The 56,734-nt window shown below is 64.5% G+C and carries 56 protein-coding genes and 1 pseudogene (1 of these 57 cut by a window edge); 41 read left to right on the top strand and 16 right to left on the bottom strand.

All coding sequences use genetic code 11. The features are described 5' to 3' along the window. The 4 genes from AADX97_RS18395 to ftsY all read right to left on the bottom strand — a co-directional run. Positions 1–16, bottom strand: the 5' portion of a protein-coding gene (locus tag AADX97_RS18395) for a DASS family sodium-coupled anion symporter (protein ID WP_374235078.1). Its footprint begins 1,397 nt before the window's first position; only the first 16 of its 1,413 coding nucleotides appear in the window; it begins with the start codon at positions 14–16; its stop codon lies off the left edge, out of view. 425 nt (positions 17–441) lie between these two features. After that, the gene (gene ftsX, locus AADX97_RS18390) at positions 442–1,422 is read right to left on the bottom strand and encodes a permease-like cell division protein FtsX (protein WP_374235079.1); all 981 of its coding nucleotides are present in this window, start codon (positions 1,420–1,422) and stop codon (positions 442–444) included. Positions 1,423–1,424: 2 nt separating this feature from the next. Beyond that, the gene (gene ftsE, locus AADX97_RS18385; protein ID WP_374235080.1) at positions 1,425–2,093 is read right to left on the bottom strand and encodes a cell division ATP-binding protein FtsE; all 669 of its coding nucleotides are present in this window, start codon (positions 2,091–2,093) and stop codon (positions 1,425–1,427) included. Between the two features lie 12 nt (positions 2,094–2,105). Continuing rightward, positions 2,106–3,407, bottom strand: coding sequence for a signal recognition particle-docking protein FtsY (ftsY, locus tag AADX97_RS18380; protein ID WP_374235153.1), 1,302 nt, complete (start codon positions 3,405–3,407; stop codon positions 2,106–2,108). 280 nt (positions 3,408–3,687) lie between these two features. On the opposite strand from ftsY, the gene AADX97_RS18375 reads away from it, so the two are divergent. The 7 genes from AADX97_RS18375 to AADX97_RS18345 all read left to right on the top strand — a co-directional run bounded on the left by AADX97_RS18375 (position 3,688) and on the right by AADX97_RS18345 (position 10,788). Continuing rightward, entirely contained in the window at positions 3,688–5,064 is a 1,377-nt protein-coding gene (locus AADX97_RS18375; RefSeq protein WP_374235081.1) for a M16 family metallopeptidase, read from the top strand. Then, positions 5,054–6,400 (top strand): M16 family metallopeptidase, encoded by a 1,347-nt coding sequence (locus tag AADX97_RS18370; protein ID WP_374235082.1) that lies wholly within the window; start codon positions 5,054–5,056, stop codon positions 6,398–6,400. The genes AADX97_RS18375 and AADX97_RS18370 overlap by 11 nt, the downstream gene beginning before the upstream one ends. Beyond that, positions 6,381–6,986, top strand: coding sequence for a 16S rRNA (guanine(966)-N(2))-methyltransferase RsmD (gene rsmD / locus AADX97_RS18365; RefSeq protein WP_374235084.1), 606 nt, complete (start codon positions 6,381–6,383; stop codon positions 6,984–6,986). Before AADX97_RS18370 ends, rsmD begins: the two co-directional genes overlap by 20 nt. Positions 6,987–7,233: 247 nt before the next feature. Continuing rightward, positions 7,234–7,710, top strand: a complete 477-nt coding sequence (gene coaD / locus AADX97_RS18360; protein WP_374235086.1) for a pantetheine-phosphate adenylyltransferase — start codon at positions 7,234–7,236, stop codon at positions 7,708–7,710. Between the two features lie 68 nt (positions 7,711–7,778). Continuing rightward, positions 7,779–8,030: a YfhL family 4Fe-4S dicluster ferredoxin gene (locus AADX97_RS18355; protein WP_374235087.1), complete on the top strand. Its 252-nt coding sequence runs from the start codon at positions 7,779–7,781 to the stop codon at positions 8,028–8,030. Continuing rightward, on the top strand, positions 8,005–9,747 hold the full coding sequence (ggt, locus tag AADX97_RS18350; RefSeq protein WP_374235088.1) for a gamma-glutamyltransferase: 1,743 nt from the start codon (positions 8,005–8,007) through the stop codon (positions 9,745–9,747). Before AADX97_RS18355 ends, ggt begins: the two co-directional genes overlap by 26 nt. A gap of 129 nt (positions 9,748–9,876) precedes the next feature. Then, a complete protein-coding gene (locus AADX97_RS18345; protein WP_374235089.1) occupies positions 9,877–10,788 on the top strand; it encodes a Tim44 domain-containing protein in 912 nt (303 codons plus the stop codon). 54 nt (positions 10,789–10,842) lie between these two features. Here the strand turns inward: AADX97_RS18345 and AADX97_RS18340 are convergent, their stop codons facing one another. Further along, entirely contained in the window at positions 10,843–11,223 is a 381-nt protein-coding gene (locus AADX97_RS18340) for a hypothetical protein (protein WP_374235090.1), read from the bottom strand. A gap of 357 nt (positions 11,224–11,580) precedes the next feature. On the opposite strand from AADX97_RS18340, the gene AADX97_RS18335 reads away from it, so the two are divergent. The 5 genes from AADX97_RS18335 to AADX97_RS18315 all read left to right on the top strand — a co-directional run bounded on the left by AADX97_RS18335 (position 11,581) and on the right by AADX97_RS18315 (position 18,383). Further along, positions 11,581–13,032, top strand: a complete 1,452-nt coding sequence (locus AADX97_RS18335) for a glycosyltransferase family 2 protein (RefSeq protein ID WP_374235092.1) — start codon at positions 11,581–11,583, stop codon at positions 13,030–13,032. Positions 13,033–13,281: 249 nt separating this feature from the next. Further along, positions 13,282–14,625, top strand: coding sequence for a hemolysin family protein (locus AADX97_RS18330; RefSeq protein ID WP_374235093.1), 1,344 nt, complete (start codon positions 13,282–13,284; stop codon positions 14,623–14,625). Then, positions 14,618–15,970, top strand: a complete 1,353-nt coding sequence (locus AADX97_RS18325; protein ID WP_374235094.1) for a hemolysin family protein — start codon at positions 14,618–14,620, stop codon at positions 15,968–15,970. The genes AADX97_RS18330 and AADX97_RS18325 overlap by 8 nt, the downstream gene beginning before the upstream one ends. A gap of 22 nt (positions 15,971–15,992) precedes the next feature. Then, the gene (locus AADX97_RS18320) at positions 15,993–17,357 is read left to right on the top strand and encodes a hemolysin family protein (protein ID WP_374235095.1); all 1,365 of its coding nucleotides are present in this window, start codon (positions 15,993–15,995) and stop codon (positions 17,355–17,357) included. A gap of 48 nt (positions 17,358–17,405) precedes the next feature. Next, on the top strand, positions 17,406–18,383 hold the full coding sequence (locus AADX97_RS18315; protein WP_374235097.1) for a universal stress protein: 978 nt from the start codon (positions 17,406–17,408) through the stop codon (positions 18,381–18,383). 143 nt (positions 18,384–18,526) lie between these two features. Here AADX97_RS18315 and AADX97_RS18310 read toward each other — a convergent pair whose 3' ends face one another. The 3 genes and pseudogenes from AADX97_RS18310 to mgtE all read right to left on the bottom strand — a co-directional run bounded on the left by AADX97_RS18310 (position 18,527) and on the right by mgtE (position 21,023). Then, entirely contained in the window at positions 18,527–18,847 is a 321-nt protein-coding gene (locus tag AADX97_RS18310) for a hypothetical protein (protein WP_374235098.1), read from the bottom strand. 101 nt (positions 18,848–18,948) lie between these two features. Then, positions 18,949–19,479: pseudogene (locus tag AADX97_RS18305) on the bottom strand (alkaline phosphatase); the annotation flags it as partial. 131 nt (positions 19,480–19,610) lie between these two features. Next, the gene (mgtE, locus tag AADX97_RS18300) at positions 19,611–21,023 is read right to left on the bottom strand and encodes a magnesium transporter (protein ID WP_374235100.1); all 1,413 of its coding nucleotides are present in this window, start codon (positions 21,021–21,023) and stop codon (positions 19,611–19,613) included. Positions 21,024–21,199: 176 nt separating this feature from the next. Here mgtE and AADX97_RS18295 point away from each other — a divergent pair, with 176 nt between their 5' ends. The 4 genes from AADX97_RS18295 to ureG all read left to right on the top strand — a co-directional run bounded on the left by AADX97_RS18295 (position 21,200) and on the right by ureG (position 24,276). Further along, a complete protein-coding gene (locus AADX97_RS18295; RefSeq protein WP_374235101.1) occupies positions 21,200–22,417 on the top strand; it encodes a phosphatase PAP2 family protein in 1,218 nt (405 codons plus the stop codon). 90 nt (positions 22,418–22,507) lie between these two features. Then, positions 22,508–22,966, top strand: coding sequence for an urease accessory protein UreE (gene ureE / locus AADX97_RS18290; RefSeq protein WP_374235154.1), 459 nt, complete (start codon positions 22,508–22,510; stop codon positions 22,964–22,966). Further along, positions 22,950–23,636, top strand: a complete 687-nt coding sequence (locus AADX97_RS18285) for an urease accessory protein UreF (RefSeq protein ID WP_374235103.1) — start codon at positions 22,950–22,952, stop codon at positions 23,634–23,636. Before ureE ends, AADX97_RS18285 begins: the two co-directional genes overlap by 17 nt. Positions 23,637–23,646: 10 nt before the next feature. Further along, positions 23,647–24,276 carry an urease accessory protein UreG gene (gene ureG, locus AADX97_RS18280; RefSeq protein WP_374235105.1) on the top strand — a complete coding sequence of 210 codons (630 nt, stop codon included), beginning with the start codon at positions 23,647–23,649 and terminating at the stop codon, positions 24,274–24,276. A 119-nt stretch (positions 24,277–24,395) separates the two neighbouring features. Here ureG and moaE read toward each other — a convergent pair whose 3' ends face one another. Beyond that, positions 24,396–24,866: a molybdopterin synthase catalytic subunit MoaE gene (moaE, locus tag AADX97_RS18275; RefSeq protein ID WP_374235107.1), complete on the bottom strand. Its 471-nt coding sequence runs from the start codon at positions 24,864–24,866 to the stop codon at positions 24,396–24,398. Positions 24,867–25,106: 240 nt separating this feature from the next. Here moaE and AADX97_RS18270 point away from each other — a divergent pair, with 240 nt between their 5' ends. Beyond that, on the top strand, positions 25,107–25,532 hold the full coding sequence (locus tag AADX97_RS18270; RefSeq protein WP_374235108.1) for a hypothetical protein: 426 nt from the start codon (positions 25,107–25,109) through the stop codon (positions 25,530–25,532). A 50-nt stretch (positions 25,533–25,582) separates the two neighbouring features. Continuing rightward, entirely contained in the window at positions 25,583–25,837 is a 255-nt protein-coding gene (locus AADX97_RS18265; RefSeq protein ID WP_374235109.1) for a hypothetical protein, read from the top strand. 417 nt (positions 25,838–26,254) lie between these two features. Here the strand turns inward: AADX97_RS18265 and AADX97_RS18260 are convergent, their stop codons facing one another. The 3 genes from AADX97_RS18260 to glgB all read right to left on the bottom strand — a co-directional run bounded on the left by AADX97_RS18260 (position 26,255) and on the right by glgB (position 29,688). Continuing rightward, positions 26,255–26,827 (bottom strand): NnrU family protein, encoded by a 573-nt coding sequence (locus AADX97_RS18260; RefSeq protein WP_374235110.1) that lies wholly within the window; start codon positions 26,825–26,827, stop codon positions 26,255–26,257. A gap of 97 nt (positions 26,828–26,924) precedes the next feature. Then, entirely contained in the window at positions 26,925–27,392 is a 468-nt protein-coding gene (locus tag AADX97_RS18255; protein ID WP_374235111.1) for a YaiI/YqxD family protein, read from the bottom strand. A 13-nt stretch (positions 27,393–27,405) separates the two neighbouring features. Continuing rightward, entirely contained in the window at positions 27,406–29,688 is a 2,283-nt protein-coding gene (gene glgB / locus AADX97_RS18250; protein WP_374235112.1) for a 1,4-alpha-glucan branching protein GlgB, read from the bottom strand. Between the two features lie 271 nt (positions 29,689–29,959). On the opposite strand from glgB, the gene glgC reads away from it, so the two are divergent. From glgC to AADX97_RS18205, 9 genes are all read left to right on the top strand, one after another. Next, positions 29,960–31,231 carry a glucose-1-phosphate adenylyltransferase gene (gene glgC / locus AADX97_RS18245; protein ID WP_374235113.1) on the top strand — a complete coding sequence of 424 codons (1,272 nt, stop codon included), beginning with the start codon at positions 29,960–29,962 and terminating at the stop codon, positions 31,229–31,231. Positions 31,232–31,244: 13 nt separating this feature from the next. Continuing rightward, on the top strand, positions 31,245–31,445 hold the full coding sequence (gene thiS / locus AADX97_RS18240; RefSeq protein ID WP_374235114.1) for a sulfur carrier protein ThiS: 201 nt from the start codon (positions 31,245–31,247) through the stop codon (positions 31,443–31,445). Positions 31,446–31,520: 75 nt separating this feature from the next. Then, a complete protein-coding gene (locus AADX97_RS18235; protein WP_374235115.1) occupies positions 31,521–32,324 on the top strand; it encodes a thiazole synthase in 804 nt (267 codons plus the stop codon). A gap of 261 nt (positions 32,325–32,585) precedes the next feature. Next, positions 32,586–33,287 (top strand): tRNA (guanosine(46)-N7)-methyltransferase TrmB, encoded by a 702-nt coding sequence (trmB, locus tag AADX97_RS18230; protein ID WP_374235116.1) that lies wholly within the window; start codon positions 32,586–32,588, stop codon positions 33,285–33,287. 13 nt (positions 33,288–33,300) lie between these two features. Next, positions 33,301–34,020 (top strand): ATP-binding cassette domain-containing protein, encoded by a 720-nt coding sequence (locus tag AADX97_RS18225; RefSeq protein WP_374235117.1) that lies wholly within the window; start codon positions 33,301–33,303, stop codon positions 34,018–34,020. Further along, positions 34,017–34,826: an ABC transporter permease gene (gene fetB / locus AADX97_RS18220; RefSeq protein WP_374235118.1), complete on the top strand. Its 810-nt coding sequence runs from the start codon at positions 34,017–34,019 to the stop codon at positions 34,824–34,826. Before AADX97_RS18225 ends, fetB begins: the two co-directional genes overlap by 4 nt. Before the next feature lie 220 nt (positions 34,827–35,046). After that, positions 35,047–35,661, top strand: a complete 615-nt coding sequence (locus AADX97_RS18215; RefSeq protein WP_374235119.1) for a fasciclin domain-containing protein — start codon at positions 35,047–35,049, stop codon at positions 35,659–35,661. A 558-nt stretch (positions 35,662–36,219) separates the two neighbouring features. After that, positions 36,220–36,360, top strand: coding sequence for a hypothetical protein (locus AADX97_RS18210; protein WP_374235121.1), 141 nt, complete (start codon positions 36,220–36,222; stop codon positions 36,358–36,360). Between the two features lie 81 nt (positions 36,361–36,441). After that, entirely contained in the window at positions 36,442–37,089 is a 648-nt protein-coding gene (locus tag AADX97_RS18205; RefSeq protein WP_374235122.1) for an EF-hand domain-containing protein, read from the top strand. 498 nt (positions 37,090–37,587) lie between these two features. Here AADX97_RS18205 and AADX97_RS18200 read toward each other — a convergent pair whose 3' ends face one another. Then, entirely contained in the window at positions 37,588–38,643 is a 1,056-nt protein-coding gene (locus tag AADX97_RS18200) for an esterase/lipase family protein (RefSeq protein ID WP_374235123.1), read from the bottom strand. A 45-nt stretch (positions 38,644–38,688) separates the two neighbouring features. On the opposite strand from AADX97_RS18200, the gene speA reads away from it, so the two are divergent. The 8 genes from speA to AADX97_RS18160 all read left to right on the top strand — a co-directional run bounded on the left by speA (position 38,689) and on the right by AADX97_RS18160 (position 47,508). Continuing rightward, a complete protein-coding gene (speA, locus tag AADX97_RS18195) occupies positions 38,689–40,569 on the top strand; it encodes a biosynthetic arginine decarboxylase (RefSeq protein WP_374235125.1) in 1,881 nt (626 codons plus the stop codon). Positions 40,570–40,572: 3 nt separating this feature from the next. After that, positions 40,573–40,923 carry a hydrogenase maturation nickel metallochaperone HypA gene (locus AADX97_RS18190; protein ID WP_374235127.1) on the top strand — a complete coding sequence of 117 codons (351 nt, stop codon included), beginning with the start codon at positions 40,573–40,575 and terminating at the stop codon, positions 40,921–40,923. Positions 40,924–41,256: 333 nt separating this feature from the next. Continuing rightward, positions 41,257–42,180: a hydrogenase nickel incorporation protein HypB gene (gene hypB, locus AADX97_RS18185; RefSeq protein WP_374235156.1), complete on the top strand. Its 924-nt coding sequence runs from the start codon at positions 41,257–41,259 to the stop codon at positions 42,178–42,180. Positions 42,181–42,337: 157 nt separating this feature from the next. Beyond that, positions 42,338–42,811, top strand: a complete 474-nt coding sequence (locus AADX97_RS18180) for a hypothetical protein (RefSeq protein ID WP_374235128.1) — start codon at positions 42,338–42,340, stop codon at positions 42,809–42,811. Between the two features lie 129 nt (positions 42,812–42,940). Then, entirely contained in the window at positions 42,941–43,414 is a 474-nt protein-coding gene (locus AADX97_RS18175) for a DUF302 domain-containing protein (RefSeq protein ID WP_374235130.1), read from the top strand. A gap of 10 nt (positions 43,415–43,424) precedes the next feature. Next, the gene (locus AADX97_RS18170) at positions 43,425–45,542 is read left to right on the top strand and encodes a glycosyltransferase (protein ID WP_374235131.1); all 2,118 of its coding nucleotides are present in this window, start codon (positions 43,425–43,427) and stop codon (positions 45,540–45,542) included. Then, positions 45,539–46,456 (top strand): glycosyltransferase family 2 protein, encoded by a 918-nt coding sequence (locus AADX97_RS18165; protein ID WP_374235133.1) that lies wholly within the window; start codon positions 45,539–45,541, stop codon positions 46,454–46,456. Before AADX97_RS18170 ends, AADX97_RS18165 begins: the two co-directional genes overlap by 4 nt. Positions 46,457–46,458: 2 nt before the next feature. Further along, a complete protein-coding gene (locus AADX97_RS18160) occupies positions 46,459–47,508 on the top strand; it encodes an NAD-dependent epimerase/dehydratase family protein (protein ID WP_374235134.1) in 1,050 nt (349 codons plus the stop codon). Positions 47,509–47,664: 156 nt separating this feature from the next. On the opposite strand, the gene AADX97_RS18155 is transcribed toward AADX97_RS18160, so the two are convergent. Both AADX97_RS18155 and AADX97_RS18150 read right to left on the bottom strand, forming a co-directional pair. After that, the gene (locus AADX97_RS18155; RefSeq protein ID WP_374235135.1) at positions 47,665–50,046 is read right to left on the bottom strand and encodes a DUF1631 domain-containing protein; all 2,382 of its coding nucleotides are present in this window, start codon (positions 50,044–50,046) and stop codon (positions 47,665–47,667) included. 347 nt (positions 50,047–50,393) lie between these two features. Continuing rightward, positions 50,394–51,065: a hypothetical protein gene (locus AADX97_RS18150; RefSeq protein ID WP_374235137.1), complete on the bottom strand. Its 672-nt coding sequence runs from the start codon at positions 51,063–51,065 to the stop codon at positions 50,394–50,396. Between the two features lie 146 nt (positions 51,066–51,211). Between AADX97_RS18150 and AADX97_RS18145 the strand changes: the two genes are divergently transcribed. The 4 genes from AADX97_RS18145 to AADX97_RS18130 are packed head-to-tail and all read left to right on the top strand — an operon-like array spanning position 51,212 to position 52,893. Beyond that, entirely contained in the window at positions 51,212–51,658 is a 447-nt protein-coding gene (locus AADX97_RS18145) for a DNA methyltransferase (protein ID WP_374238930.1), read from the top strand. Beyond that, positions 51,556–52,251, top strand: a complete 696-nt coding sequence (locus tag AADX97_RS18140) for a hypothetical protein (RefSeq protein WP_374235139.1) — start codon at positions 51,556–51,558, stop codon at positions 52,249–52,251. Before AADX97_RS18145 ends, AADX97_RS18140 begins: the two co-directional genes overlap by 103 nt. Then, the gene (locus AADX97_RS18135; protein ID WP_374239311.1) at positions 52,244–52,438 is read left to right on the top strand and encodes a hypothetical protein; all 195 of its coding nucleotides are present in this window, start codon (positions 52,244–52,246) and stop codon (positions 52,436–52,438) included. The genes AADX97_RS18140 and AADX97_RS18135 overlap by 8 nt, the downstream gene beginning before the upstream one ends. A gap of 23 nt (positions 52,439–52,461) precedes the next feature. Continuing rightward, complete coding sequence (locus AADX97_RS18130; RefSeq protein WP_374235143.1) at positions 52,462–52,893, top strand: hypothetical protein; 432 nt, start codon at positions 52,462–52,464, stop codon at positions 52,891–52,893. Positions 52,894–52,914: 21 nt separating this feature from the next. On the opposite strand, the gene AADX97_RS18125 is transcribed toward AADX97_RS18130, so the two are convergent. Beyond that, positions 52,915–54,618 (bottom strand): FAD-dependent oxidoreductase, encoded by a 1,704-nt coding sequence (locus AADX97_RS18125; protein ID WP_374235145.1) that lies wholly within the window; start codon positions 54,616–54,618, stop codon positions 52,915–52,917. A gap of 764 nt (positions 54,619–55,382) precedes the next feature. Between AADX97_RS18125 and AADX97_RS18120 the strand changes: the two genes are divergently transcribed. Together AADX97_RS18120 and AADX97_RS18115 are read left to right on the top strand one after the other, a co-directional pair. Next, the gene (locus tag AADX97_RS18120) at positions 55,383–55,514 is read left to right on the top strand and encodes a hypothetical protein (RefSeq protein WP_374235158.1); all 132 of its coding nucleotides are present in this window, start codon (positions 55,383–55,385) and stop codon (positions 55,512–55,514) included. 197 nt (positions 55,515–55,711) lie between these two features. Further along, on the top strand, positions 55,712–56,545 hold the full coding sequence (locus AADX97_RS18115; RefSeq protein ID WP_374235146.1) for an alpha/beta fold hydrolase: 834 nt from the start codon (positions 55,712–55,714) through the stop codon (positions 56,543–56,545). Positions 56,546–56,734: the final 189 nt, after the last annotated feature.

Below are 56,734 nucleotides of genomic sequence, written 5' to 3'. Positions count from 1 at the left end.
CGGTGGCGTTTGACATCGGTGAAAAAGTCCTGATTGGATTCGGGGTTTGAGGCGGATCTAAACCGCGCCCAGCGCGGTATGCGATGTTTTTGGATGGGATCGGCCCCGGCAGACTTGACGACCGTTGGCGCCGTCGCGGTTCAGAACATTAAGAAAAAAACATTCTAAACCCAGCCAGGTGCGGTATGCGTAGTTTGCAGGAGTGGATTGGCCGCGCCAGCTCCGACGACTGGAGTCGGAGCTGGCGCGGCTTAAGATATTAAAAGATAATAAATTTTGAACCGCGCATCACCGAGATCGAGGACATCTCTAAAGCCAAATGCGAAACGAAAATGACGCATGTCGCTCCGGACGCGGTTTAATCCGAGTCAGCTCCGACACGGATGGTTCCGGCCGTAGCCGATTCAACCCAACATCTGCGCATGCCGCTCCAGACGCGGTTCAGCCCGGCTCCGCGCCGCGCAAATGACGGTTCACGGCGATCCAGCTACCGATCAGGCTGAAGAGCACGCTCCCGGAGAGGATCACCAGCATCGCCAAGGGGCCGAGACCGGTGAGCGGAAATTCGCTTCGATACAGGGTCGCTAAACGTGAGACCGGCTGCTGCAGCAGCACGACGGCGATGGTCACCAGAAACCAGGCGGTCAGACCCCCGAGCAGCCCGTACCAGGCCCCTGCATAGAGAAAGGGCCGGCGGATGAATGCGCCCGTCGCGCCGACCAGCTCCATGATCTCGATCTCGATACGCCGGTTCAGGATCTCGAGCCGGATGGTGTTGCCGACGATCAGCAGCACACCGACACCGAGCAGCCCGCCGAGCAGGAGAACCACCCGCTGGGCCAGGTCGAGGATCGCCTGGAAGCGTTGCAGCCAGAGCGTATCCATCCGGGCGAAGTCCGCTTCGGGGAGTGTCAGCAACTCGTCGTGCAGCGCCTGCAGCCGCTCGGGCGCCGAGGCGGCCGCCTGCGGGTAAAGCGCCAGGACCGCCGGCAAGGGATTGCTTTTGAGCTGCGACAAGGCATCCTCGAATCCGCCAAGCGCCCGAAACTCGTTGAGTGCCTGCTCGCGACTGATCAGATGGACCTGGGCCAGCTCGGGGCGGGCGCGCAACTGCTCCGCGAGCCGCGTCGCTGCGGCGTCGTCGACATCCTGTTTCAGAAACAGGGAGATGGCCGCCGCTTGGTCCCAACCGCCGGCCATGGTGCGCAGATTCTCGGTCACGACGAAGAGAGCGGCCGGCAAGGCCAGCGAGATCCCGATCACCGCGACCGTCATCCCGGTCGGAAGCGGCGTGCGCATCAGCCGGCCCAGGGTCGCAACCGCGCTCTGCAGATGCCTGTTGGCCCACAAGCCGGGCATGTCCAGCAGACGGGGACCGCTGCGGCGATGCGGCGTGCGTTTGGACGTCCTGGGCTTGGCCATGGTCACCAGGTCCTCGAGTCATTGGCCAGTCGCCCGTCGGCGAGGGTGATGGTTCGATAGGGCATGGACATGACGAGACCCAGATCGTGGGTGGCGATCAAGAGGGTCACGCCGACCTGATGAAAACGTTCGAAGAGTCCGAAGATCTCGCGCGAGAGGTCCGGGTCGAGGTTTCCGGTCGGCTCGTCCGCGAGCACCAGCGGCGGGCGCCCGACGACGGCGCGGGCGATGCCGACGCGCTGTTGCTCGCCGCCGGAGAGGGCGACGGGGGTGGCCCGCTCGCGCGAAAGCAAGCCGACCTGATCGAGCGCGGCACGAACGCGTCGACCGACCTCCTTGTGCCCGAGACCGGCGACCACGAGGGGCAAGGCGACATTGTCGAAGACGCTGCGATCCGGCAGGAGACGATGATCCTGGAAGATCATCCCCACCTCGCGACGGTGATGGGGAATCTTGCGTCTCGGCAAGGCAGCGAGATTGCGCCCGTTGACGATCACCTGGCCGCGCGTCGGACGCTCGAGCAAGCCGATCAGACGCAGCAGGGTGCTCTTGCCGGCGCCCGAGTGCCCGGTGAGGAAGGCCATCTCGCCGGCATCCATCTCGAAGCTCAGGTCGCTCAGGGCCTCGCCGCGCTCCGGATAGCGTTTGAAGACATGTTCGAAGGAGATCACGGCCCTGCCCCCTCAGCTCAGCAAGGCATCTAGGAATTCGTCGGCATCGAAGGGGCGCAAATCGTCGATGGTCTCGCCGACGCCGATGAAACGAATGGGCACCTTCAGACGGTCCGCGATCGCGAAAAGGATCCCGCCCTTTGCCGTGCCGTCGAGCTTGGTTAGCGTGATCCCGGTCAGACCGACTGCCTGATGGAAATTCAGTGCCTGATTGAGCGCGTTCTGGCCGGTCGTCGCATCCACGACCAGCATCACTTCGTGAGGCGCATCGGGGTCGATCTTCTTCATGACCCGAGCGATCTTGGACAGCTCCTCCATCAGGTTGGCCTTAGTGTGCAGCCGCCCGGCCGTATCGGCGATCAGCACGTCGGCCCCGCGCGCCGTGGCCGCCTGCAGTGCATCGAAGATCACGGATGCCGAGTCCGCCCCGGTTTGCTGCGCCACCACGCTCACGCGGTTGCGCTCGCCCCAAGTCTGGAGCTGCTCGACCGCCGCCGCGCGAAAGGTGTCACCCGCGGCGAGGATGACGCTGTTGCCCTCCTCTTGGAGCCGCTTGGCGAGCTTGCCGATCGTGGTGGTCTTGCCCGCACCGTTGACGCCGACCATGAGGATGACCTGGGGTCGGCCGGGTGCCGGCTGACGGACCGGGGCATCGGCCGCCTGCAGGACGGCGCGCAGCTCGACCTTGAGCGCGCGCAGCAGTGCTTGGGGGTCGGCGAGTGATTTGCGCTTCACGCGGCTCGCCAGATCCTCCATGATGCGGGCGGTCGTAGGGACACCGACATCCGCAGTGAGCAGCAGGGTTTCCAGCTCCTCCATGAGATCGTCGTCGATACGCTTGCGACCGATGAAGAGCGTCCCGAGACCGTCGCCGAGCGTCTCGCGGGTCCGCGCTAAGCGCTCCCGCAGTCGCGAGAAGACGCCGGACTTCTTTTCCGTGGGTTCCTCTTGAACGTAAGGCGGCGCGGAATACCGCGAGGAATCAACGACATTCTCGGATGCGCGCATCTCGACTGCGGGCGGCGCGGCCGCATCGACCGCGCGACTCTTGGATCGAAACCACCCGCCCCGCTTCGGGCGCGGCTCCGGTTCGACCGACTCGGATTGGGCCGGCTTCGCCGTCGGCACGGACTGCGAAGCGCCGATCGCCTCGGGCCCTACCCGATTCGAGACGCCCCGGGTATCCGCCGACGAATTCTCGGCCGCCGAGTCCGACGCGCCGAGCTCTCCGGGGCCGATCGACGGCTCGGCCGCGACCGACTGATCCGACTCGGACGACGCGGTCTTCCTGTGCTTTTTTCCGAAACCGAACATAACGACATGCCTGAAGGGGGAGAAAAACAGCGAGGGGCAGGCGAGCGATCCGTCGAGCACTCAAGGGTTACTGCGATACGACCGCAGAAGAGGCCGCTCCGCCCGTGTGGACGCAATGCTATCAGATCGCCGCGATCAGATCGCCCGAGGCTCGCCCGGAACCGCGCAGACCCGGCCTTAACAAACCGTCATCTCCGGGAACTACCAAGACCCGGCCCTGCCCCAACATCACTCAACGCGAGGCTTTTCCGCCTTCCGATTGCATCCGACCGGAGTCTCCATGCACCGAATCCTTCTCAGCTTGTTCCTGTGTCTGCCGGCCCTTGCCCTGTCGGCGACCCAAACCGTCTACGAACGCACACTCGACAACGGCCTCAAGGTCCTGGTCAAGCCGGACCGACGTGCGCCGATCCTCATCTCGCAGGTCTGGTACAAGGTGGGATCGAGCTACGAGTACGGCGGGATCACCGGCGTTTCTCACCTGCTCGAGCACATGATGTTCAAGGGGACCGAGCGGCTCGCCCCAGGTGAGTTCTCACGCATCATCGCGGAGAACGGCGGGGAGGAGAACGCCTTCACCGGACGCGACTACACCGCCTATTTTCAGTCGCTCGCGAATGACCGCCTGGAGATCGCCTTCGAGCTTGAGGCCGAGCGCATGCGCAATCTCGCCTTGGATACGGAGGAGTTTGCTAAGGAGCTCGAGGTCGTTAAGGAAGAGCGCCGCACGCGTACGGACGACAATCCCCAGTCCCTAACCTTCGAGCGCTTCAACGCCGTCGCCTACGTCGCCTCGCCCTACCGAATCCCGGTGATCGGCTGGGCCGGGGATCTGGATCAGGCGAGCGTCGAAGACCTGCGCGACTGGTACCGACTCTGGTATGCCCCGAACAACGCGACCCTGGTCGTTGCGGGCGATGTCGATCCCGAGGAGGTCTTCCGATTGGCCGAGAAGCACTTCGGCCCGCTCGAGCCCGAGCCGATCCGGCCGCCGAAGATGCAACCCGAGCCCGAGCAGCTCGGGGCCAAGCGGATCGTCGTGAAGGCGCCCGCGCAGGAACCCTACCTTCTGATGGGCTATAAGGCACCGGCCCTGATCGATGCCGAAGAGGCGTGGGAGCCCTATGCCTTCGAGGTCTTGACCTCGGTCCTCGGCGGCGGGAGCAGCACCCGCCTGGAGCGTGAGCTGGTGCGCGGCAGCCAGGTCGCGTCCTCGGCGAGCGCGAGCTACAGCGCCTTCGGCCGCCTGCCTGGCATGTTCATGCTGAGCGGCGTGCCGGCCAAGGGACAGACGATCGAGCAGGTCGAAGCGGCGCTGCTCGCACAGATCGAGCGCGTCCGAACCGATCTCGTCGACGAGGGCGAGATGGAGCGTGTTCGTAATCAGCTGATCGCCGATAAGGTCTACGAGCTCGACTCGCTCTTCTATCAGGCCATGGTCCTCGGCCAGCTGGAGACGGTGGGCTTGGGCTGGGAGCTCGCCGATACCTACGTCGATCAACTTGCGGCGATCACCCCGGAGCAGGTCCGCGCCGTTGCGCAGAAGTACCTGGTCCCCGAGAAGCTCACCGTCGGTGTCCTGGATCCACAACCGATGGACGACAATCAAACCGCGCGCGCACCGGTCGCGTTGGAGATGCAGACCAATGTGCACTGATCCCCGCCGGTTCTCCGTCTGGTCGAGCGCTCTTCTGCTGTGCGCCGCCGGGACCCTTCAGGCCGCACCGCAGATCGAGACCTGGCAGGCCGCGAGTGGCGCCCGCGTGCTCTTCGTCGCCTCGCCCGAGCTGCCGATGGTCGACGTGAATCTGGTCTTCGATGCCGGCAGCGCCCGCGACGGCGTGCGCTCGGGCCTGGCCTCCATGACGGCCGGCATGCTGACGCAGGGCGCAGGTGCCTGGGACGCCGACGCCATCGCGGCACGGCTCGAGGACGTCGGCGCCAAGCTCGGCGCCAGCGCGGATCGAGACAAGACAACTGTGTCGTTGCGCACCCTGACCCGACAGCCTGCGATGGAAACGGCGGTGGAGACGCTCGCGACCCTGGTGAGCACCCCGACCTTTGCTGAAGCGGATCTGGAGCGGGAGCGTCGCAATCAGCTCATTGCCCTGCGTCAGGCCGAGGAGTCGCCGCGCACCGTTGGGCAGAAGGCGCTCTATCGCAAGATCTTCGGCGCTCATCCCTACGCGGCGGACCCGTCCGGCACGGCCGAGACGGTGACGGCGATCACGCGCGAGGATCTGGTCGACTTCCATCGGCGCCACTACATCGGGTCCAACGCGGTGCTGGCGATCGTCGGCGCGCTCGACCGCCCGCAAGCCGAGGCGCTCGCGAACCGGATCACCGCCGGCCTTCCAAAGGGCGAGCGGCCGGCGCCCCTGCCGGGAGTGGCGGATCTGGATTCCGCGGTGACCGAGCGGATCGCCTTCCCGTCCAGCCAGACCACCGTGGTAGCCGGCCAACTCGGCATGCGTCGCGGCGACCCGGACTACTTCACCCTCTACGTCGGCAACCACATCCTCGGGGGCAGCGGCTTGGTCTCACTGCTGATGGAGGAGATCCGCGAGAAACGCGGGCTCTCCTACAGCACCTACAGCTATTTCCTGCCCTTGGCGCAGCCCGGCCCCTTCCTGATGGGTTTGCAAACCAAGAACGATCAGGCCGACCAGGCCCGAGAGGTGATGCTCGACACCCTGCGCCGCTTCATCAATGCGGGGCCAAGCGAGGCGGAGCTGACCGCGGCGAAGAAGAACATCACCGGCGGCTTCCCGCTGCGGATCGCAAGCAACTCGGACATCGTCGGATATCTCGCCGTCATCGGCTTCTACGACCTGCCGCTGGATTATCTCGACCGCTTCACGGACCGCATCGAGTCGGTGACGGCCGAGCAGATCAAAGACGCCTTTTCGCGTCGGCTCCATCCGGATCGGCTGGCCATCGTGGTGGTCGGGGGCAGCAGCGAGCAAACCGCAGATGTCGGTGGCGAAGGCTAGAGGCGAGCTGCGCATCATCGGCGGCCGCTACCGCGGCCGCCGCCTGCCGATCCCGAGCGCGACCGGGCTGCGGCCGACATCCGATCGCGTGCGCGAGACCCTGTTCAACTGGCTGGCACCTGTCATCCCTGGCGCACGCTGTCTCGATACCTTTGCCGGTAGCGGTGCGCTCGGATTCGAGGCCGTCTCCCGTGGGGCCGGCGAGGTCGTCTTGATCGAACACTCCGGGGCGGTCGCGCGCCAGCTCGAAGCGAACGCCCGTCGACTGGGCGCCGAAGAGACGTGGGTCGTGCACGGTAACGCGATCCGCTGGCTCGAAGGCTCGGGGCCGCCGTTCGATATCGTCTTCCTCGACCCGCCCTTCGATGAGGCGCTTTGGGCACCCGCGATCGAGCGTTTGGCCGGCCAAGGCTGGCTCAAGCCGGGCGGGCGCGTCTATATGGAGGCCCCGGTGCGGATCGGGTTTCCGGATCTGCCGGCGGACTGGGACCTCGTTCGGGACAAGACGGCCGGGCAGGTGCGCTACGGGCTCGTGATCGTAGGCCCGGGGTCGTGCTCGGTCGCTGGCGAGGCGGCACCGTCGTAACCTTCGCACCGATCAGTCTCAATTTAACTCACGGAGACACAAAGCGTATGCAGGAAGGATCTCGGATTCTCCGTGCGCTCCGCGTCTCCGTGAGAGGCATTTCGAGCCGTAACCCAGGTGCCGGCGTTCACTGAGAAGCGGCAATCGTCGCAATCGCCTCACTCCTAACCGAGCCTCCGCTGTGGTATCGTGCGGGCCGCCGACGGCCCTGGGGTCTCGGGGCGTTCATCCGAGCGAGGAAACGGTTTTGCGACGCGTGGTCTATCCGGGATCATTCGATCCCGTCACCAATGGTCATACCGATCTGATCCTGCGTGCCGCGCGTCTGTTCGATCGCGTGATCGTGGCCGTCGCGGTCGATACCGGCAAGACGCCGCTGTTCTCGATCGACGAGCGGGTGGCCTTGGTTCGAGATGCGCTCGGGCCACGCGAGAACGTCGAGGTGGTTCCCTTTCAGGGGCTCCTCGTGGAATTCACCCGACAACTCGGTGTCAGCGTGATCATGCGCGGCCTACGCGCCGTCTCCGACTTCGAGTACGAGTTCCAGCTGGCCGGCATGAACCGGCGCATGGCCCCGGACATCGAAACCCTGTTTCTCACGCCGGCCGAGACCTATTCCTACATCTCCTCCTCGCTGGTGCGCGAGATTGCACGGCTCGGCGGGGATGTCTCGTCCTTCGTCGCGCCTGCGGTGCAAGCTGCACTGAGCGAACGGTTTGGATAAGATCCGCGCAGCCCCATACAGCCCTTTGGGTCCAGCTACCCTACAACCCCTCGACCAGGAGTAATTTCATGGCCCTGATTATTACCGACGAGTGCATCAACTGCGACGTGTGCGAGCCAGAGTGCCCGAACGGCGCCATCTCGCAAGGCGACGAGATCTACGTGATCGAACCCTCCCTTTGCACCGAGTGTGTCGGCCACTACGAGACATCCCAGTGTGTCGAGGTCTGCCCGGTCGACTGCATCATCAAGGATCCTGATCACGAAGAGACCGAGGAGGAGCTTCGGGCCAAGTATGAGCACATCACCGGCGAGGGCTGACATCGGCCGGGGTGCCGCGCGCCGCAGTGTGACCCTGTGGTCCGGCGCGGCTTGGATCGGCGCGCTCCTGCTCGTCTCCACGAGTGTCGGAGCTGCCTGCGACGGGCCGGCGATCCATCCTGCTCAGGCCGCGATTGCCTCCGCGCACCCGTTGGCGACCGAGGCCGGTCTTAGGATCCTCGACGCCGGAGGCAACGCCTTCGATGCCGCTGTTGCGGTTACCGCCGCCTTGGCTGTGGTCGAGCCCTACGGATCCGGAATCGGCGGCGGCGGGTTCTGGCTGCTTCACCGCGCACAAGACTGTCACGAGACCATGCTCGACGGACGCGAGCGCGCGCCGTTGGCGGCGCATCGCGATCTCTTTCTCGACAACGCCGGGCAATTCGTCCCCGAGTCGGCCCTTGTCGGGCCGCTCTCGGCGGGTATCCCCGGCACACCGGCCGCGCTCGCGCAACTCGCCGAGGGCTACGGACGCCTGCCTTTGGCGCAGACCCTCGCTCCGGCGATCGGTCTCGCACGCGACGGTTTCGAGATCGGCGACGGGTATCGACGGGTCGCTGCATCGCGACTCTCCGCACTGCGTGCCTCGCCGGCCGCCGCGGCGCAGTTTCTGCTCGACGCCGAGGTTCCGCCGCGCGGACACCGTCTGCGACAGCCGGATCTCGCCGGTACCCTGGAACGCCTCGCAAGCGACGGGCGTGCAGGTTTCTATGCCGGCGAGACCGCGGAGCGCTTAGTCGCCGGCGTGCGCGCAGCCGGGGGAATCTGGACGCTCGAGGACCTTGCCGAATACCGTGCCCTGGAGCGCGAGCCGATCGTCGCGAGCTTCCGCGGCTGGCGTCTCGTCGGTGCCGCGCCACCCTCCTCCGGGGGCGTGCTGCTGGTCCAGATCCTCAACATGTTCTCAGCGATCGAGCCGCAGCCGGAGTCCGGAACCGCGCGGACCCATGCGCTCGTCGAGTCGATGCGTCGAGCCTATCGCGACCGGGCCCTCTATCTCGGCGATCCCGATCACGTGGAGATGCCGATCGAGCGTCTGACGCATCCGCACTATGCGGCCGGCCTGATTCGTGATTTCGATCCGAACCGTGCCACCCCGAGCACAACCGCCGAGACCGATGCGCCCGCATCCGAGGGCCGCGATACCACGCATTTCTCGATCCTCGATGGCGAGGGCAACCGGGTTGCGGCGACGCTCAGCATCAACTATCCCTTCGGCTCCGGATTCGTCCCGCCGGGGACGGGTGTCTTGCTGAACGACGAGATGGACGATTTTTCCGCGCAGCCCGGCGTCGCGAACGCCTACGGCTTGGTCGGCGGGGAGGCCAACGCCATCGCCCCCGGCAAACGCATGCTCTCGAGCATGTCGCCGACCTTCCTGGACTCGCCCGAGACGGTCGTCATCCTCGGCACGCCCGGCGGCAGCCGCATCATCACCATGGTGCTGCAGGGCATCTTGGGGGCCGTCGACGGGATCCCGCTTGAGGATTGGATCGCGCAACCCCGCATCCATCATCAGTACCTCCCGGATCGCCTCGAATTCGAGTCCGGAGCACTGAGCACGACGGAACAACGCGATCTGGCCGCGATGGGGCATCGACTCGAGCTTCTGAGTGCCCCCATCGGCGACATGCAGGCAATCCTTTGGGATCGTGCGAAGGGGCAGGTGAAGGCCGCGAGCGACCCGCGCGGTGCCGGGCACGCCGAGATTCGGTGAATCCCGCGGTTAGGGTGGCGAGTCTCGAATTGTTTTTTGCACCACAGACCGGATGCTAAAGGGTCATCGTCGCGTTCCGAACATTTCCATTCATCACGTCAACTCACCGATCGAGGAGTCCCGACTCGCATGAGATTCAAAACACTCATGACCGCGGCCGTCGCCATCATTGCGGTCACCGTCCTTTCCGTTCCCGCCGATGTCGAGGCCAAGCGCATGGGCGGCGGTATGAACCTCGGCAAGCAGTCCAGCGGGATGCAACGCCAGGCCCAACCCGCCGCGACGGCGCAACGTCCGGCCCAGCCCAATGCGGCACAAGCCGCTGCCGGCCAACGCCCGGCGAGCGGTGCGAGCCGTTGGCTTGGGCCTTTGGCCGGTCTTGCGGCCGGCGGTCTCTTGGCCTCGATGTTCTTCGGCGACGGCTTCGAGGGGTTCCAGATCATGGACTTCCTCCTGATCGTCCTGCTTGCGGTCGGGGGCTTCATGCTGTTTCGCATGTGGAAGCGCAATCAAGCCAAGCCGGCGATGGCCGCGGCCGGCGTCGGCGGCGGATTCCACCACGCCGGATCCGCTCCGGCCTACGAGCGTCGCGGACAGACGGACAGCGGCATCCTCCACCCCGGCATGGGCGCTCAGGGCGGCCCGGTTGCCGGCGTCAACCAGTCACCGAGCTGGTTCAACGGCGCCGGCTTCCTGGAAGGTGCGAAGTCGCACTTCATCAATCTTCAGGCGTCTTGGGACCAAGCCGACTTCGACGGCATCCGCGAATACATGACGCCCGAGCTGTTCGTGGATCTGCAGCGCGAGCGCCTCAAGACCGAAGGGAGCCAATCCACCGAGGTCGTGCGTCTGAATGCCGAGCTGATCGGTGTCCGTCGCGAGGGTGACCTGGTGGTGGCGAGCGTGCTCTTCTCCGGCCTGATCCGCGAGGACGAGAAGGGCGCCGCCGATGCCTTCAGCGAGATCTGGCACGTTCAGCATCGTTGGGACGGCGCCGAGGGCGACTGGCATATCGCAGGGATCCAGCAGGTCCAAGAATGATCTTAGGATGATCGATCCGGCCTGTGCCGCCCGTGGCGCAGGCCGGCATCCTTACTAGCCTTGTCCGATCGGCGCCCTGTCGTTCAACCACTCGCGCGTGATGGAAAAACTCACATCCACGGCGACCAAACTAAGGATCAAGAAGCCCATGGCAAGGAGCCAGTAGAGCCGTCGCAACACCCACCGCAGCCATCGGCGCCAGCCCCCGCCCGCCTCGGGAGCCCTCGGGATGCGGGCAAACAGATCGATGAAGACCACCCCCAGCACGGCCCACAACAGAACAACCAGCGCGGGAAACAGAACCAGATCCCCCTTCGCCGCCTCGAACGCGACGAGCGAGATCCCCGCGGCCAAGGCTCCGACCAGGGCAAGGCCCATCAAGACGGCGCGGGCCGGTGCGCAACGCAAGGCGATGTGCTGCATAAGATCGAGCATGTCCGGTGCCTGGTCGGTTAAAGGTAGTATGTCGGCTTGATTTTGGAAGTTAGGATAGCGGCCTGATTTTACGAGCCGCAAGGCGCTTGCACGCCGCCTTTCGTCGCCCGGCGGCCTTTCACGCCTCAATCGAGACATGCTTCGCGATGCGGCTCTTGCCGTTGTGATGCGGCTCGCTCTATTCTGTCGCGCGTACGGCCCGAGCCGCCGATCGGTCGGATGGTCGGTAAAGGATTCGACCTCCCGGACCCGAATAGAAACCTTCTTGGTGGGGATACTAGACATCCGCTCGCCCCGTCATCCTCGCGGCCGGCCCACCTCATCTTTAACCGTTCCAGATCCTACGGATATATCCTCATGCTCGCAGCGGAACCGATTGTCGAGCTGCTCCTGACACTTGGCTTGATCTTTTTGGCGCTGTCGTCGCTCAACCTGCTCGGCTTGATGCTCGCGCGTCTGGTCACGCCGGCCCGACGTCTGGTCGGGACACCGCACGCGCCCGCACGGCTGCCGAGCGTGCTGGTTCAGCTTCCGCTCTTCAACGAGGGCGAGCTGATCGACCGCGTCCTCGAGGCCGTGATCGCCCTGGATTGGCCGCGAGACCGCTTGCAGATCCAGGTGCTCGACGACAGCACCGACGCCTTTTCGCTGTCGCTCAGCCAGCGGGCCGTCGCCAAGCTGCGGCGCGAAGGCGTCCAGATCGAGCTCCTGCATCGGATCAAGCGCACCGCCTTCAAGGCCGGCGCGCTGGCGGCCGGCCTCGAGCGTTCGGATGCAGAGCTCGTGGCCATCTTCGACGCCGATTTTATTCCGCCGCCGGATTTCCTGCGCAAGATCATCGACCCCTTGCTTGCGCAGCCTGATCTCGCTTATGTCCAGGCCCGCTGGACCCACATCAACCGGGACGACAGCCTGCTCACCCGCACGCAGGCGCGCCTGCTCGATGCGCACTTCCAGGTCGAGCAGGAGGCGCGTTGGCGCCTGGGTCTGCCCGTCCCCTTCAACGGGACCTGCGGTGTCTGGCGTCGCCGCGCCATCGATGACGCCGGCGGCTGGCAAGGCGACACGCTCACGGAGGATCTGGACCTGAGTCTGCGGGCCCGTCTACGCGGGTGGCGCTCCGGGTTCATGAAGGACCTCCCGGTCCCCGGCGTGCTGCCCGTCTCGGTGCGTGCCTGGCGGACCCAGCAATTCCGCTGGACCAAGGGCTTCGCCCAGTGTTTCGTCAAGCTGCTGCCGATAATCTGGGCCAGCCCGGCGCTGCCGCGTTGGCAGAAGGTCATGATCAGCTTCCAGCTCGGCCAACCGCTGGCGTTTCTGATCGGTGCTGCCTGCGTGGTCTTGGGGCTGCCCTTCATCGCCGGCGCGGCGGTCCCCGGCGAGGTACTGAGCCGAGTCGCGATCGTCGCCTCGATGCTCGGCTTCGCCGCACCCATCGGTTTTCTGACAGTCTCGGGCATCCGCTCCGGAGCCAGGGCAACGGCAACCGAGGTCCTCGGTGCGCTCTTCTTAACCACCGGGCTGCTCCTCTCCAACGCGCGCGCCGGCTTGGAGGCGCTGCTCGGTTACCGTAGCCCCTTCGTGCGCACGCCCAAGGGCGCGGTCACGGCCGGCCCGTGCAGGATGGTGCACTGGCCGAACGGTCTCTTGGAGCTGAGTGCGGGCCTCGGCCTCTTGGGCTTTGCCCTGATGGAACAGCCGGTGACCGTCATCTATCTGGTCATGGTTATCGGCGGACTGCTCGGCGTGGGGACCTTGCAGTTCCTGGATGGCCGCACGCTGTCGAAACAGACAGGCACCGGATCCTGACGCCATGCGCTCGCGTCGGCCGAAGCCGCACTCGGCCGATTCGGATGCGCCCACGACGACGCTTGCCGCTCTATGCTGACCTGATATACTCCCGGCCATGAACCACACACCCCTGCTCGTCGTCGGCGAGCCCGACGATGCCGATTCCCCGGAACCCGACAGTCCGGGCCTGATCCCCACCCCACAGCACCCGACCAATCCGGCGTCTCGCCGTTCGAGCCGGCATCCCTGCCCTGCCGGAGTCCCCCGATGAGCGCCTGGATGTTTCTCGTCGTCGGCCTTCTGATCCTGATCAATGCGCTCTATGTCGCGGCCGAGTTTGCGATCGTGGGTTCCCGGGCCAGCCGCGTCGAGCATTTTGCCCGGCAGGGTCATCGACTCGCTGCGGCGCTCTTGCCCATCGTCAAGGACACGACGCGCCTGGATCGCTACATCGCCACCTGCCAGATCGGGATCACACTCTCCAGCCTCATCCTCGGCGCCTTCGGACAGGCGACGATCGCTATTGCGCTCGGTGCACTCCTGATCTCGGACTGGGGGATGGAGACAGTGGGCGCCTACGCCATGTCGGCGACCATCGTGCTGGTGGTGTTGACCTCGACCCAGGTCGTGCTCGGCGAGCTGATCCCCAAAACGGTGGCGCTTCAGTACCCGGTCGGGACGGCCATGTATACCTACCTGCCGATGCGCTGGTCCTTGGTCCTGTTCTATCCCTTCATCGGATTGCTCAACGGGAGCGGCAACCTGATCCTGAGGGGGTTCGGCATCGATCCGGAGGTCAGCCATCGGCACGTCCATTCACCGGACGAGATCGAGCTGCTGATTCGCGAGAGCAACGAGGGCGGGATGCTGGAGGCCAAGGCGAGCAAGCGTCTGCGCGAGGTGCTGCGCCTGAGCCGCCACACGGTGCGTCAGTTCATGGTGCCGCGGCGACAGATCGCGAGTCTGGATCTGGCCGCACCGCTCGATGAGCTCTTGGCCGAGATCGACGCGTCGCCTTATACGCGCTTGGTGGTCCACCGGGGCGGGCTCGACAACGTACGCGGCTTCATCCATGTGAAGGATCTCGCGATCGCGACCGCCGGCGGGCGCGAGATCCTCGCCCTGCAGCCCCTGGTGCGCCCGCTTCTGGCGCTGCCGAACCGATTGACACTGGATCGGGTGCTGGGACAGATGCGCGATCGGCGCGCCCGCATTGCGCTTGTGGTGAGCGAGTACGGCGACGTCGAGGGCCTCATCAGCCTGGAGGACATCGTTCGCGAGCTGATCGGCGAGCTTTCCGACGAGTTCAAGTCCAACAGCGAGCTCGACCCGGAGCAGCTCGACGACACGTGTTGGCGCCTGCCCGGACGCCTCCCGCTCGACGAGGCGATCGATTGGGCCCGCCCCTACACCGACCCGGCCGTCTGGGAAACGAGTCAAGCCGAAACCCTCGCCGGCTGGTTGCTGGAGCAGCTCGGGAACATCCCGGTGGCGGGCGACAGGCTCGAGGTGATCGGTCTTGCGTTCGAGATCGAGTCGATGGATGGCCCGGCGATCGCCTCCGTCATGGTTCGTGTCGTCGGCGGTGCAGCGGGAGACGAGCATGCATGAGCTCTGGATCGTCCTGATCGTCGTCATGGCCTTGGTGGCCCTCAACGGACTCTTTGTCGCCGCCGAGTTCGCGATCATCGGGACCTCGCGCGCCGCGATGACCGCGCGTGCGGAGGACGGAGACGCCCTGGCGCGGCGCATCGCCCGGATCCTCGACAACCCGGCGCGACTGGATCGTTATGTCGCCACGGCGCAGCTCGGCATCACCTTCGCGAGCCTGGGTCTGGGGATGTACGGCGAGCACACCCTAGCCGGGTACTTCGAGGAATGGCTTCTGCGCGCGGGATTCACCGCCCCGGGTGCATTCTTGACGGCGCACGGGCTCGCGTCGGTGTTGGCCATCGCTGCGATCACCTATCTGCATATCGTCTTGGGCGAGATGGTCCCCAAGGCGCTTGCGCTGACCCGGCCCATGAAGGTCGCCATGTGGGTGACCCCGCCCATGTTGGTCATCGGCTTGATCCTCTACCCCTTGGTCCGCGTGCTCAATCTGACCGGCAACCTCTTGCTTGGCCTGGTCGGCTTCAAGCGCGGACGCAGCGCGGGCCATTATCTGGGCCAGGACGAGCTGGAGTCGCTCGCCCGCGAGAGCCAAAAGAGCGGCCTCTTGAGCGAGGAGAGCGGCCGGATCTTCCTTGAGCTTGCGGACTTCAGCGAGATTGCCGCGGTGCAGGCGATGGTGCCGCGGGTGCGCGCGAGCGGGATCCCGGTCGGCGCAACCGACGCCATGCTCCGCGAGATCCTGCATCGGCATCGCCACACCCGATATCCGGTCTACGAAGGCAGTCTCGACCAGATCATCGGGACGATCCACATCAAGGATCTGATGGCGCTGCTGCGTGCAGGCACCGGTCTTGATCCCGCGGTGGTCCGAGAAACCGCCTACCTGCCCGAAACCGCGACCCTGGACGATGTCCTTGCCGCCATGGACCGGGTGCACAACCAGATGATCGTGGTGATGGACGAGCACGGCGGGACCGCCGGCATCCTCACCATGGAAGACATCTGCGCCGAGGCCGTCGGGGATATCGAGGAGGGTGTCGAGGACGTCCCGGATGTCTTGCCGGTCGGCACCGCGGGCTATCAGGTCCAAGGGACGGTCCGTCTGGACACCTTGGGCGATCTGATCGGGCGCGAGCTCGAGCATCCCGAGATCGACACGGTCTCGGGCCTGATCCTGAGCGAGCTGGGCGGACCGCCCGTGCTGGGAGATTCGGTCCGGTGGAACGGCCTGCGATTCGAGGTCAGTGGCCTCTACGGCCGCGGCGTCCGCCAGGCCACCCTGACGCTCGAGGTGCCGGAGACAACCGCCGATCGGGATGCCGAGGCAGAGGATGCGCGCTGATCCTTGACCTCCACCGGAGACCATGGACATTTTAATTCTTGTCGCCCTGATCCTTCTCAACGGCCTGTTCGCCATGTCCGAGATCGCGCTCGTCACCGCGCGACGGGCACGCCTCGCCCGACTCGCGGACGACGGCGATCGGGCCGCCGCCATTGCGGTGCGACTCGGCGAGGAACCCAACCGTTTCTTGTCGACCATCCAGATCGGCATCACCTCGATCGGCATCCTCAGCGGTATCTTCGGCGAGGCGGCACTCGCCGAGCCCCTTGCGCTCTGGCTGCAGGGGCTCGGCATGGAGCAGGGCCCAAGCGAGATCGGCGCGACGATCCTGGTCGTGGTCATGATCACCTATTTCGCGATCGTCGTCGGCGAGCTCGTACCCAAGCGCATCGGCCAAATCAACCCGGAAGGCATCGCCCGCTTGGTCGCACGACCCATGTACCTGTTGTCGATCGCCTCGCGTCCCTTCGTCCACCTGCTCGCAGGCTCGACCGCGCTGCTGCTGAGGCTGATCGGTCAACGCGAGACCCGGGGGCCGACCGTCACCGAGGAAGAGATCCACGCCATGTTGGAAGAAGGATCGGACGCGGGCGTCATCGAGAAGACCGAGCACGACATGGTGCGCAACGTCTTTCGACTGGACGATCGCCAGATCGGCTCGCTCATGGTGCCACGCTCGGAGGTCGTCTGGCTTGATGTGGAGCGCCCGCTGGAGGAGAACCTTGCGCTCATCGCCGAGTCATTTCACTCGCGCTTCCCGGTGTGCGAGGGCGGCCTGGACGACATGATCGGCATCGTGACCTCCAAGCAGCTCTTCAACCAGACCCTCAAAGGCGAGCAGGTCGACCTGCAAAAGGATTTGATGGCGCCGGTCTTTGTCCCGGAGTCGCTCACGGGGATGGAGCTGCTGGAGCAGTTCCGCAGCTCGGGGAGTCAGATGGTCTTCGTCGTCGACGAATACGGCGGGGTCGAGGGCTTGGTGACCTTAAGCGACGTGATCGAGTCGGTTACCGGCGAGCTTCTCCCCCAGAGCACGGAGGAATCCTGGGCTGTGCAGCGCGAGGACGGCTCCTGGCTGCTCGATGGTCTGATTCCGATCCTCGAGCTGAAGGACCGGTTGGGGATCAAGCGCGTCCCCGAGGAAGAGAAAGGACGTTATCACACGCTCTCGGGAATGATGATGTGGTTGCTCGGCCGTTTGCCGGGCACGGGTGACATCTCCAACTGGGACGGCTGGCGCTTGGAGGTCGTCGATCTTGACGGCAGGCGCATCGACAAGGTCTTGGCAACGCCGCTGCCCGAGTCTCCGGCCAAGCCGCCCGCGCCGCCGGACGGGGGGCGGTCGTCGACCGAGACGGAAGCCAACGGCGAGCTGCCAACCCCTTGAGGAACGAAGGCGATGACCGAGCCCGGGACGGCGGTATCGGACTCTGATATGGAACGATTTAAAAAGATCTTGTTCGTCGTCGATGCCGAAAAGGCATGTCTGCCCGCGCTGGAGCGAGCTGTTGCCCTGGCGGCAAACAACGAGGCCGATCTCGCGGTTGTCGCGGTCATCCCTCGCCTGCACACAGGCATCCACCTGTTCGGCGACGGTGCGACCTCCGACGACCTGCAAGCCGCAGCGGAAGCCCAACAGCGGCTGCGCCTGAGCTCTCTGATCGAGCCGTATGGGCGGCGCCTCCGAATTCGCACCGATGTCTTGATCGGCACGCCGTACCTGGAGATCATCCGCGAGGTCTTATCCGAGGGGCATGACCTGGTGATCCGTCCCCCGGATGGAGCGGCCTGGTCGGGCAGATTGATCGGTACCGACGAGATGAACCTTTTGCGCAAGTGCCCCTGTCCGGTGTGGCTCATCAAGTGCGGGGGATCGCGTTCCTTCCGACGAATCCTGGCGGCCGTCGATGTCGGCGACAGCAACCGACCCGGCGAGGAGACGCGTCATGCCATGAATTGCCGAATCATCGAGGTCGCGAGCGCGCTGGCGCGGTCCGAACGCGCTGAGCTGCATGTTGTCTATGCCTGGGACGCGGTCGGCGAAGCCATCATGCGGGGGACCACGGTCAACACGCCGGAGAAGTACGTCGCGTCCTATCTCCGGCAGGTGAAAGAGCGCGGCGCGGCCAATCTGGAGGCGCTGTTGGGCGAGGTCACCGAAGTCGCGGGTCCGTTCACGCCCGATGATCCGAAGCTGAAGACGCATCTCGTCAGGGGGAGCGCGCGGAAAGAGATTCCCGCACTGGCCAAACAACTCGAAATCGATCTTGTCGTCATGGGAACCGTCGGCCGCACCGGCATCCCCGGCCTGCTGATGGGCAACACCGCGGAAACGATCCTGCAGCAGGTCGATTGTTCCGTGTTGGCCGTCAAGCCGCCCGGGTTCGTCACGCCCGTGACGTTGGATAGCTGAGGGGCAGGACTACGACCGACTCATCCCGATCCACGGATCGCGAGCAGGGTACGGAGCCCTGCTACGCGGCAGCCGTTGTGGCGATCGTCGCAAGAGCGACGATCGCCACAAGCCCTTAAGGACGGGGCACAAAGGCCAAGGTCTTAACGCCGGACCCGCTCGATGCTGAACAAGGTAGTCGTGCCGCTCACCTCGTTGGCGACGACCAACAAGGGCACCCCGCGGATCGGACTCTGCCACGCCTCGATCACCGTCAGGCCCTCGGCGCCCACATCGCCCGCCTCCGGCGTGCCCGGCTCGGCGCCGAAGTCACGGTTGTTGAGGTACTGAACGAAGCTCGGTGCACGGGGATTGGTGACGTCATAGACCATGATACCGCCGATACGCTCCAGGCCGATGAAGGCATAGTTGCACCCCCATAGCTTGGCCACGGCCACGCCCTCGGGCTCGAAGTCCTGTGCCACGCTCGCGTTGGGACCGAAGACACGTAGGATGGGTCGAGAATCGCGTTGTTGAACGCGCGGAAATCGGCCGTCCGCACAGCCTCCTGGAAAAGTCTACGAATGTTTCGCGGCAGCTCGATGATGCTGACCGAGCCCTCCGGATCCACCCTGCAATCGTCGCTCGGCTCGCCCTCGTTGGCCACCAGCACCCGCTTTCCATCCGGCGTGAAGGTCGCCATGTCCGCTAGCGCACCGACCTCGACGGACGCGAGGACCTTCCCGTCGGCGTTGAAGAAGACCGCCTTGCCCGGATCCGTTTTGGGATCCGCTTGGACCGCGGCGACGATCAGCCCCTTGTGTGTTGAGGATCCCCCCGGACTCACGCTATCCAAGAGCTGCGGAGCCGAGGGGGTGCGGATGTCGAGCACATCGACGTTGCCGCTCTGCGCGTTGACGACGAACAGACGCTGCGTCTTGGGATCGTGGGCCACGATCTCGGCCGCGGACTCGCCGAATACGCCGGTTGCATAGGTACCGAGCTGCGCGATGGCGATCTTAGGCAGAAATGCATCCGGACCCGCTAGGGCCGGAGCGCCGATACCGAGCCCCAGGGCGCAGCCTGCGGTAAGTCGAGAGACGGTCGTAAACCACATGAGACGGAGATCCTCGTTGGGTGAAAACCCCCGATTATCGGGATCAGGCATACCGTTCATGGACAGCACGATGACGATTCGACGATATGCGGCTGCGCACTGCGAGCCGGACGCCGATCACCGCAGGACGCTCAGAGATAAAGCAGCGACGCCACCAGGAAGAACACCAGGACCGCAATGATATCGTTGCCGGTGGTGATGAAGATGCCCGTGGCCATCGCCGGATCGATCTTGAAGTGGTGGAGGATCAGCGGCACGGCCGCGCCCATGGTCACGGCAAGCAGTGTTACGACGGTCAAGGCCAGGCCTGCGGTCAACGCCAAGCGTATCGGATCCGCAACACCCACCAAAGGCCCGACGGCGAGTACGATCCCGGCGAGGATCAAGGCCGCGATCGACCCGTTCAGCAAGGCCGCAAGCATCTCCTTGATGAGCCGCCAGGGCAGATCCCCGATCCAGAGGGTGCCGGCCGCAAGGCCCTGGATGGCGACCGTCGCGGCTTGAATACCGGCGTTGCCTGCCATCGACATCACGATCGGGATGAAGCTCGCCAGGATGGCCGCGGCGGCGATCTCCGCCTCGTAGGAGCTGATGACGCTGCCCGAGACGAGCGCGCCGACCAGACCGGCGAGTAACCAGGGGAGGCGGTTCTTTACGATGCCGAGCACCGGGTCGTCGGCGCGCGCGTCGGGAGAGACGCCGCTGAGCAGACGCACGTCCTCCTCGGCCTCGTCGCGGACCACTCGTTGCAGCTCGTCGGCGGTGATGCGCCCGAGCAGTCGACCCTCGGTATCTACCACCGGTACCGTAATGAGGTCGTTCTCCCGAGTGACGCGCACGACCTCCTCCTGATCCATATCCGAGCTGACGGACACGAGATCGGTGCGCATCACCTGGTCCACCTGAGCATCGCTCGGTCGCAGCAGAAGGTCGCGGAGTTTCAGATAGCCGAGGAGCTTGCGATCCGCATCCACGACATAGACTGCCGAGAGTTTCTTGATCAAATCGGCGCGACGACGCACCTCGGCGACGACCTGCCCGACGTTCCAGTCCGGCGGCACCGCGACCAGCTTACGGGTCATGATGCTGCCGGCAGAGTCTTCCTGATACGCCTTGAGCTCGCGGACGGCGTCGGCGTCACGCAGGTGCGGGATGAGCCGCTCCTGGACCTCGTCGGGAAGCTCGGCCAGGACCTGAACCACCTCCTCTGTGTCCCGGCCGTCGAGGATCTCGGCGAGCCGCTCGATCGTGGCGTCTTCGAGCAAGGCCGCGCGAAAATCGTTGTTGAGTCCGGCGATCACCTTTGCGGCAGGGCCGGCAGGCAAGACCAAGAAGAGTTTGCGCGCGCGCTTCAGGGGAAGCTGCACGAGCAGCTCGACGATGTCGCGCGGGTGCCAGGTTCGCAGCAGACGGCGAATCTCCTCGCGCTCGCCTGCCTTGATCATGCGCCCGATGGCCTTGATCAGGGGGCGGTTGACGTCGAGGGCCTCGCCCGGCCGGCCGCGGGTCCAACGTAGCCGAGGCGTTTCGGTGGTCTCTGTCATGTCTGAGGGAGTCCCGGAGTGTAGCGTTGCTGATCGGCGTTTCGAGGCTCGAAACCCGCCGGAGTGTGGCAACACCGGCGGATCAAATCAATTGCGACGGGGTTATCATGCTCATGCCGACCAAGCCGATGGTCTTCCGGCTCAAGCGCCTCGACTGAGACACAAGACAAAGAACCATGTCGCAAACCACCACACCGCAACGGGATTGGCTCCCGCAAGGCATTGCCTTGGTCCTGATCGCCCTGCTCGGCACCCTGCCCTTTTGGCTGACCGACTTGGATATCCAGGCCGCCGCGTTGTTTTATCATCCGGAGGCCGAAGACCCCTGGTACGAGGCCCAAGCAGCGCTCTGGTCTTTCCTCTATGTCGCCTCGCCGCTCCTGACCGGATTCATCCTGCTCGCCAGCCTGCTCGTCCTCGGCGCCGGCGCGGTCTGGCAGTCGTTCAGGCGGCTGCGTTGCTACGCGATCCTGTTGATCGCGACGACGATCCTCGGGCCCGGACTCATCGTCAACGGTATCTTCAAGGACAACTGGGGGCGGCCGCGACCGCACCAGATCGAGCAGCTCGGCGGGACGCGCGCCTATGTCCCGCCGCTCGCACTCTCCACGAGCGGTGACGGGAAGTCATTCCCCTGCGGGCACAGCTCGGTCGGTTACATGCTCGGGGTCTTCTTCATGATCTGGCTCAGGCGCAGGCCGGCGCTCGCCTGGACGGCGCTGGCGGGCTCGCTCGCCTTCGGCACCCTGCTCGGGATCGGGCGGATGGCGGCGGGCGACCACTTCCTCTCGGACGTCATCTGGTCCGGGGTGATTGCCTACGGCGTTGCCTGGGGGCTCTATTACTTTGTCTTGCGCATCCCGCGGCGCGAGGCCGCCGAGGCGGCGGCACCGCCCTCCAGGATGCCCGAGTTGCGACGTCCGAAACTCACGGCGGCGGTCTATGCGCTCGTCGCGGCCCTGATGATCGGGGCCGTGTTGTTGGCGACACCGCTGAAAAACGTGCAGATCCAATGGGTCCGGCCGGGCGATTTCGATCCGCCGCCCAGGGTCTTGCGTCTGGTTGCCGATCAGGCCTATGTGATCCTCTTCTGGCCGGGCGGCGTGCACCGCACGGCCGAGATGCGCTTGGAGGCGCGCGGATTCGGGTTGCCCTGGAGCAAGGTCGAACACGATTTGACCGGCGACCACCAGGCCCTGACCTATCGGATCAGCCATCAGGGGATCTTCACCGAGAAAGACACCAAGGTCGTCATGGGGATCGTTGCGAACGATTGGGATCGGGTCGAGGTCCGGATCGACTCGGGCGACATCCGGGTTCATCCCTCGCAGGACCCGCTACCCGAGCTCGACCTGCAGACGGGCGACGGCGAGGTGATTCGGGTCGACCACTGATCGGGAATTTGCGCGTGCCGAACGACAACCACCTGCGAGGACCGCAGTCTTGACCACCAACGGGGCGAAGCCGTGCCGCAATCCGAACCCTTGATCCGATTCATCCGCACGACCGCCGCGGACATCCCGGCGGACGTGACCCTCACGCTCACATTGGAGCAGCGCACCCGCTGTCGTCTGCGCGTCATGCTCGACGACGGTCGCGAGGCCGGACTCTTCCTCCCCCGCGGCACCATCCTACATCACGAGGACGCACTGATCGCCGAGGACGGACTGGTCGCACGCATCATCGCGGCACCGGAGCACCTCTCGCGTGTGGAGAGCGCAGACCCGCACCTACTCGCGCGCGCCTGTTATCACCTCGGCAACCGGCATGTGCCTCTGCAGATCGAGCCGGGGCGACTCAGCTACCGACAGGATCAGGTCCTCGACGAGATGGTGCGCGGTCTCGGGCTTGAGGTCGGGCTCGTGGATGCCGGCTTCGAGCCGGAATCCGGGGCCTATGGCGGTCAGGGCACGGATCATTCGGGCCATGTCCACGAGCATTGACGGGGCGCTGCCTCTGCTGCGCCTGATGCACCTGGTCAGCCCCTCGCTGCCGGTCGGCGGTTTCACCTACTCGCAGGGCATCGAATGGGCGGTCGAGACCGGTTGGATCCGCGATGCCGACGACTTGGAAGGCTGGATGGCCGATCAGATCGGGAGCAGCCTTGGGTATCTGGACCTCCCGCTCTTGTTCCGGATGCAGGCGGCGGCGCTCGATCGCAATCAGGCACGGATGTCCGGTTGGGTCGATCGGCTCTTGGCCGGGCGAGAAACCGCCGAGTTGCGGCGCGAGGAGGCCGATCGCGGACGCGCGCTCGCCGATCTGCTCATCGCCTGGGGCCTGGAGGACGCGCTCGCCTGGAAACCGCAGCTCGCTCGGAGCCAAGCCGCGGGATTCGCCTTCGCCGCCGCGGCCTGGCGGATCGAGCCGCGCGATGCGGCGACGGGTTATGCCTGGAGCTGGCTTGAGAATCTGGTCCTGGCCGGGATCAAGCTCGTACCCTTGGGCCAGACCCGCGGTCAACAGACGCTGGCACGACTGGCAAGGCTCATCCCGAGCACGGTCGCCTCGGCGCTGGAGGTTGCGGACGAGGAGATCGGCGCCTCGACCCCGGCCCTGGCGATCGCAAGCTCCGCCCACGAGACCCAGTACACCCGCTTGTTTCGTTCCTGAAGGAGACACCATGGTCGATGCATCACCCCTGCGCATCGGGGTCGGCGGTCCCGTCGGCTCCGGCAAGACGGCGCTGCTGGATGCGCTCTGCAAGGCGCTGCGTGACCGCTATCGGTTGGCGGTGGTCACCAACGATATTTACACCCGCGAAGACGCGGAGTTCCTGATCCGCTCGCAGGCCCTGCCGGCCGAGCGTATCGTCGGCGTGGAGACCGGCGGCTGTCCGCACACCGCCATTCGCGAGGACGCCTCGATGAACCTGGCCGCGGTGGAGGATCTGCAGATCCGTTTCCCGGATCTCGATCTCGTCTTCATCGAGAGCGGTGGCGACAATCTCGCCGCCACCTTCAGCCCCGAGCTGGCGGACCTGACGATCTATGTCATCGACGTGGCCGAGGGCGAGAAGATCCCGCGCAAGGGTGGGCCCGGCATCACCCGCTCGGACCTCTTGGTGATCAATAAGATCGATCTGGCGCCCTACGTGGGGGCTTCGCTGGAGGTCATGGAGCACGACTCCAAACGCATGCGCGGGGAGCGGCCGTTCGTCTTCACGAATCTGCGTACCGGTCAGGGGTTGGAAACGATCCTTGACTTCATCGAGCATCAGGGGATGCTTAGTCACTCATGCGGCAAATCTTGAATAAACCGTCGCAGACTATTTCGTTGTCGTTGTCGTTGTCGTGTTCGTCCGGAAACCGATTACGATTACGACAACGACAACGATTGCATCCGGTGCGCAACTGGTTTCCGACCCGTCACCTACGGGTCGGTCGATCCCTCGGCCCAGCGCCGCGCCGCGTCGTCGTCCGTCCCGCGTGCATCGACCCACCGCTCGCCCTTCGCGGTCTGCTCCTTCTTCCAGAAGGGTGCGCGGGTCTTGAGGTAGTCGATTAGAAACTCGCAGGCACGAAAGGCCTCGCCCCGGTGCCGGCTGCTCACGCCCACGAACACGATCGGATCCTGCGGCGCGAGCTCGCCGACGCGATGCAGGATGCTGATGTCCTCGAGATCCCAGCGCTGAGCGGCCTCCTCGGCGATGGCGCCGAGCGCCTTCTCGGTCATTCCCGGATAGTGCTCCAGGGTCATGGCGGCAACCTCGGTGCCCTCGTTGATGTCGCGCATCAAACCGATGAAGGTGACGACGGCGCCGACCTGCGGCTTGTCGTGGGAAAGAATTTTTTGCTCCTCCGCAATGTCGAACGAATCGCGTTGGACTCGAATGCGTTGCATGCTCGGCTTCTCCGACGCTGGTGTCCGGGGTTCGCCCCCGGTCTGCCCGGCCCGCTCGGCAGAGGAATCAGGGGGATCCTATACTTTTGAGTGCGAGCGTCCGGCCTCGGATCTCGCCGGCTTTCGCTCCGATCCGGGTGTCGAAGCGTCCGCCGAGAGAGAGCCTTTCAGGGACGAATCATGCCCGATCTCATCCTCCAAGTCCCTGTTTTGCTGAACCATCCACAAGAGGAAACGACGATGAACTGGAAAGAACAACTCGACAAAGCGGTTGCGGCAGTCAAAGAGGCCGCCACGAGCGAGAACGCACGGGAGATCGCGGGCAAGGCGAAAGCGGCGGCCATGGGTCTGGTCGAGAAGGTCAAGACCGGCGCTGTCGACGCGGCCGATGCATTCGTCGAGGCCAATCGCGATCCTTCCTCGCTGTCCGTGCGCTTCCTGAATGCGGATCTCACCATCGTCTCGCCCGCAGAGGGCATCACGATCACCCGACCGGATGCAGCGACCCTCGTGATCGAGGATGGCTCGGGCAATGGTCTCGTCATCAACGCGGGGGCCGATCCTGCCATTATTGCCGAGACCATCGGGACGGTCGCCAAGCTGAGCGACAACACCTTCGACCTGGGTCAAGAGGACGGTGTCAACGTCGTCGTGATCAAGTTCTGATTCGGTCCGTATCGCGAGGCGTCGCGGCGCCTCGCGATGATCCCGCGACCATGCCTCCGCTCATCTCTCGAATCACCGAGTGGCCTCACCGGGCCATTCACTGGCTCTGCAGCGGTCGTGCCGACTACAACGCCTTCCAGAAGCGCAAGGCCACACCCGCATACCGGACGCGGCGCACGCTCTGCCTGGTCGTCTGGGGCGCTGCCGCCATCCTGATGCTGCTCTGCCCAAGCCCCGGATGTGTCGTGACCTTCATCCTGATCGCCACATTCGTGAGTTTTTCGCTCCTGGACGAGCGGTCGTGAAGGGTCTTGGGCGAATTTCCGAACCGCGGCTCCTAGTGCAGCACGGCAGATGTGTCGAGTCCGCTCTTTGTCCGTTCGTTGTCGTTGTCGTTGTCGTAATCGCGGTCGTAGTCGGATCGATGGTCGATGACGACAACGACAACGAAGATGATCTCGGACGGTCTCGGAATCTCTGCACCGCTACCCTAGCTGCACATCGGAGCATTCCAAACCGATAGGGCCATCAGTTGTGCCGAGCCCTTCGGAGACCGCTGAGCCGCGTCCAGAGCGAGATGCTCACTTTCGAGTGAATTCGACGTTCGGTGCATCCACGGCCTTTCGCGGGGGGCGCGGTTTAAAATTTTATATGTTTCAATACTTTAAACCGCGCCAGCTCCGACACATGACGCATACCGCACCGGGCGCGGTTTAAACCGCTCACCCGATCGGTGCAACGCCCATCAGGAGCTTGTGCATCCAGAACATGAAGAGCAGGTAGAGCCCGATGCCGCCGATGATTGCGATGGCGTCGTTGACTTGATTCGGCGGTGCCCCGTAGACGGTCGGCGCCGTGCGGTGCTTGAGCGAGATCCGATCGGCAACCGCCCAGGCCAGGAAGGTTCCGAACAGGAGGATGTCGGCGGCGGTGCCGTTGGCGAGCAGGTGGGCCGTTGCCCAGATCTTAACCGCGAGCAACATCGGATGCTTGGTCGCTGAGTGAATCCGACCCGGAAGATAAGCGGCAAGCAGCAACGGAAAGACCGGCAGCATCAAGAGCAGGCTGATATGCCCCATCCAGACCGGCGGTTCGTAGATGATGACGGGCGACAGACGGGCGGCCCCGTATCCCGAGACGATCAAATAAAATCCGACCAAGGCGACGAGCCCATACACCGCCTTCCATGGGATTTCGCCGAATCGCGCGACCAGATCAGTGCGCCACTGGCTGTTGATGATGGACACGGAGTGAATGCCAAGAAACAGGATCAAACCGAGGACGAGTACTGCCATCCGAGGATTCCTCCAAGAGCATTGAAAAATTAGCTTCCCTTAAACCGCGTCCGGAGCGACATGCGGTGTGTCCGTGTGGATTCCACCTCGCTCCGACTCAAGGCGGCTGTGGCCGACGCGGTTTAGATCGCGCAAGAATAGTGTCCAAAGCATTCGCGAATGCCTGTCGATCGTGCGGTCCGAACGTCGGCGGCCCGCCGGTGTTGACGCCGCTGCCGCGCAGGGTGTCCATGAAGTCGCGCATCGTCAGGCGCTCGCGGATCGTGTCCTTGGTGTAGAGCTCGCCGCGGGGGTTCAGGGCTTGGCCGCCACGTTCGATGACCTCGGCCGCGAGCGGGATATCCGCGGTGATGACCAGATCACCAGCGGCGAGTCGCTTCAGGATCTCGTTGTCGGCGACGTCGAACCCCGCGGAGACCCGGACCGAACGCACTAGGGTCGATGGAGGCGTGCTCACCGGCCCGTTCGCCACCAGCGTCACTGCAACGCCGAGCCGTTCCGAGACCCGAAAGAGGATCTCCTTCACGGCATTCGGACAGGCGTCGGCGTCGACCCAGATCTCCACCGTCTCGGACCCGTCAGCTCGCCTCGACCGCAACAAGTGTCGCAGGCGGCACCTCGGCATCGGCGACCACGGCATCCGTCTCGCTCTCGACAGCGTCGGCGGACGTCGGCTCATGCACCAGAATAATCCCGCCGAGCGGGGGCAGTGCGATCGGGATGGAATAAGGCCGTCCCATCCAGCTCACCGGCTCGGCTTCGACACCGCCCTGGTTGCCGACGTTGCTGCCGCCGTAGAGCGCGGCGTCCGAGTTCAATGCCTCGCGATAGAAGCCGGGCTCGGGTACGCCAATGCGATAGTTGGTGCGCGGTACGGGGGTGAAGTTGAATGCGGCGGCGACGATCTGCTTGCCGGAGCGGTCCTTACGCAGATAACTCAGAACGGACTGCGAGCTGTCGTGACAATCGATCCACTCGAAGCCGGAGCTGTCGAAGTCGACCTCATGCAGCGCGGGCTGCTCACGATAGAGACGATTGAGGTCCGAGACGATCTGCTTGATGCCTTCGTGCTGCGGACGCTCGAGCAGATCCCAATCCATCGCCGCGTCGAAGTCCCACTCGGCGCCGTGCGCGAACTCGCAGCCTTGGAAGAGCAACTTCTTGCCGGGGTAACTGAACATGACGGTGTAGAGCAGGCGCAGACTCGCGAATTTCTGCCAGGCGTCGCCGGGCATCTTATCCAGCATGGATTTCTTTCCGTGCACCACCTCGTCGTGCGAGAAGGGGAGCACGAAATTCTCGGTGAAGGCATAAAGAAGACCGAACGTCAGCAGATCGTGATGATAATGGCGATAGATGGGATCCTTCTGCATATAGGACAGGGTGTCGTGCATCCAGCCCATATTCCATTTCATGCTGAAGCCGAGACCGCCGAGATAGGTCGGGCGCGAGACCGCAGGCCAGGCCGTGGATTCCTCGGCGATCATGAGCGTGCCGGGGTGCTGCTCGTGCGTCACTGTATTTAACTGGCGGATGAAATCCACTGCCTCGAGGTTTTCGTTGCCGCCGTATTTGTTCGGGATCCATTCGCCGGCATTGCGCGAGTAGTCGAGATACAGCATGGAGGCGACCGCATCGACACGCAGGCCGTCGAGATGGAACTCGTCGAGCCAATAGAGCGCGCTCGACAGCAGGAAGTTCTTCACCTCGTTGCGGCCGAAATTGAAGATGAGTGTTCCCCAATCCTTGTGCTCGCCCATGCGCGGATCGGCATGCTCGTAGAGGGCCGTGCCGTCGAAGCGCGCCAGGGCATAGGCGTCCTTGGGAAAATGGGCGGGCACCCAGTCCAGCAGCACGCCGATGCCGCGGCAATGCAGGTAATCGACGAAAAAACGGAAGTCGTCCGGCGAGCCGAAACGGGCACTCGGCGCGAAATAACCGGTGCATTGATAACCCCAAGATGCGTCCAAGGGGTGCTCGGTGATGGGAAGAAGCTCGATATGGGTAAAGCCCAGCTCGGTTACATAGTCTGCGAGCTGCTCTGCAAGCACTCGATAATTGAGAAACTCGCCATCCGCACCGCGTTGCCATGATCCGAGATGGACCTCGTAAACGGAAAAGGGCCGATGCTGCCAATCCGATTCGGCACGGGCCGCAAGCCAATCCTGATCTGCCCAACGGAAGCGACTCTCCGGACAGATGAACCCGGCCGTTTGCGGGCGCTCTTGGAAGGCCTGCGCGTACGGGTCGATCTTGACGTGGATGTTGGTCGCGCGATCGCGGATCTCATACTTGTAGAAGCCGCCTTTTCCGATCCCGGGGATAAACAGCTCCCACACACCCGTGCCGCCGCGCACGCGCATCGGGTGGGCGCGCCCGTCCCATTGGTTGAAATCTCCGACGACGCTCACGCGATCGGCGCTCGGCGCCCAGACCGCGAACTGCACGCCCGACACGCCCTCGACATCGGTCAGGTGCGAGCCCAGGAAACGGTAAGCGTGCCAGTGTCGGCCCTCGCCGAAGAGGTGCAGATCGAAATCCTGGAGCTGAGGAGGAAAACAGTAGGGATCGTGATGGACGTGATGTTCCCCGGAGGCATCGATCCAGTCGATGCGATAACGCTCGGGAACCTTGGACGCCGAGCCTTCCCAAAGGAAGAAATCCGTTCCCTCGATCCGCGCTAAGGGCTCGGACGCCTCGACCAAGGTGGCCGACTCGGCGCCCGGCAGGAACACGCGGACCACTGCCCGGTCGCCCTCGAGGTGCCGACCGAGTACCTCGAACGGGTCGTGGTGGCGCGCCTCGATGATGCGCTGCAAGGGTTCCGGAACCTTGGGGGCTTGCTGTGTCGCGGTTGCCATTCTGAAGTATTTCCTTCGCTGTCGGCTCTCGATGTCGCCTGTAATTGGCGCTGTCGCGGAAACCGTTCGATATCGCGGCGCCACGCCCTGAATCTGTGGGTCGGCAGCAGATGGGCGGACAAGTTCGGGGGTCTCGTCGGGGTCGACGGCCCGAGGCGCGGCGAGGGGATCACCCGACCGCGGGGCAGTGCGCCGACGCTTCCGACCGACTTGATGTTAACATAAGGAGCACTGCTCTTACGCCTTCGCCTAGACGACAACAGGAGGACTTATGCCCCAAACGAATCCCCGGTTCGTCAGCCGCCTGACCCGAAATACCCTGGCGCTGATCCTGGCCGGGGGACGGGGCTCGCGCCTGATGCACCTGACGGCATGGAGATCCAAGCCGGCCGTCCCTTTCGGCGGAAAATTTCGGATCGTGGATTTTCCGCTTTCGAACTGCATCAATTCCGGGATCCGCCGCATCGGCGTCTTGACGCAATACAAGGCGCATTCCCTGATTCTGCATATTCAGAAGGGCTGGGGGTTTCTGCGCGGCGAATTCGGCGAGTTCGTGGAATTATGGCCGGCACAGCAACGCGTTGCGGAGACCGCTTGGTATGCGGGAACAGCGGATGCGGTATTCCAGAACCTCGACATCATTCGCGATCACAATCCGGACTATATCCTGGTACTCGCGGGCGATCATATCTATAAGATGGATTATGGCGCCATGATCGCCTACCACGTCGAATCCGGCGCGGATATGACGGTTGGCTGCCTTGAGATGGAGACCGAGCGTGCCAGTGACTTCGGCGTCATGTCGGTCAACGACGAATGCCGCGTACTGCGATTTGCCGAGAAACCGAAGGAGCCCGAACCCATCCCGGGATCGCCGGGCAAGAGCCTCGTTTCGATGGGAATCTATGTGTTCAATCGCGGTTTCCTGTTCGAGCAGCTGATCAAGGACGCCGACACCCCCCGCTCTTCGCATGACTTCGGCAAGGACATCATCCCCGCCGTGATCAAACACTATCGCGTCATGGCCCACACCTTCCGCGACCCGCGGAGCGGCGAGCAGGCTTATTGGCGTGACGTCGGTACACTCGACGCCTTCTGGGAGGCGAACCTCGAGCTGATCGGCGTGACGCCGCCCTTGAGCCTCTACGACAAGAGCTGGCCGATCTGGACCTATCAAGAGCAATTACCGCCGGCCAAGTTCGTGTTCGACGACGAAGATCGACGCGGCATGGCGGTCGATTCCATGGTCTCGGGCGGATGCATCATCTCCGGGTCCACGGTGCGGCATTCGTTGTTGTTCTCGAATGTACGTGTGAACTCTTATGCCTATGTGAAGGATTCGGTCATCCTGCCGGACGTGGTAATCGGCCGAAACTGCACGATCCGCAATGCGGTGCTCGATCGCTATTGCCAAATCGACGAGGGAACCGTGATCGGCCTCGATCAGGAAGCGGATCGCAAAGCGGGCTTCTACGTCAGCGAGGGCGGTGTCACCCTCGTCACCCCCGAGATGCTCGGCCAAGACGCCAACCACGTCCGTTGAGGGCCTCGTCCGAATGCAGATCATACTGAACGGTGCGGCCACCGAGGTGACCGATGCAATCACCATGGCCGAGCTGATCGAGCAGCTTGAGCTCGGCACCCGTCGACTGGCCGTCGAGGTCAACGCCGAGCTGGTGCCGCGCAGCCGCTTCTCCGAGCATCGGCTTGCGCCGCAGGATCAGGTCGAGATCATCCACGCCGTCGGCGGCGGATGACCCGGCTTGGGGCTCCTGCATCGAATCCTTTATCCTGGAACGATCCTGAATCTTTCTTTTTTGGCCACGACATCCATGCCCACCGAGACAGCCGCAACCGATCGCTTCACCCTCGCCGGACGCGAGTACAGCTCCCGACTCCTCGTCGGCACCGGGAAATACAAAGACTTGGCCGAGACCGCGCGGGCTATCGAGGCGAGTGGCGCCGAGATCGTCACGGTCGCGGTAAGGCGCACCAACCTCGGCCAAACCCCGGGCGAGCCGAACATCCTCGATATACTGCCGCCCGATCGCTACACCATCCTGCCGAATACCGCAGGCTGCTACGATGTGGAGACCGCCGTGCGCACCTGCCGGCTCGCGCGCGAGCTTTTGGACGGCCACACCCTGGTCAAGCTCGAGGTCCTGGGCGACGAGAAGACGCTCTTCCCGGACGTGATCGCCACGCTCAAGGCCGCCGAGGAGCTGGTCAAGGATGGCTTCCAGGTCATGGTCTATACCAACGACGACCCGATCGTCGCCCGGCAGCTCGAAGAGATCGGCTGCATCGCCGTCATGCCGTTGGCCGCCCCGATCGGCTCGGGGCTCGGCATCCGCAACCCGCTCAACATCCGCACCATCGTCGAGAACGCCCATGTCCCGATCCTGGTCGATGCGGGTGTCGGCACGGCGTCGGATGCCGCCGTGGCGATGGAGCTCGGCTGCGACGGCGTGCTGATGAACACCGCGATCGCCGCGGCACGCGACCCTATCCTGATGGCCAGCGCCATGCGTAAGGGGATCGAGGCCGGGCGCGAGGCGTTCCTTGCCGGTCGCATGGCGCCGAAGCGGTTCGCCTCGGCGTCGTCGCCGATCGAAGGGCTGTTCTTCCAGCACTGAACCGCGTCTCGAGCGGAGCGCGATGGTCGATGTTGGACGGGCGTTCGCGGCTACGACCGGGGTTCGTGCCGGACGCGGTTCAGAAATTTTGAATCCAATGGTTAGGTCATTTCCGGGAGAAGATCGACCGACCTGTAGGGGCGAATTTATTCGCCCTACATGTCTACGGGACATGCGCAATCGGGATGCCCAGTCACGGAAATCGCCTCAGGGTGCTTTGACTGCGAAAGCGGTGGCCGAGAGGCCAGTTGTAGGGACCTCATGACGGCCGAGACGACGCCCAAATTCCTGCGCCCCATCCGGAGCTTCGTCCTGCGCGAAGGTCGTTTGACCTCCGCGCAGGAGCGCGCCTTTCGGGACCTCTGGCCGCTCTACGGGGTGAATTGGACGGCGGACGCGCCGATCGATCTCGCGGGACTCTTCGGCAACGCCCACCCCGTCGTCCTTGAGATCGGGTTCGGCAACGGCGATTCACTTGCCGAGATGGCCGAGCAGGATCCGCAGAGCAATTGGTTGGGCATCGAGGTTCATCGCCCCGGTGTTGGGCATCTGCTGCTCGAGATCGAGCGACGCGGGCTGACCAATCTGAGGCTGATGCGGCACGACGCGGTCGAGGTGCTCGCCCGCGGCATTGCGCCCGGCAACCTGGAGCGCGTTCAGCTCTTCTTTCCCGATCCCTGGCCGAAACGCCGCCATCACAAGCGTCGCATCTTGACGCCCGAGCTGATCGGGCTGCTCGCGCACGCGCTCCGCCTGGGCGGCGTCTTTCACGCAGCGACCGATTGGGAGCCCTATGCCGAGCAGATGCTGGAGATCCTGGAAGCGTCCTCGGAGACCTTCGAGAATCTCGCCGGACCCGGCGGTTTCTCGCCCCGCCCGGCGTCACGTCCGCTCACCCGTTTCGAGCAACGCGGCGAACGCCTCGGCCATCGGGTCCGCGACCTGATGTTTCGCCGGCGCTGATCCGGGGGCGCCAATGTCCGGACTCAGACTCGACGGGATCCGCTCGCGGGCGCTCGGGCCGCTCGATCTCACGGTCGCGGCGGGGGAGCTGGTCTTTGTGTCGGGCCCGTCCGGCTCGGGCAAGAGTCTCCTGCTGCGCGCCGTCGCCGACCTGGATCCGCATGAGGGCGAGGTCTGGCTGAGTGAGGAGCCGCGCTCGCGCATCGCCCCCTCGACCTGGCGTCGGCGGGTTGGCCTTCTCCCTGCGGAGGCCTTCTGGTGGGCGGAGAGCGTCGGCGAGCATCTGCCGGGCAACCGGACCGCGCATGCAGATCAGCCCACGTCGCCGCTTCCTCCGGCGCTCCTGCGTCTGACCAAACCCTTTCGACGCGCACCCGTTCGCGTCTCGAATCACCCCGCCCTGCCAGACCCATCGACCATCACGGACTGGCTGGACCATCTCGGCTTCGCACCCGACGTCCTCGGCTGGTCGGTCACTCGCCTCTCGACCGGGGAGCGTCAACGTCTGGCGCTGGTGCGCCTGCTCGCACAGACGCCCGAGGCGCTGCTGCTCGACGAGGCCACCGCAAACCTGGATCCGAGCAACGCCGTGCGCGTGGAATCCGTCGTCGAGACCTATCGCAAGACGCAGGGCGCGGCCGTGCTCTGGGTCAGTCACGACCCGGAGCAACGCCGCCGGATCGGCGGGCGCTCGCTGGTCATCCGCAACGAGCGTCTGGAGCCCGAAGCGTGACCCTCATCTATCTGAGCCCCTTTGATCTTGGCCTCGCATCCATCCTGGTGCTCTTGCTCGCCGGCATGTCCTGGCGGCTGCGCCTCGGGATCGAGCGCCGAGTCCTAATCGCGGCCGCGCGCAGCACGGTCCAGCTTATGCTCGTCGGACTGGTGCTGAAGGTACTCTTCGCCCAGACCAGCCTTCCGCTGATCGGTCTGATGGCCTTGGTGATGCTCTCCGTCGCCGGTTACGAGGTGATGCAGCGCCAGAAGCGCCGGTACCGCGGCGTGTGGGGTTACGGGATCGGCGCACTCTCGATGTTCCTGTCGGCCTTCACCGTGACGCTGCTCGCCCTGACGGTCATCATCGGGGTCGAACCTTGGTATCAGCCGCAGTACCTGATCCCCCTGCTCGGTATGCTGCTCGGCAACACCATGAGCGGGATCGCCATCGCACTCGACAGCCTGACCCGCCAAGCCTGGGATGCACGCGGCCGCATCGAGGCACGCCTGCTCGCCGGCGGCACCTGGGACGACGCCATCGAGGAGGTGCGTCGCGATGCCCTGCGCTCCGGCCTCATCCCTATCATCAACGCCATGGCCACCGCCGGCCTAGTCAGCCTCCCCGGCATGATGACCGGCCAGATCCTCGCCGGCAGCCCGCCGATGGAAGCCGCCAAATACCAGCTCCTCATCATGTTCCTAATCGCTGCCGGCACCGGCCTCGGCTCCATGGCCGCCGTCTGGATCGGCTCGCGCCGCTTGTTCGACGACCGCCAGCGACTGCGCCTCGACCGGCTCGCCGCGGCGAACCGCTTGAGTTGAAAAGAATACCATATCGGATACAAGGGAGTGATCGCCGCCGCATTGCGGTCATCATCCAGGTTCACTTGCAGGATAAAGGCCGCCACCGTGTCCAGGGTAATACCTAATGCGCTCGCGGATAACGCAAACGAACCGGCACTTGGAAAAACTGCCCGGTGTTGTCGATTTTTCGTCGACATGAGACCGAGCCATTGAACAAGCTTTATCGGCGCCCTACCTGATGCAAAGCGAAGCTGAGGTTGTGACGGCTCCGCTGAGGTTTCCGAAGGAATCCTTACTTTCGGCGCACCCTATCACCAATCTCTATCAAGGGGATTTTTTTATGCAAACACGATTCAAGGCTCTCGTCGCATCCGCCTTACTCTGTCTAACCCCCGTGACTTTCGCCGGCTCGATTGTCGATGAGTTGATCGCCATCAACGATGTCGGTGGAGCCTACGAAGGGGAATTTGACTCTTTGATTACTGCCGTCATCGAGGCCGACCTCGTTGACACGCTGGCGACCATCGGTTCCGCAACGGTGTTCGCGCCAGACGATGCAGCGTTCGAGGCCCTGGGGTTGACACCCTTCGTCATCGAGCTTCTTCCTCCTCAATTGCTCAGCGCTATCCTTCTTTATCACGTCGTGCCCGAGACGTTGTTTGCGCAGGACCTGACCGCGAAGCGTGTCACCCCATTGACCATGGCAAACAGCGGTGACGCTCTGGTTACGAACTTTCGATCTGTGAAGATTAATCGCGCCAATGTGACTGCTGTCGATATCCAGGCCGACAACGGCGTTATTCACGTAATCGACGGAGTCCTGATCCCGGTCCTCAGTATCCAACCCCGTTAATCAACACTACAGGTGTTATGACTGGATAGAACGATCGCCCTCTTCGTCGTAATCTTCTTCACGGAAGCGATGAGTGCCGAACAAAGAGGGTGATCAGAGCAAATCAGAACTGGGTTTAATTTGATCTGAAGCGATTGCGCTTGTTGCGCAAATTCTCGCACGGCGGCGGTCACTTTCGCTTTGCGTGGATGCTCCCGCTATCGCTGCTCTCGACGTTGTCCGGTCCGGTAGAACTGGCTGGTATGCTGCAGTAGCTACGATCGACCGCCATGATGAGACGAGGTATGGTCGTCGAGCTTCGCGGCGTGACGAGCCGCCGGATGCGGTTGGTCATCAACACGGATGCATTCTAATTGTAGGGGTAAGCGTGTTGCGCACGGCGTCCAAATGTTCGTTGGACTGATCCGGCTCTCGGGACCGCCCCCCGAACTCTAGACCATATGCTTGCCTAGGGGAAAGATACCGCGTTCCGGGCTGCCCCGCCGGAAACCTCTCGCGGACGCCGTCTCAAACCGGTATCGTCTGGATCCCTGCCGATGGCCCCGAGAGCCTCCTCTAATGCGAGCATCCCTGTTGCTGTGTCTTCTTCTCTCCAGCCCGCTGGTGGCCAATGCCGAAGCCCCGGTCGTCGGTCCGGACATGAATGCCTACTATCATGGTGCCGATTCACACTCTCTGCATCTTCAGGTGCTTCAATAGGGGATAGAGGTGAGCGGGTCACGCCGATACCGGCGCAGACCTTCACCCGATCGACCCACGGAGGTTTCCATGAAGACGACGATGCGTAGATCCATTATGGCGGCGACGGTCGCGGCAGCCTTCGCCGCACCCTTGGCACTCGCCCAGCAACCCGCGCCGCCGCGCGGCCCCATGACCTTCCCGGCGTTCGATCTCGACGGGGACGGGATCGTGACCGAGCAGGAGCTCGACACGGCGCGGGCTCAACGGATGGCCGAGCGTGCCGCTCAGGGAGCGTCGATGCGGGGGGCGGCCAACGCCCCGGCCTTTTCGGACTTCGACCTGAACGGCGACGGGCGACTGACGCCGGAGGAGTTCGCAACGGTTCAGCAATCCCGAATGCAGGGACGGCCCGGCGGGGGTATGGGACCGGGCGGCGGCATGGGGCCCGGCGCCGGTATGGGACCAGGCGGAGGGATGGGCATGGGACCCGGCGCAGGCATGGGTCGAAACATGCCCGCCTTCGCCGAATTCGACTTGAACGGCGACGGCGCTTTGACCGAGCAGGAATTCTACGAGGCGCGGGCCAATCGCATCAAAGAGCGCTCGCAACAAGGCTATCCGATGCGAAACCTCGCGACCGCGCCGTCGTTCGAGGCGGTCGATCTGAACGGCGACGGGCGAATCACACCCGACGAATTCACAACCGCTCAAGCGCAGCATCACCAACAGCCGATGCGGGCGCCCTGAGTGACGATTCAGAAACAAGGGGAACACCTTGATGAACGGGTAGGATGGGTAGCGCGTCAGCGAAACCTATCCTCCAAACCGCCGCGTTGTCGGGTTTCGGTCCGAGGCCCTTGGCGCGGGCTTGAGCCCGACACAGTATGAAAATGACGCATTTCACTCTGGACGCGGTTTAGGTCATGCCGTTACCCAAATTTCCGAGATTCTCTTATTGAGATGTGGGTAAAGGAATGGGTTTAGGTCGGTCAAAGCGGCACGTTGCCTCGCACCGACGCCGATGAGAAGGGGCTCCATCAGGGCGACGGATTCCCCGCGATCTGCGGCTGGCTCCGCGTCGGCCCTAATGTCCGCTGGAATGTCCGCTTTCCGTTCCGGTGGTTTGGCCGTTGTTTCCTCATCCTATCATTGAGTTGGGGCATCTCGTACCGGCCGCGTGACCTCGGGGGTGTCCGGTTTGAAGGCCGCATCGCGGAGGGCTGGCGGCGGTACAACCCCGGAGGCTCATCGACCTGACCACTCCTCGAGGATGGCAACGATGTGCGGAATGGCCTCGGGCTCCCGGTCGCTCGGGAACAGGCGCGCGATCATCCCGCGATGCGATGCTTTTACGAGAACCGGCGGCGGAGCGCCGTGGATCCGCAGCGAGGCGAGGGGGACGACGCCGTCGCCCAGGCCCTCGCCGAGGCTCGACCACCAATCTTCGAGCACCTCGGCGAGATCGGTCGATCCGAGCTCGGCGGAGATGGCCTCGAGACTCGCGGCCATCGACTCGGGCGGCTCGGTGAGCAGACCGCCGATCAACCGGACGGGGACGGATTCGGGCCAAGGCCGTGTGTTCAGATCCTCCAGAAAGGCGCTGCCGGGACGTAGGTCGATCTTGGCCTCGCCGGTTCCGTCGCGCAGTCCGGCGAAGAGCGAGAAGCGCCGCTCCGGGCCCGCGGCCAAATGGTCGCGCAGCTCGAGCCAGATGCGCAGACGCGCCCATTCCGAGCCCTGATTGGGTGTGCCGACCAGGATAACGCCACGTACCGCCGCACCTTCGACCCGCGCGGGTGCGCCCGCCGGGTTCCGCCAGCGGGTGACGAAATCGCGGATAATCAGTCCGCCCATGCTGTGCCCAATCAAGACGACCGGCCGGTCGGGGGCAAGCTCGGGCCAATGTGCGGCGAGTAGATCGGTGCTTCGGTCGACCCCCTGGTCATTGGGGTAACGGAACTCCCAGACCTCGAAACCGGCAGAACCGAGCACGGGAATAAGGTCGTCCCAGATGTCGCCGGGCTCGTCGAGCCCGTGGACGAGCAGGACCCGCGGCAGGACGGGATCCGCCCAGTCCGGGACGACATGGATGCGCGGGACGAGTCCATGCCAGCCGTCCACCGGCGCCATCGCCTGCGGAAACCAGGCGTCGAGCCGGTCATGGACGAGCACCCGCAGGCGCCGCTCCTCGCGCGGATGCCCCTCGGCCCACCAGGTCCAGAGCGCGACCGCAAGCAGGAGTCCGATCGGGATCAGGAGCAGTATCAGACGACGGCGGAACCGCACGGATTTCACGTTCATGCCTTACCATCCTCCTATCGACATCACCGAACGAGACCCGTCGCAATGGACCAAGGTGTGAAGCGTTGTAATCAGATCTATGCCATCGACCGTTGGGGCGAGGGCTATTTCGGGATCAACCCTGCAGGGCATCTCTACGCGCGACCGGATCCGCAAGGCGCAACCGAGGTGGATTTTGCCCTGCTGGCCGAGCAGCTCGACGCGGAGGGCCTGTCGCTGCCGGTGCTGGTGCGCTTCAACGACATCCTGCGCCATCGCGTCGAGTCGCTTCACCAAGCCTTCGTGGATGCGAGCGCGGCGAGCGGTTACAGCGGTCGCTACCAACCCGTCTATCCGATCAAGGTCAACCAGCAGGCCGGCGTGGTGCGCGAGATCCTGCGCTCCGGTCACGCGGGCCTGGAGGCCGGCAGCAAGCCGGAGCTGATGGCGGTGCTGGCACTCTCGCCGCCCGACGGGCTGGTGGTCTGCAACGGCTACAAGGACCGCGAGTATATCCGGCTCGCCCTGATCGGCCGACGACTCGGGTTGCGCGTGCAGATTGTGATCGAGAAACCGTCCGAGGTGGGGCTCATCCTGGAGGAGGCCGAGCGGCTCGGGGTGGCACCCCTGCTCGGCGTGCGGGCACGGCTCGCCGCCGCGGCGGCGGGGAACTGGCAGAGCAGCGGCGGGGAGAAGGCCAAGTTCGGGCTCTCGGCCAATCAGATCCTGGACCTGGTCCGCACGCTCGAGTCCGCCGGGCGGCTGCACTGGCTCAATCTGCTGCATGCCCACCTGGGCTCGCAGATCCCGAATCTTCAGGACATCCGCTCCGGTGTCTCCGAGCTGGTGCGTTTCTATGCCGAGCTGCGCCGCCTGGGTGCGCCGATCGCCATTCTGGATGTCGGCGGCGGGCTGGGTGTCGACTACGAGGGGACCCGCACCCGCAACTACTGCTCGGTCAACTACAGCTTCGCGGGTTATGCGAGCGCCATCGTCGAGAGTGTCGCGGCCGAGTGTCGGCAACGGGGCCTGCCCGAGCCGGATCTGCTGAGCGAATCGGGTCGCGCGCTTACCGCGCATCATGCCGTCCTGATCACCAACGTGATCGATCGGGAAGAGGCCGGCGGCCAAGGGGTCCTGCCCAAGTCCGACGAGGGGGATTCGCTGCTCGATGCGCTGGCCGGACAGCTTTGCGCCGCGGACGAGGCGCCGCCCCAAGAGGTCTATTCGGAGTCACGCGAGCTGATGGCGGCCGCACGCGAGCGCTTTGCGGCGGATCGCCTCGACCTGACCGGACGGGCCCGCGCGGAGGAGCTCTTCTTTGCCATCTGCCGGCGACTGGCCGGGCGGCTGGACCCGGCGATCCGCCGCCACCGCGAGTTGGCGGACGAGGTCAACGCCCTACTGGCCGACAAGCTCTTCTGCAACTTCTCCCTGTTCCAGTCGATGCCGGACGTCTGGGCGCTCGATCAGATCTTTCCCATCGTGCCCATCCAGCGTCTCGACGAGCTGCCGGACGCACGGGCGATGGTGCATGATCTGACCTGCGACTCGGACGGCTGTATCGACCACTATGTCGACGAGGGGGGCGTGGAGGCGAGCCTGCCGGTGCATGCCGGTGCCGGCTCGGGGGCACCCTATCTGATCGGCTTCTTCATGGTCGGTGCCTATCAGGAGATCCTCGGCGACATCCACAACCTCTTCGGCGACACGGATGCCGTCAACGTCGAGCTGGATGCAAGCGCGCCGGGCGGCTATCGTTTGCGCGATGCCGAGCGCGGCGACTCCACCGACGAGCTGTTGAGCTATGTCCATTTCGAGCCGCGCACCCTGCTCGCGCACTATCGACGCAAGCTCGATGCCGCAGGTCTGGACCGGGCGACCCGCGAGCACTTCTTCGTCGAGCTCAAGGCCGGGCTCTACGGTTACACCTATCTGGGCAGCTGAACCATGCATGAGCTTTCCATCTGTCAGGCCCTGCTTGATCAGGTCGAGCGCATCGCCGTCGAGCACGGGGCCAGCGCCGTGGAGCGCATCCTGCTGCGGGTCGGCCCGCTCTCGGGTGTCGAGGGGCCTTTGCTACAGCACGCCTATCCGCTGGCCGCGGCGGGAACCATCGCGGAGAAGGCCGAGCTAGTGATCGAGACCGCCCCCGTGCGCGTGGCCTGCAACGACTGCGGCGCGGAGACCGACGCCACCCCGAACCGGCTATTGTGCGGGGACTGCGGCAGCTACAAGACGCGCTTGGTGAGCGGGGACGAGCTGTTGTTGGCAAACCTGGAGCTGACCATCCCGGACTAAACCGCGTTTTTGCGTTCACCCGGAGCCTTTGGCGCGGAATTTGGCCTCGCATGAATCCAAAATGCCGGCGCGACGCGGTTTAGGAAAAAAGGAGAATTTTCTAAAATGCGTCACCACTGAGGTCTTGGATGGGTACCGAGGCAAGCCCCGACCGATAAGCGTGCATAACATGCCTGACGCGTTTTAGAAGCGTACACTCGGAATGATGCGCTCGCCCGGAGCGGCGATGCGCGACGAATCCGGAGTCGACCTCGCGATGTCGAGATCCGAATGCCCCGGCCCCACCTGGTCCCCTAGAGGCCAGGGAGGGCGGTGTCTATGGAGCCATCACTCATGTGCGATACCTGCGGCTGCAATATCACCCCCGGCAACGAGCATCTGGTCCGGGCAGACGGCAAACACGCCAAGACCGCCGACGGCCGTGCGGCGGTTACCGTTCTCCAAGCCCTACTCTCGGAGAACGATCACGAGGCGGCCCACAATCGGGAGCATTTCGATCGTCATCAGGTGCTGGCGTTGAATCTCATGTCCTCGCCCGGTGCCGGGAAGACCAGCCTACTGGAACGGACCATCGACGCCCTAGCGGGTCAGGTGCGCATCGCCGTCATCGAGGGCGATCTCGAGACCGAGAACGACGCCGAGCGCATTCGCGCCAAGGGCGTCCCGGCTGTGCAGATCTCCACCGGCAGCGCCTGCCATCTGGATGCCCACATGGTGCACGACGCCCTGCATCGCCTTGATCTCAACGAGGTCGACATCCTCTTCATCGAGAACGTCGGCAACCTGGTCTGCCCGGCCAGCTTCGATCTCGGGCAGCACCGCAACGTCACGCTGCTGTCGGTCCCGGAAGGCGACGACAAACCCGCGAAATACCCGGTCATGTTCCGGGCTGCCGACCTGGTGCTTTGCACCAAGTCGGATCTGCTCACCGTCCTGCCCGAATTCTCGGTCGAGCGTGCCGAGCACCATCTGCGCCAGCTTGCCAGCGTGGTGCCGTTCGAGTCGGTCTCCACGCGCGGCGAGGGGGACATCGAGCCTTGGCTCCACTGGCTGACCGACGAGCTCGCGGCCCAACGCGCGCGGCTTGAGCTCGGGCGTACCATTCGCCCCTCGGTCCAGCCCGACGGGGCTCGGCTGCATGGTCATGCGGCAGACGGGCACACTCATGATCACCATAGCCATGGCCACGCGCATCAGCACGACCATGAGCACGACCACGCTCATCATCACCACACGCACGCCCATGAGCAGGACTGAGCCTATTGCGACGCCTTGCCGTTGGGTGTAATTAGTGGCCGGGTCGCCGTCGAAAGACCGCGACTCGCGAAGATTTCCGAATGCGCGACACGAGAGAAATCACACCAACCCCGGAGGAACCCCGATGCCGATCAAACCGATTAGGACCCTGTCTGCCGTGTCACTCGCCGCCCTGGCTGCGCTGACCGTCTACGCCCCCGTCAGCCAAGCCTTCAACTTCGGGAATATGATGAATCCAGGCCGCTGGATGGGCGGCGATCGTTACGACGACTACGACGAAGGCTATTACGGCGGCCCCTACGGCGCCCCAGGTTTTGGATACCCCTATGGCGGTTACGCACCGGGATACGGCGCGCCCGGATATGCGGCCCCCGGTTACGGGGCGCCTGCCCCGGGCTATGCCGCACCCGGCTACCCGGTCGCTCCCGCCGCAGCCCCCGGATTCGCGCCTGCTCCGGTCCAGGCGCCTGCCGCGGGTGCGGCACCGGTCGACAGCGCCGAGGTCAAGGCCCTCAAGCGGCGCGTCGAGGAGCTCGAGGCGGCACAGCAGCAGCGGTCCGCTCCACCGCCGGCACCGCCTGCAGGTGATTGGCCGTCCGCACCGGCCTTCCGCCCGATGAACCAATACTGACGCACCGGCGATTCGACGCCTTGTCGGTCATCACCCCGCCGTCCGGCGGGGTTTTGCCGCTCGCGCAGGACGCGGTTTCGGTCCGCGATCGGCGTTGCGAGACGGCACATCAAGAGGGGATTCAGACGCATGTTCAAACTCAAGCGCAGCCTCGCCGGACTGCTGTTGGCCGGCGGGCTCCTGTCCCAAGCCGCCTTCGGTGGCGGCTATGCCGTCTACACCAGTGACTCCGAGTTCGCAGATGTGCTCGAAGGGCTCAAGATGGCGATCCAAGAACGCGGCATGTACATCAACAACGTGATGAACATGGGCGAGATGCTCGAACGCACCGGCAAGGATCTCGGCACGGATACGCCGCTTTACGGCGCGGCGGAGTCCATCGAGTTCTGCAGTGCCGTGCTGTCGCGCGAGATGAGCACCGAGAATCCGGCCCATGTGGTGAATTGCCCCTTCATCATTGCCGTCTACACCTTGCCCGAGGAGACCGGGACGACCTATGTCGCCCACCGTGAGATCCCGGCCGATCAGGTCGAATCCAGCCCGGCGATGGCCAAGGTCGCGGACATGCTCAAGGCGATCTCGGAGGCCGCCGTCTCCTGGTAGATGGTGTAGGATGACGGCCGTCGGATCGTCTGCCGGAACGCACGCCCTGGACATCCTCCTCCGCTACTTCCCGCGCGCTCTCCATGTCCTGCGCACGGAGGGCGTCGCCGTCCTGCTGCGCAAGCTCAAGCGTCGCCTCGGCACCACGCCGCTGCGTGTCGCCGACCCGCCGCGTCTGCTCGCGCTCGCCGAGCCCTTCGAGCCGGTCGACCTGACGCCGCGCGGTGCGCCGCTGGTCTCGGTGGTGATCCCGGTCCACAACCAGTTCAGCTATACCCATCACTGTCTCGCCGCGCTGGCTCGCGTCGGCGCCGAACGGCCCTTCGAGGCGATCGTCGTGGACGATTGCTCGAGCGACGGGACTGCCGAGCGTCTCGCGCGTTACCCCGGTCTGCGCCTGATCCGAAACCCAGAGAATCTGGGCTTCGTCGGATCCTGCAATCGCGGGGCCGAGGCAGGGCAGGGTGCCTATCTGGTCTTTCTGAACAACGACACCCAGGTCCAACCCGGCTGGCTGGACGCGCTCATTGACACCTTCGAGGACGCGCCCGACGCCGGGATCGTCGGCAGCCGCCTTCTCTATCCGGACGGTCGGCAGCAGGAGGCCGGCGCCATCCTCTTTGCCGACGGCACGGCCTGGAACTACGGCCATCTCGACGCCCCGGGCAAGCCCCAATACAGCTATCGACGCGCCGTCGACTATTGCTCGGGCGCAGCTCTCGCCATCGAGACCGCGCTATTCAGGCGTCTCGGCGGCTTCGACAGCGCATTCGCACCCGCCTATTACGAGGATGCCGATCTGGCCTTTCGCGTGCGTGCGGCCTGGCGCGCGGTCTACTACCAGCCGCTGTCCCGTGTCCTGCACTTCGAGGGGATCAGCGCCGGGCGCGACGAGCAGACCCAGACGGGTTTGAAGCGCTATCAGCGGATCAATGCCGAGACCTTCCGGAAGCGTTGGGCCGAGGTCTTGGCCGGCTTCGGCCAGCGCGGCGAGGATTTGGAGCGGGCGAAGGAGCGTGGTGTGCGACGCCGCGTCCTGGTGGTCGACAACTACATGGTCACCCCGGATCGCGAGTCTGGCTCGGTGCGGATGATCAACCTGTTCCGTATCCTGCAAGGGCTCGGCTTCAAGGTGACCTTTGCCGCTGCAAATCTGGAGGCACCCCAGCCCTATGTCGCCGACCTGCAACGTATCGGTGTCGAGGTGCTCTACCGGCCCTACGTGCGCCGCATCCGCGATCATCTAGCCAGTCACGGCACCGATTACGACCTGGTGATTCTCAGCCGTGCCGATGCGGCGGCGGCCACACTCGACGCCGCCCGGACCCATTGCACCAAGGCACGCATCGTCTTCGATACGGTCGATCTGCACTTCCTGCGCGAGCGGCGACTCGCGCAGCTCCAAGGTAATCGCGCGACCCTTCGCGTCGCCGAGCGGCGCAAGGCGCAGGAGCTGGACCTCATGCGCCGCGCCGATCTGACCTTCGTGGTGAGCGAGGCCGAGCGCAACATCCTGGCTGTGGAGGCGCCGGATGTCCGGGTCCATGTCGTTTCGAACATCCACCGCGTCTTCGGCTCGGCCACGCCCTTCGAGGCGCGGCGCGGCATCTTCTTCATCGGTTCCTTCGCACACCCGCCGAACACCGACGCCGTCATCTTTCTCTGTCGCGAGATCATGCCCTTGCTGCGCCAGCGAATTCCGGACATCCGGCTCAGCGTCATCGGGGCGGATCCGCCGCGCGAGGTCCTCGCCTGCTCCGGGCCGGACATCGAGATCGCCGGGCATGTCCCGGATGTCGAGCCCCTCTTCGCCGGGTGCCGAGTCTCGGTCGCGCCCCTGCGCTACGGCGCGGGTGTGAAGGGCAAGATCAACCAGAGCCTCGCCCACGGGCTTCCGGTCGTTGCGACCCGCGTCGCCGCGGAGGGCATGCACCTAGTCGACGGCGAATCGGTCCTGATCGCGGACGATGCGCCGGCCTTCGCCGAGGCGGTTGCGCGGCTCGACCGGGATCCGGTGCTCTGGCAGCGTCTCTCCGACGGAGGCATCCGGGTGATGGAGACCCATTTCGGCTTCGCCGCCGCCGAGCAGGCGCTGCGCGAGGCGCTCGATCTGGAGCTCGACGCGTGAGCACGGACGCATCAGTCCCTGTCGTCGGCGTGATCGTGGTCAACTACAACGCCGGCGATCTGCTGACCGAGTGTGTCGGCGCGGTGCTCGGATCGGAGATGCCGGTCGAGGTCGTCGTGAGCGACAACGGGTCGGACGACGGGAGTCTCGAGCAACTGCGCGCGCTGTTCGGCACGGATCCGCGCCTACGCATCCTCGAGAACCAGGCCAATCTGGGCTTCGCCGCGGCCAACAATCGCGCCTTGCCGCTCGCCCGGGCCGCTCGCCTGCTGTTCCTGAATCCAGACTGTCTGGTCGGCCCCGACACCCTGGGGCGGATGCTCGCCGTCATGGACAGCCGCCCGGATGTCGGCATGGCCGGCTGCATCGTGCGCAACCCGGACGGGAGCGAGCAGGTCGCCAGCCGCCGCGCGATTCCGGACCCCTGGATCGCGCTCAAACGCATCCTGCGGCTCGATCGGCTCCTGCCCAATCGGGGCGGACGCCGTCTGAACCTTCATCACGAGCCGCTGCCCGCCGAGCCGATCGAGGTCGAGGCGATCTCGGGATCCTTCATGCTGGTGAGCCGACCCGCGCTCGATGCGGTCGGGCCGCTCGATGAGGGCTATTTCCTGCACTGCGAGGATCTCGACTGGTTCGTGCGGTTTCGACAGGCCGGTTGGACGATCGCGCTCGTCCCGGATGTCAGCGTCATCCATCATAAGGGCGCCTGCAGCCGACGCAGCCCCCTGCTGGTCGAACGCCACAAACATCGCGGGATGGAGCGCTTTTATCGCAAGTTCCAAGCTCGGGAGTATCCCATGCTCTTCAATGGGTTGGTCATCTTCGGCATCCGGGCCCATTTTTGGAGCCGGGTCCTCGTCGACACCCTAAGCCGGATGTTCGGTCGGTCCAGATCGGGGAAGGCGGAGTGATCATGGATCGAGACGCATACCCCCCGCTCGGATCGATCCTGGTGACCGGGGCGACCGGCAAGGTGGGCCGACGGCTGGTCGCGGAGCTGCTGCGGACCGGCCAGCGGGTGGCGATCGTCACGCGATCCTCGGATGCGGCGCAAACACTCTGGCCGGGGCCGGGGCCGGGGCCGGAGATCCGCGCCGCGGACCTGATCGACCCGTCAAGCCTCGGATCGGTCTGCGACGGCATCGACACCCTGTTGCACCTCGCGAGCTATTCGCCGCGTCCGGACGAGCCGGACATCTACGAGGCGCCCTCCCACTGGCCGGTGACCGCCGAGGGCACCGCCAATCTGATGGCCTGCGTCGAGCAGTCGGGGATTCAACGCGTCATCTATCTCAGCAGCATCAAGGCAATGGGCGATCGAGCCGGCGCGCTCGGGCGACCTGCCGACGAATCGGTTGTCCCGGCGCCGGACAGCCTCTACGGTCGCGCCAAACTGGCCGCCGAGCGCAGCGTCCTGGAGCTTGGAAGGGCGACCGGTCGACATACCGCGGTTCTGCGCCTTCCCATGGTCTACGGGCTCGGGGACAGCGGCAACATCGCCCGCATGGTCAAGGCGGTCGCCGCGGGGCGCTTCCCGCCTTGGCCTCGGATCGAGAATCACCGTGCCGCGATCCATGTTGAGGACGCCGTCGCCGCCGCGATCCTGGTGGCCGGCCATCCCGAGACGGCCGGCGAGGTCTACCTGGTCACCGACGGCCGGGACTATTCCACCCGCTGGCTCTACGAGCAGAGCCTCATCGCACTCGGCCGGCCCGTGCCGCGCTGGACCATCCCGGTGCCGGTCCTACGCCTCGCAGCCGGCATCGGCACGGTGGGCGAACGCCTGACCGGGCGACGCATGCCGCTGACCTTGGACGGGCTCGGCAAGCTCATGGGTGATGCTTGGTTCTCCTCGGCCAAGCTGGAGCGCGTTCTGGGCTTTCGACCTCGACTGACGCTGGAGACCGAGATCCCTCGCTTGGTCGAGACTCTGCGCCATCGTAACGTGTCAGAAATCAGTTGATCGCCGAATCTAATCATTGTCGTTGTCGTTCTCGATTACGATTACGATTACAACAACGACAACCCTAGCAAAAGCCGGCCGTCGGGTCGGCTGAAGAGGACGACTGCAAGTCGTCTATCCCAGGCGGCCGTCCGGCCCGCAAGGAAGACCGCGGTTTCAGGCGGGATCGGCCGCCGTTTCGGGCATCACCTGTTCGAAGACCTGGGCCACCGCACGATCGGTGAGCGGATCGGAGCTAAGCACCCGCGCCGTTCCCTTGCGCAGATGTCCGGCAAGGCTGGTGGTCGCCAAGGTCAGGGCGTTGTCGCCCTGCCGGTTGGTAAAGAGATAAACGCCTCGGTATTTGCTGACCCACCCGAGACGCAGAGTCTTGCGGGTGCCTCGGAAGCTCTGAAACTCCACCCAATCGCCGACCTCGAGTGATCTGGCGAGCGCCGAGTACTCATCCTCGTGCGCTGCTCCGTCGCTTGCAGCCTTTGCGTATTCGCCCCCTCCGGGCTCATCGTCGAAGGCAAGGTCGGACGTCGCCACCGACGCCTCCGGCGCAACCTCCGTGGAAGAGGTCGCGAGGGCATCCTGGTCCGATGCCTGGTCGGGAGGGGGCTCCTTATGCAGTGCACCCATGTGGAGGCGGATGAGGCGATCGAAGAAGGGATCCCAGGCCTCTTCGAGATGGACCGTCTCGAGGCCGCGACGTAACCGCTTGAGCAGGTCGGGCAGCGCCGTCAGAAGCCGGTTGCGCTCCTCGGCCGTGTCTTTCGGCTGCACGCTCCAGATGAGGTCGTCCATGGTGGCGAGCGCTTCCTGCCACTGCACTCCGGCGTCGCCGATGCGAATGAAGACATCGTTGAGCACCCGACGCCAGAACCGATCGAAGAACGCCGAGACCAGGACGGGTAAGGTGCCTGCGTCGCCGATTCGAGCAGCCAGCTCCCGATCGACACGCGAGGTGACGATTTCTTGGCGATCGCGCTGCTCGAGCTGATCGAAGACCCGCTGCGACTTGCTGTGTGCGTGCTCCTCCTCCTCGCGTAGAAACTCTTCCAGCTTGTGGGTCTGCACTGCGAAGACGTTGAGGTCCGAATCGAATCCATCGACGACCGCGTCGACGATGTCGCGGATCTTATCGACCATTCGCGGCTCGTCCTTCTCGTTGCGCCCGATCCCGGAGCTGGCGACCACGTCGAGCAACCGCCGCGCGGGATGCCGGCGGTCGGAGAAAAACGACTTGTCGACAAGCGCGACCTTAAGCACCGGAATCTGGAGCTTTGCGAGCTCCGCACGGACGGTTGCCGAGAGCTCGGGGTCGTTGAAGATGGCATCGAACAGCCGCGCAACGATGTCGATGGTCATGGCATCGAGCGGTCGGGACCACATCATCATTGGCGTCGCGCGAATCTGCTGGAGGACGTTGCCGCGCCGCGGATCGATTTCGGTGGACCGCAGTGCCGGGATCTGGCGGAAGTCGGTATACCCGCGTTGGAGCCCGTTCAAGGCATCGATGAGCTGGGCAAGACCGATCACGGGTCCGTCGGTCGAGGCCGCATTACCGCCCTTCGGGGGGGCACTTGCCGAAACCGGTCCGCGCACGACACGTCCGCGACTCGCGGTCTGAATCGCCCGCGCCAACTGTCCGAACACGTCGTCGCTCAGCAGGCGCTGCGGACGCTCGAAGCCGACCTGAGGCGCCGCTTGAGTCTGCTGCCCGTCGTGGCAGCCCTCCGACTGACCGGACAAGACAAGGTCTTCGGACGGCTCGAATCCGGCCCATCCCGATATCCCGCTGACCAGACCCTCGCCGTGATCGAGCGTCTCGCTGCGGGGAGCCGATAGTGGTCCAGCAAGCGGGATGGTCGGGAGCACGCCGGATTGGACAAGAAAACGATTCAGATCCGCGTAGACGCCGGGAAGCTCGACCGAGGTCTGACGCTCGAACTCGTGCAGGAGGATCAGGGCGAGCTGCTCGCGCACATCCATGTCGTTCAGGGCTTGGAGCATGGCGCTGAAGAGGGTGCGCGGATACAGCGGATTGTCGTCCTGACTGATCCGCGGCACGCGCAGCAGCACCGCGAGACGGCGGTCGAGCGCCGTGAGCTGCTGCGAGCAGTTGCATGCCGCACGGGCAGAGAGTTTGCCGATGGCCAGATCACGCTCGAAGTCGTCGGTATCCACGAGACGCAGCTCGTCGGTCTCGTGCGACACCGTCGCGGTCTCCTTGGACCGCAAGGCCGCGACGCTTGCATCGAAACAGGCGATGTAGGCACTGCGGAACTGCTGCAGGAGCTGCTGCCCGCGGTTGTCGAGGAAACCCATCGCCGAGAAGTAGAGCTGCTGTTGCTCCATGCTGGTGGCGCGGTCGGCCATGCCGAGAAAATCCTCGCTCGCGCCGCCGAGATGCTGAGCGAAAACGGTCGCCAAACCGTGCGCAAGCCGATCGCGACAGCCGGTCAACAGAGCGGCCGCATCCGTCGGCGCCAGCCCGCCGACGACGTCCGGCGTCTCGGGCGGAGGGGATGCGGTGGTGGAGGTGTCGGCCATGGATACAGTGCTCGAATGTTCAGCCGCACCGTCGCGGCGTCTGAGGCATCCTTTGCCGCCATCAACCCCCGAGATGCCGTGGACTCGGCACGATCACGGCAGCCAAGCCTCAAGCGCTGTGCGGGGTCGACCTGATGTCAAGTATAGGGCAGGTCCGAAACCGGTGCCGCGGGTCGAGGCGGATGCTTCCGGCCACCGACGAATCTCTCTTTGCCCGTGTCGTTCACCAGAGAGCTGAAGGACGGTTGCGACCACGTCATGGTCGACCTGAAAACAGGCCTTTGCCTCTTGTGACAAGAAGTAGGACTGCATGCGAGGCGATCATTAATGGTATCGACACTGGACAATCAAGATTGTCCTCCCATGGGGGCTCGCAAGGCGGAGTAGCTAATGTTCTTACCCTCGAACTCGGCGGCGAATCCGGCACCGTGATCGGACAGCACCTTGGCCGCTGCACGCGGCTGGATCTCCGCAATCAGGTCCGACATCCCCTCGTCATCCGATGAGGCGGCGTCCTTGATCAGGTCAAAGGTTCTTTCGATGGCCCAGGCATAGGGGTCTTGCGCCTCGCCGGGGATCGGCAGCGGGATTTGTGCCGGCTCAGCGACCGGCGGAGGTAGCTCAAGCTCGAAACCGAACGAGCCTTGGGCAGTGTCGAGGATCAGCAAAGAGCGACTTGCACCCGGGAGTCGACCGCGGCCCTTGAGCCCTTCCGATGTTAGGCTGGCCGCCATCGTATTGGTTGCCTCGATGAATGCCTTGAGTGCCGCGGCGGCAAAGCCGGCAGCGATCGAACCTGTACCCTCGACCGGCGCACCGCGGAGGGTTATGGGCAGCGCCTTGGCCAAGGCGCTGGCCTCGAGCACGGCAAGCCGCGCTTGGGCTTGCCTCGGGCGCTCCTCGAATCCGATGCGCTCGATGATTCGGTCTTCCGACAGATTGCCGAGGAGTCCTTCGAGTGTCGTGACTTCGGACCGCAGGAGCTCGCGTTCTTTTAAACCGACTCGTATCCGGACCAAGTGACATTCCTGCTTGGCCCGCCCTGATCCCCTTGGCGAGTGTCGAGAATGGCCCGGCGAATGCGCCCTGGCATGTCCTGATCGAGGCGAACAATTTCCATGCCATGCAGGCCCTGCATTCTCTCTACGCCGGTCAGGTGGATTGAATCTACATCGACCCACCGTACAACACCGGTGCCCGCGACTGGAAATACAACAACAACTACGTGGATGGCAATGACGCCTGGCGGCACTCCAAGTGGCGCGCCTTCATGGAGCGGCGACTTCGTCTGGCGAAGTGGTTGTTGAAGCCGGATACGGGTGTCTTGATCGTCACCATCGACGAGCCTGAGGTCCACCATCTGGGGATGCTCTTGGAGCAAACCTATCCGGAGGCATCACGTCAGCTGGTCACTATCGTGATCAACCAAAAGGGGGGGCAGGGTCGGCTGTCCCGTTCCGAGGAGTACGCGACGACGGCACGGCGCTGCAGGGCGACTATCTCACCGGCATGCGGGTGGAGCGAGAGCGCCAGCGGCGATTCGTCCAGATCGGCTTCATCGACCCGAGCGCCATGGATACACCGGCCAAGAAGAAGCAACTGGTCGCTCTGATCGAGGGTCTGCCCCAGACCCTGGTCACGGACCCCTGTCCCTTCATCGTCTCCGAGAACCATTCTGCGACCCTACTCTTCGACGAGGCTGCGGCCGAGGATTGGCTCGCTGCGCTCGAAGGCCAGGACCAGATCCGCGAGTTCTACATCCTGACACCCATCAAGAAGCGGTTCGATACCTTGAAGGCGGACGCAGCCGAGGTACCGGGTCCACTCCTGGTCATGGAGGACGAGAAGCGGCCGCTTGCGGACGGCTTTCCAGTCAACCTGGCCTATTTCCGCTTGGATTTTCTCGATAGGGACCGGGTCGCCCTGAGGCGGGCCTTCCGGGAGATCCTGCCGGTCCTCTGGCTCAAGTCCGGCGTGATCGGCCCACGTCCGGAATTGCCGAGAGAGGCCCCGGAGCCGCCGCTGTTCGTGGAGGGGGCCAGCCATGAAGGTCAAGCTCTTCGACTTCCAGCTCCTGACCCGGCAGGGCGACGGGCGTACCTGGCCGATCTGGGCGACCCTCTCGATCGTGCCGGATGCGTTGCTCAACGACGTGCATCTCTTCGTTCCCTATTTCGACGAGGCTGCGGTCAAGGTCGTGGTTGATGACCTGCGCAACGTCGAGGACGTGCCGCCGTCCGAGACCGGCTCGGCCCGCGAGCTGGTCATCCTGACCCGACGGCCGGGACTGGATGCGGTCTTCGAGGCCATTGGCGCGCTGGTGACCTCTCGGGTCAACGCGGCCCGTGCCCAGAGTCACCTGCGTCGTTACCACGCGCTGGCTCGGGGCTGACCCTCGACCGCATTGACGCGGAGGTGTGGAATGTCGCCAAGTCCGAGATCCTCGATTGGATGGGCACCGAGCTGGCTGGCCTGAAGGCGTCCGGTGCCTTCGCCTTGGCCGAGGTGTCGATCACGGGGGTGAGGATCGCAACCATGGAGGTCGAGCACGGAACAGGTTTGTCGGCGCCGGGCGGTGAGTACGAGATCGAGGCATCGGCAGTCGACATCGACCGCCAGTTCGAGGGGGCCGTCGGGCTGGCGCGTTTCGTCGAACGCCATGGGCATCTGTTCGGGCGGATCCAATTGATCCGCCGCCGGCATGCGCCGGCGGGCGGGGACGCATTCTTCCGTCTTGAGATCAACCGGACAGCGATGCAGAAAAAGCTGCTGTTGGTGACGACCAATCCGCAGCTCGACGCCTTGTTTGCTGCGGAAGCGATCAGCGTCGGCTCGAGTGGCGGGTAGCCAGTAGCAGTCCAGGGCGCGCTACTTCTCCTTCGCGTACGGCCAGGCGACAACGCCGCCTTCCATGACCTTCACGTTGTGCCAGCCGTAGGCGTTAAGGATGGCTGCGCCTTCGTAGCCGCGGAGCGAGATTTTGCAGTAGAGGATGATCTCCCTGGATTTGTCTTGCGGCAGCTCGCCCAATCGATCGCGCAGTGCACCGAGCGGGATCAGGGTCTCGCCGATGCCCAGGCGCGTCTCCTCGAACTCCAGAGGGCTACGGGTATCCAGGATATAGCAGTCGGCGCCGGTGTCGACGCGCTGTTTGACCTCGCTCGCCGTGAGCCCCTGCATCCGACCCTGGAGCTTGTTGTCCATGACCTGGGCCGAGCTGATGACATGATCGATGGCGAGCGAGTAGGGAGGGGCATAGGGCAGGTCCGCGTTGACCATGTCGTCGACGGTCAGCGTGCCGCGGATCGCCATGGCGACGACCGCCACACGCTTGCTGACATCGCCGGGACCGATGCATTGAAAGCCGAGGATACGGCCGGTCTTGCGATCCGCGACCAGCTTGCTGATCAGTAGCTTGCCGCTCATGTAGCCGGGGATGTCGAGCCCGGAGATGATCGCCGTCTCGATATCGTCGAAACCCGCCTCGCGCGCATTCTTGGCCGAGAGTCCGGTAAAGCCGACCGTGTAGTCGAAGATCTTGCAGATGCCGGTCTGGATGATGCCGGGGAAGCGGGCGCTGCCTTCCTTTACCAGATTCTGACCGGCGACGCGTCCCTGTAGATTGGCGAGGTCGCCATAGGGCGCGCGCACCGCTTTGCCGCTGACCAGCGAGGTGCACTCCACGCAGTCGCCGACGGCGTAAACATCCGGGTCGGATGTCTGCATGTATTCGTTGACCCGGATGCCCCCGACCGAGCCGATCTCGATCCCGGCGGCTTGCGCGAGCGTGACATTGGGTCTGACCCCGACGGCGATGACTGCGACCTCGCAGGGCAGCTCGGTGCCGTTGTCGAGCTTGACGCCGATGAGCTTGCCGTTGTCGCCGAGAAGCTCGGCAACGCCGTTGCCGACGATGATGTCCGGGCCGTGCGCGCGGACGTGGTTCTCGACCAGCTTCGACAGGTCGGGATCAAGAAAGGGCAGAATCTGCCGGGTCTTTTCGATCACGGTCGTGTGAATGCCGGCGAGCCGCAGGGCCTCGCAGACCTCGAAACCGATCAGACCGCCGCCGACGACCACGGCCTTGGTCGTCTTCTTATCGTCGCGTACCGCCCGCAGGGCGTCGGCATCGGCCATCGAATGCAGGGTCGTAACACCCTTGAGCTCGATGCCCGGCACGGAGGGGCGCAGCGGCGTTGCGCCCGTTGCGATGACCAGTCGATCGTAAGGGATGGTGTGCACCTCGCCGGTCGGTAGATCCCGATAGGTGACGGTTTTGGCGACCCGGTCGATTTCGGTCGCCTCGGTCCGCACCAGGGCTTGGATGCGTTTGGCCTTGCCGTAAAAAGCCGGATCCCGGACGATGCCCGCCGGTGTGCAGACGAGCATGTTGCGGTCGTCGAAGGTTCCGCCGACATAGTAGGGGAAGCCGCAGGACGCCATAGACAGATCCGGCTCGCGCTGAATCAGGGTGATCTCGGCATGCTCGTCCATCCGGCGGGCCTTGGCGGCGGCCTTGGGACCGGCGGCTGAGCCGCCGATGACGACGATACGCAGGGGTTGCGACGACATAAATCAGGTCTCTCGGTTGAGCGAACGAGTAAGGATGCGCTGCCGGCCGGATGCACGATCGCGTGAGGTCTCGGAGTGGTTTGGTCGAACGGTTTCGGCCGAGCGGTTCAACACGGGAAGTGTGATCCATTCGTCTGCCGTCGGAATTGCGGATCCGCAACAAACGGCGAGGTAAGACTGATCCGGGTCAAGCCCCGGCAAGATGAAGGCTTGCGAGAATCAGTCGGTCGATCCCGCATCCCAACCGGCCCTTTCGATTGCGCGACGGAGTGGACTTGGCATCTCTTTACGCGGCCATGACCGTCTCCGGCCTGGCCCAAGGTCACCTCAAGGTCTGGCTGTGGACGCTCTTGGTGGTCGCCGTCTAGGTGCAGGTCGGGATCTGGGCAACCGCAGGCCTGGTCGATTTCGTCCAGCGCCAGCGCAGCAAAAAAAGAGCAGCTAGACCCCTCGGCCGTTACGGGTTACGGCCTTCTGTAGTTCTTTCTGCGGGTCGGCGTGTGGATCGTCGTGGTGGTCTCGATCATGGCTCACTTCGAGTATCCGATCGCCGGTCTCATCGGTGCGCTGGGTGTCGGCGGGATCGCCGTGGCCTTCGCGGTGCAGAACATCCTCTCCGACGTCTTCCATTCCATGGTCATCATCCTGGCCAAACCTTTCAAGGTGGGTGACTTCTCGATCGTGCCCACTTCGCCGCCTACGGTGATTTTTCGCTGGACTTCGAGGTGGTTTACTATGGCATCGGTGCCGATCTCACGCTCTAGATGGACATCCAACAGGCCATCAACCTTGCGATCTATCGCAAGTTCCAGGAGGAAGGCATCCGTTTCGCCTATCCGACCCAGGAGCTGATCGTGCGCCGGCCCTCGGGCGCGCTCGGCGGGGCGTCGGCTTGAGCTCGGGGGGCTTGCGCTTACTTGCCTTAGTCGGCGTGCTCTGCGCCGCTGCGGCTGTCCAGTCCGGAGTTGGCCGGCCCGGAGACGACCAGCCCACAGTTGATCACCCCAGAGTTGATCACCCCAGAGTTGATCAACCTGGATTCGAGCGCCCGAGCCCCGCAACGGGATCGGCAGACCCCAACGGAGTCGACAGCATGATCGAGCGCGCGTCCATCGACGATATCGAAATCGCCTACCGTATCTTCGGGCCGTCCCGAGATGGCGTCCCCGTGCTCATGATCATGGGTTACGGTGGGCTGATGGAGATGTGGCCTCCGATGATCGTCGAGACGCTGGCCCGGAAGCGCCCTGTAATCGTCTTCGACAATCGCGGCATGGGTTACAGCACCTCCTCGGAACAGGACTATTCGATCACGCGTTTTGCGGCCGATTCCCATGCCCTGCTGCAGGCGCTGGATATCGACCGCGCCCACGTCCTGGGCTGGTCCATGGGATCCTATATCGCGCAGGAGCTCGCGCTGACGCATCCGGAGAGTGTCGAGCAGCTCGTCCTCTTGTCCGCATCCTGCGGCGGCACGGACGCGATCTGGCCCGACGAGGCGGTCTGGCGGAGGCTGGTGGACCTGTCCGGGACGCTCGAGGAGCGCATCCGGCGGATGTTCGAGAACCTCTTCCCGGCCGACTGGTTGCGGGAGACCCCGGACCCGATGCAGGTCTTTCCGCCGATCACGGCACCGATCGACGATGCGAATCTGCTGCGCCAGGCCGACACACTCCGGGCCTGGCCCGGCGTCTGCCCAAGACTGTCCGAGATCGCTGCCCCGACCCTGCTGATGACCGGTACCGAGGATGTCGTCATCCCGCCGCGCAATGCCTGGATCATCGCCGAGCGCATCGCCGGCGCCTCCGTGATTCAGATCAAGGGCGGCGGACACGGGTTTTTCTATCAGTCGCCCGAGCTGACAGCCCGCTATCTTGCCGCCTTCCTCGACAAGGAACGGGTAAGCCCGCACCCCGGCGGATTTTGAGGCGATTTCCGCGCATACGTACCACGACCACGCATGGCTGCAGTGTAGGGGCGAATAAATTCGCCCCTACACTGCTACGCCCCTGCAGGTCTTCCAGGCATCCGCAGCTTCGACACGGCCGTTCTCTTTCCGATAATCACCCGAACCCCGCACCCCGCACCCCCCCCCCCCCAACCCCAAACCACAACC

The organism is Thiocapsa sp. C2-2m (assembly GCF_041903745.1).
Lineage (GTDB): Bacteria > Pseudomonadota > Gammaproteobacteria > Chromatiales > Chromatiaceae > Thiocapsa > Thiocapsa roseilacustris.
This window is presented reverse-complemented; position numbering and strand designations above follow the sequence as displayed.

Excerpts from the sequence above, each read along its gene's own strand:
- ftsX (WP_374235079.1), bottom strand. The coding sequence starts at position 1,422 with ATGGCCAAGCCCAGGACGTCCAAACGCACGCCGCATCGCCGCAGCGGT.
- ftsY (WP_374235153.1), bottom strand. The coding sequence starts at position 3,407 with ATGTTCGGTTTCGGAAAAAAGCACAGGAAGACCGCGTCGTCCGAGTCG.
- AADX97_RS18375 (WP_374235081.1), top strand. The coding sequence starts at position 3,688 with ATGCACCGAATCCTTCTCAGCTTGTTCCTGTGTCTGCCGGCCCTTGCC.
- AADX97_RS18370 (WP_374235082.1), top strand. The coding sequence starts at position 5,054 with ATGTGCACTGATCCCCGCCGGTTCTCCGTCTGGTCGAGCGCTCTTCTG.
- rsmD (WP_374235084.1), top strand. The coding sequence starts at position 6,381 with ATGTCGGTGGCGAAGGCTAGAGGCGAGCTGCGCATCATCGGCGGCCGC.
- AADX97_RS18355 (WP_374235087.1), top strand. The coding sequence starts at position 7,779 with ATGGCCCTGATTATTACCGACGAGTGCATCAACTGCGACGTGTGCGAG.
- ggt (WP_374235088.1), top strand. The coding sequence starts at position 8,005 with ATGAGCACATCACCGGCGAGGGCTGACATCGGCCGGGGTGCCGCGCGC.
- AADX97_RS18345 (WP_374235089.1), top strand. The coding sequence starts at position 9,877 with ATGAGATTCAAAACACTCATGACCGCGGCCGTCGCCATCATTGCGGTC.
- AADX97_RS18340 (WP_374235090.1), bottom strand. The coding sequence starts at position 11,223 with ATGCTCGATCTTATGCAGCACATCGCCTTGCGTTGCGCACCGGCCCGC.
- AADX97_RS18335 (WP_374235092.1), top strand. The coding sequence starts at position 11,581 with ATGCTCGCAGCGGAACCGATTGTCGAGCTGCTCCTGACACTTGGCTTG.
- AADX97_RS18330 (WP_374235093.1), top strand. The coding sequence starts at position 13,282 with ATGAGCGCCTGGATGTTTCTCGTCGTCGGCCTTCTGATCCTGATCAAT.
- AADX97_RS18325 (WP_374235094.1), top strand. The coding sequence starts at position 14,618 with ATGCATGAGCTCTGGATCGTCCTGATCGTCGTCATGGCCTTGGTGGCC.
- AADX97_RS18320 (WP_374235095.1), top strand. The coding sequence starts at position 15,993 with ATGGACATTTTAATTCTTGTCGCCCTGATCCTTCTCAACGGCCTGTTC.
- AADX97_RS18315 (WP_374235097.1), top strand. The coding sequence starts at position 17,406 with ATGGAACGATTTAAAAAGATCTTGTTCGTCGTCGATGCCGAAAAGGCA.
- mgtE (WP_374235100.1), bottom strand. The coding sequence starts at position 21,023 with ATGACAGAGACCACCGAAACGCCTCGGCTACGTTGGACCCGCGGCCGG.
- AADX97_RS18295 (WP_374235101.1), top strand. The coding sequence starts at position 21,200 with ATGTCGCAAACCACCACACCGCAACGGGATTGGCTCCCGCAAGGCATT.
- AADX97_RS18285 (WP_374235103.1), top strand. The coding sequence starts at position 22,950 with ATGTCCACGAGCATTGACGGGGCGCTGCCTCTGCTGCGCCTGATGCAC.
- ureG (WP_374235105.1), top strand. The coding sequence starts at position 23,647 with ATGGTCGATGCATCACCCCTGCGCATCGGGGTCGGCGGTCCCGTCGGC.
- moaE (WP_374235107.1), bottom strand. The coding sequence starts at position 24,866 with ATGCAACGCATTCGAGTCCAACGCGATTCGTTCGACATTGCGGAGGAG.
- AADX97_RS18270 (WP_374235108.1), top strand. The coding sequence starts at position 25,107 with ATGAACTGGAAAGAACAACTCGACAAAGCGGTTGCGGCAGTCAAAGAG.
- AADX97_RS18265 (WP_374235109.1), top strand. The coding sequence starts at position 25,583 with ATGCCTCCGCTCATCTCTCGAATCACCGAGTGGCCTCACCGGGCCATT.
- AADX97_RS18260 (WP_374235110.1), bottom strand. The coding sequence starts at position 26,827 with ATGGCAGTACTCGTCCTCGGTTTGATCCTGTTTCTTGGCATTCACTCC.
- glgB (WP_374235112.1), bottom strand. The coding sequence starts at position 29,688 with ATGGCAACCGCGACACAGCAAGCCCCCAAGGTTCCGGAACCCTTGCAG.
- glgC (WP_374235113.1), top strand. The coding sequence starts at position 29,960 with ATGCCCCAAACGAATCCCCGGTTCGTCAGCCGCCTGACCCGAAATACC.
- thiS (WP_374235114.1), top strand. The coding sequence starts at position 31,245 with ATGCAGATCATACTGAACGGTGCGGCCACCGAGGTGACCGATGCAATC.
- AADX97_RS18235 (WP_374235115.1), top strand. The coding sequence starts at position 31,521 with ATGCCCACCGAGACAGCCGCAACCGATCGCTTCACCCTCGCCGGACGC.
- trmB (WP_374235116.1), top strand. The coding sequence starts at position 32,586 with ATGACGGCCGAGACGACGCCCAAATTCCTGCGCCCCATCCGGAGCTTC.
- AADX97_RS18225 (WP_374235117.1), top strand. The coding sequence starts at position 33,301 with ATGTCCGGACTCAGACTCGACGGGATCCGCTCGCGGGCGCTCGGGCCG.
- AADX97_RS18215 (WP_374235119.1), top strand. The coding sequence starts at position 35,047 with ATGCAAAGCGAAGCTGAGGTTGTGACGGCTCCGCTGAGGTTTCCGAAG.
- AADX97_RS18210 (WP_374235121.1), top strand. The coding sequence starts at position 36,220 with ATGCGAGCATCCCTGTTGCTGTGTCTTCTTCTCTCCAGCCCGCTGGTG.
- AADX97_RS18205 (WP_374235122.1), top strand. The coding sequence starts at position 36,442 with ATGCGTAGATCCATTATGGCGGCGACGGTCGCGGCAGCCTTCGCCGCA.
- AADX97_RS18200 (WP_374235123.1), bottom strand. The coding sequence starts at position 38,643 with ATGAACGTGAAATCCGTGCGGTTCCGCCGTCGTCTGATACTGCTCCTG.
- speA (WP_374235125.1), top strand. The coding sequence starts at position 38,689 with ATGGACCAAGGTGTGAAGCGTTGTAATCAGATCTATGCCATCGACCGT.
- AADX97_RS18190 (WP_374235127.1), top strand. The coding sequence starts at position 40,573 with ATGCATGAGCTTTCCATCTGTCAGGCCCTGCTTGATCAGGTCGAGCGC.
- hypB (WP_374235156.1), top strand. The coding sequence starts at position 41,257 with ATGTGCGATACCTGCGGCTGCAATATCACCCCCGGCAACGAGCATCTG.
- AADX97_RS18175 (WP_374235130.1), top strand. The coding sequence starts at position 42,941 with ATGTTCAAACTCAAGCGCAGCCTCGCCGGACTGCTGTTGGCCGGCGGG.
- AADX97_RS18170 (WP_374235131.1), top strand. The coding sequence starts at position 43,425 with ATGACGGCCGTCGGATCGTCTGCCGGAACGCACGCCCTGGACATCCTC.
- AADX97_RS18160 (WP_374235134.1), top strand. The coding sequence starts at position 46,459 with ATGGATCGAGACGCATACCCCCCGCTCGGATCGATCCTGGTGACCGGG.
- AADX97_RS18155 (WP_374235135.1), bottom strand. The coding sequence starts at position 50,046 with ATGGCCGACACCTCCACCACCGCATCCCCTCCGCCCGAGACGCCGGAC.
- AADX97_RS18140 (WP_374235139.1), top strand. The coding sequence starts at position 51,556 with ATGCGGGTGGAGCGAGAGCGCCAGCGGCGATTCGTCCAGATCGGCTTC.
- AADX97_RS18125 (WP_374235145.1), bottom strand. The coding sequence starts at position 54,618 with ATGTCGTCGCAACCCCTGCGTATCGTCGTCATCGGCGGCTCAGCCGCC.
- AADX97_RS18120 (WP_374235158.1), top strand. The coding sequence starts at position 55,383 with ATGGACATCCAACAGGCCATCAACCTTGCGATCTATCGCAAGTTCCAG.
- AADX97_RS18115 (WP_374235146.1), top strand. The coding sequence starts at position 55,712 with ATGATCGAGCGCGCGTCCATCGACGATATCGAAATCGCCTACCGTATC.